This is a genomic window from Arthrobacter cheniae, from assembly GCF_003602275.1.
GTDB classification, from domain to species: Bacteria; Actinomycetota; Actinomycetes; order Actinomycetales; family Micrococcaceae; genus Arthrobacter_D; species Arthrobacter_D cheniae.
Genome location: NZ_QZVT01000010.1, coordinates 1 through 56913, shown reverse-complemented (window position 1 = coordinate 56913; position 56913 = coordinate 1). Strand labels below are relative to the sequence as shown.

Sequence of the window (56913 nt, the reverse complement as noted above, 5' to 3'; positions counted from 1 at the left end):
TAAGAGCTGCGTCCGTTACACCTGCACGGTCAATTTTGAGACTTGAGGACAGTGCTGCAGCGACATCACGGAGTCGTTCGGGCAGACCAGTATCGATAACCTCGATCTTCGCGAACGACGCCGCAAGGTACAGGTATCCGGATATAGCTGTTGCATCCAGAACTGGGGGGAGTTTCGCCCAGCGTCGTAGTGTGTCCGTGAAAGTATCATCTTGCGATGCCGCTGAAGTCTTCTCTTCTAACTTCCTTACTGAAGGGCGCTTTTCTTTGGCGGGTGGTTCCTTGACAGTATCTGCAGTATCTGCAGTATCTGCAGTATCTGCAGTATCTGCAGTATCTGCAGTATCTGCAGTATCTGCATTCGATTGTCCTCCACCATTGGCGGCAAGTTCAAGGGCTTCAAGCTTGTCTCGTAATTGATTAGAGGCCAACCAATTCAGGACAGTACTGAAGTCATCGGTAAGGATACGCTCCAGCACCATCAGCTTGGCCACCTCGTCCGCTTTCAGCATGAACCCGCGGCGGCTTGAAATAGCTCGTCGAACATTCAGGTCGTTTAGAAATCGCTTGATGCGACGTGGGTTCCCATGGAACTTCTCGTAAAGAATCGGCGTCAGACGAGCAGATGTTATCAGGTGTGCACCAAGTACACCGCCTTCCTGCACTTCAATGTCATCAAGACTTCCGCCGCCAATTCGAAGATCGTTGCATTGGCTAACGAGTTCCTCGTAGGTGGCATTACCAATTCCGTTGTCGCTCTTCGCCAGTAGGAGAAAGAGGTAGGCTTCAGTGTCGAAACGACTTAGGGCTGGCAGGGGAATTGTGGTCTGGACGATTTTGTGCAGATAAAGCTTTGCTGGATCTTCCTCATCTGAGTTCCCAGGGCTGGCGCCGAACTTCTGCTGGATAGCTTCGGCAACACGGTCCTCGTCTGCCGCAATGACGAATGACATTCCTTTGGCGGATAGGAATAGTCGGATGGCTTCAAGTGTATCGACGACAGTGTCCGGTAGGCACCGATCAAGGTCGTCAACGAGCACGACCACTCGAGACAAATGTTCAAGGGCCGGGTCGGCGAGAAGGTCCTCAAAATCTTCTCGGAACGCTGCCATCCCCTTTTCGGTTCCGAGGACCTCCGGGTCATCGCTGACGAGATCGAACACATCATCGACCTTAGGAAGCTGCATCGTTATGGCAGTACGGGTGGCCATCTTCACAGCCTTTGACCAATTGACCTTTTTGACGAGTTTTCTGAAAGCTTCGAGGCCGGCCTTACCGATTGGGTCCTCAGTGTTAAACTCTTCATTTAGTCCTGCAAGTACCTCGGCTATGAGACTCTCTTTGGGGCCAACTGCAGGGTCATAAGCCCACGGCTGGGTTGAGATCACCAACACCTTGCCGTCCGAGGTCGCGGATCGTTCTTCAATTTCGGACTTGACTAGTTCCAGCACGCTGGTTTTGCCACTGCCCCAGGCGCCCGAGAGGCCTACGGCGACAGGATCGAGTGCGTCATCGAATAGGGCATCGGCGATAGTCTCGGCGACAGCGCGGAAGGCCAGTAGATCCTGAATAGCTGGTTCATCTGACAAGAGAGGAAATAAATTGGCCATCAGTTGAAACCTTCGAAACTTAGTCTGAGAGGACGCTTAGAGGAGGCGGCAAGCTTCTCGAGCATGCGCTGCTTCTGACCATTCCCGCCCATTGCTGAAAATCCAGAAGCTAGCGACGGTGCCTTTATGGTCGTTATTGCCGTCGCGTGGGCGCTGCTGTAGTGGTATTCCGTCTTAGCAAGTAGCGAGTCTCTTCCGTCCGCAGGCTCTCGGACTCCCCGAATGGCTTTGATACTCATGATTGAATGTTAACAGGGCTCTCAGAGTTTCCAGTGATGTGTAGTCTTTCGCGCGGGCCTTCCTTCGCCTGGCCTACCACACAGTCCGACTGACGGTGCTGTTGATGTGACGGTGCAAAAACCAGCAGGGTTGCCGTCTCAGCAAAGGATCCTTTGACCGGACGGATTGGAGAGGTCCCGACTGGTCCGGTCGTGCTCAGTATCGGCGCGGACTTATGGGCCGCCGTTTTGTCTCAGCAATGTGTCTTACGTTGCGTATTCTCATCAAAGCGGATATACGCCTTTGATGAGCGCAAGGAGTGCGGGGATGGGAAGTATCGGGTATGCCAGGGTCAGCACTTTGGAGCAGAACGCAGATCTGCAGCATGTGGCGCTTGCTGCAGCGGGATGCAATCGTATTTTCACTGACCACGGGGTGAGCGGAACGACGGCCAGTCGGCCGGAGCTCGACAAGCTTCTCGATCACCTGCGGAAGGGGGACGAGGTTGTTGTGTGGAAGCTGGACCGGCTGGGGCGCAATACCCGCAATCTGCTGGCCCTCATCGATGATCTGGAGCGTAGGGGAGTGCACTTCCGCAGCGTCACGGAAGGCATCAGCACTACTGGACCGATGGGCAGGGCCATGCTTACCGTCATGTCTGCTTTCGCCCAGCTTGAGCGTGACCAGCTTGCGGAGAGGACCAGGGCTGGTATGGCCGCGGCAGCGGAGCATGGGCGGAAAGCCGGCCGGCGGGAAGTGACTACCGACCATGTGAAGGTCAGGCGAGCTAGGGACCTCAAAGCTCAAGGTCTTGCCCCAGCTGACATCGGAAAGATCATCGGCGCCAGCCGGGCAACGGTGTACCGCTACCTCAATCTTGCAAACAGTGAGGTGATCTAACGTGCTCATTGGTCGACACCGAGGCCGATCAAAGTGCGGCGAGCTTCACCACCTGGCGGCGTGGCCCACCATCGTGGTTGGTACGTCCTCATAGGCTTACAAAGTGGAAAAACTTCATAATGCCCTACGGTGGCTGGATCGCTGGGGGAAGAGCGTCATTACGGTGGTCGCAGCGGCACTGGCGTTCGGAGGGGCTTTTTGGGGTTCTCTGGTTGACGACAACGATTCTGTATTGCGCTGGGTACTGTTCGGCGTCGGATTAGTCGGGGCGATTACGGCGGCGCTCGTGCCTATCGTGGAGTCGAGGCAGCTACGGAGCAGAATCAAGGGTCTGGAAACTGATGTGGCGCGGGTGAGGCGTCAAGGTCAACAGGCGGAAGCAGATGCCAAGTTGGAGGGGCGTAGCGAGTTTCTCGTTGCACTGGAAGCGGGCATCCTGCCTCTTTTGGAGAAGCTCGGAACCCTCGTTAGAGCAAGGCGGGCCCCTACGAAGGCTGTTTTAGCTTCCGATTTGAAAGGGTTGGCCTTCTCTGCGTTGAAGGAGGTCATCGATCCCTCGATCCCGCGGCTCCGCGCGAACTACTTCAAGCTGAGGTTTGCTGACCCTGGGGATGAGATGTATCTACAAGAGGCCGGGAGTACGGCCACAGCGCCAAGGCAGCGTTTCGATCTGACGTCAGGCACAGCCGAGTCTGACGCCATCCTTGAGATGCTTGCTCAGAACAAGTTTGTCTTCACTGACGACTGTGTAGAGAACCCACCGGTGGGGTTCGACGGAACACGAGAACGCAGCTACCGGACCTTCATCTCCGCAACAGCAAGCGATGGCGTTGAAGTGGATGGAATGCTCACTGTCGACTCACCCGTGGCAGGAAGCCTTACTGGTGCTGATGCAACACTCGTCCAGCTCGTAGCTACCATCATCGCGATCTCGGAAGCCATCAAGGATGGCAAGAAGGATGACGCAGAAGATTAACCAGTAGCAGTGCGACGTTTTGCCAGTGCGCTGTAGCAGTATGATCTATAGACGACGTGAGGGAGCGTGAGTGATGGAGAAGGTACTAAAAGCATCTTCAGGCCGCGTTGGAGCTATGCAACGGAACCCCCAAGAGTACTTCCGCAAGGCCCGTGAAGAGGCCAGCCAACGGGCAGCAGCCCAGTTGAAAGCAGAGCAGCAGCGAGCAGATCGTAACCGCGGGCAGGGCAGCCGAAGACTAGCAGCCGGCTAAGCGAGAGCTACGACAACCAAAAGCCTCCGCCGTATGGTGGGGGCTTTTGTGTCTCGTAGGGTCGATGAAGTACGCGGTTCAGACTCTCCGGAGGACCAGCCGTCAACGACGTCGAGCTGATCCATCAGATGAAGGATTTACCAAGTCCTCCCGACTCATAAAGCCTCAGCACCAGCTTCACCGTGTCGGTAACGTCGGTGGGGTGTGCAGCCGGGACCTTGGTTCCTGCTGTCTAGCTAGCTGTGTGCGGGACAAGCAGCGAAGCGTGGGGGAGCTTGTGCCGTGCACAGGTGGTCAGGAGGCGTGTTCGCTATGCCGCGCTCAAAGACACAGATGAGACGAGTTTGCGAAACATGGTCCGCCCTATGATTCCGGGGGTACTGATACTCGACCTCGGGACGTCCTAGGAAGCTTCAAATTTCGGAAACACCGGGCACCAGTGGTGATCGAAGTTGACACGACATCGTGCCGTGAACAGAGGTTGCAGTACATAGCTTTTGGACACGAGCGATGAGACACGATGTGCCGTTTCGTGCGCCGCCGCCAAGGATGTCCCGTAGGCGGTCGTTAGCAGGACAACGAGATCGCAGCAGCAAGTCTCTTGCGCTCACTCACAGGCTGGGGCTTCCCGGGGGTTTTATGAAACGGTGGTCCGTAACGGAATGTGCCAGCGGAAGGCTACCCGCAGCCCACAGCCTGGGTAAGGTGCGTATGTTCCCGTTTCACTGCACGACTCCGGGGCTGGTAGACGACTGCACGGGATTGTTTACTCTTACATCAGTCGAAATTCGAGGAGGCCGCATGGCTACTACACCCACCCTGACCGAGCGTTTGGCAGCAGGTCCTGTCATCTGCGCAGAGGGCTTCCTGTTCGAACTGGAGCGCAGGGGATACCTCAGCGCGGGCGAGTTCGTTCCCGAGGTCGCGCTGGAGTACCCGGAAGCTCTGCGCGCACTGCATGTCGACTTCCAACGCGCTGGATCGGACATCGTCGAGGCATTCACCTACAACGGACACCGCGAGAAGATGCGAGTCATCGGCAAAGAGGACCTGCTCGAACCGCTAAATCGATCCGCTCTGCGGATCGCCCGAGAGGTTGCCGATGCCCGTCCCGGGGACCTAATGGCGGGAAACATCTCGAACACCAACATCTGGGATCCGTCCGACACTGGCAGCCAGTCGAAGGTGCGGGCGATGTTCGAGGAGATGGTGGGGTGGGCGGTCGACGAAGGAGCCGACCTCATCGTCGGGGAGACCTTCTATTACGCCGGCGAAGCACTCGCCGCCCTCGAAGAGGCACAGAAGTCCGGGCTCCCGGTCGTCATCACTCTGGCTCCGATGGCCTTCGAGGAGATGGCGGACGGAATCGGCGTGGTGGAGACCGCACAGCGCCTCGAGCAGGCCGGAGCCGATGTGGTGGGCATGAACTGCTTCCGGGGTCCAGAGACGATGATGCCGTGGGTGAGGCAGATCCGTGAGGCGGTCTCGTGCTACGTAGCTGCGCTCCCGGTACCGTATCGGACGACGAACGCCGAGCCGACCTTTTTCAACCTCAGCGATCCGCGCTCACGTGTGGCCTCTCCGCATCAGCGGACGTTCCCGACTGCGCTGGACCCGCTCGCCACCAACCGGTACGAAATCAGGCGTTTCGCCGAAGAGGCTCTCGAACTCGGTGTCCGCTACCTCGGCGTATGCTGCGGGGCCTCTCCGATGCTCGTTCGTGAGGTCGCCGAAGCTGCGGGGCGGGTGACCAAAGCAAGCCGATTCTCCGAGCGAATGGAGAACCACTTTATGTATGGCAGCAACGAGCGTCTCCCCGCGCACATAGTGGAGCTGGGCGACCGCGCCTGAAAAGGGGTGGGCCGCAGGCCGGCACCGAGGTGCAGTTCCCGATCAGCGGCACCCGTACCTCGGCGCCTCCGCCTGCACCAGCGGGGTCGGGTAGCAGATACCAATACGACACCCGGAGTCCGACCCGCATTTCCCCATCAGAGTACGGGGTGGCTGATCACGAGATCGAGATGAGGTTCCACCGCGCGGCCTTCGATACCCGCCCTGAGCCAGAATCGGCCACACCAGCTACCCAGGAAATGCCCGGCCACCGCGGCAGTGATGGCTGCGGGGCCAATGCTGCCGGTTTCTGACATTTGTGGAGTCGACTTCGGAAACTGACACTGGTGTTATTTTCAGTACATATCTGCACAATGAGCCGCGGGTTCTCGGCGTGCAGCCGAGTGTTGAGCACTAATCTTTCCGTACTCCTCTGCACAAATGTCGTTTTCGCTTATTACTCCTCTGCACAATAAGGAGTAGCGGGGTGAACGCGGAAATCTGTACGCCTTGGGAGGTCCGGCATATTGACCATGTCGGAGGGCGCCTGGGATAGCGCGGAGGCAACTTCTGTGATGATCCCGCCCTCGGCAGCGCAGCCGATCGTCGGCGAGGCCGAGGTTAAAGCGGCTGCACCGTCCCACAGATCGCTTCCATTCCTGCGACACGAAAGGGCTTTGCAGGCGAGTACTGAAATTTGTGCAGACGAACTCTGAAAATGACACCCGGGTAGCGATCAGCCGATAGAGGAAGGGGTAAGGGTAGATCGGCGTCAGTGTGCTGGATTACAGAACCTCGACCCGATGCGTGTGTAGGGTGGGCGGCTCATGCGTCATCCACTTCATTCAGGAGACTATCGTGCGGCTACGAACCTTACTCGCCCCAATGAGCATCGCCGTCTTGGCGTTGCTCGCTCCGAGTCCGGCTTTTGCAGACGCGGAAGGCGCCCCCCGCACCAGTTCCAGCGCCAGTGCCCATGAGGTCCATCGCATTAATGGGGCAGCCGTGAGTTCTCTGCCGGATGACCAGCGTAGGCTGTCGGTTGAAGGCAAACTCGGCAGCGACGGTGTGGCCGCCGGACGCCTGTCCTTCACACATCACAGCCCGTCGGGGCTATCCCAATTCACAGCCCGGGTCACATGCCTGGAGTTCAATGACGGCCAGACAGAAGTCAGTGCAACCATCACCAAGGGTGAGACAGCCGCCGGCGTTGTCCTCGACGGCAAGATGGTAGCTTTCACCCTCGACACAGAAGGTGTGCAGAATTTCTCGCTCCCCCAGATCGGTCCCGGAGCAGCTAGCTGTGGGGGTGGCAGGGTCGAAATGGTCCCCGTGACCCAGGCGGGCTTCCACGTCCGCTGATTCGTTCGCGGTGACCTGCGTCGAGTAATGCTTGGGGCTACTGTGGCAGTCGCCGATGAACAGGTTGCCGGGCTCTCGATATCCCCCAATCCAGAGGGACTTCAAGAAAAACAGCTAAACGGTCTGACAAACCCGATAGGAGCACCTGTGGCCTACATTCTTAGCGGCTAGCCCGGAGATGACGTGAATTAGGCGATCCGATGGGCATGGTCGCGGTACCCGCGCGTGGCCTTGGCCCGGGCGCTGGCCTAACGGTATCCACCGCTCCGTGCTCGGTCGCGTACCTGTGCAACCCGGCTGGTGGATGGGGCCCGGCTTTCTGGCGGTGCGACAGGAAGCCGGTGGCGGGGACGGCCGTCGGAGTTCATAGGACACCGGAGACATTGACCGTCGACATAGTCGGAGACCTCGGTGCAATTTGGGGCAAGTGATAGGTTTCCACCGGCCAGCGGCAGTGTGGATGGGCGGTTGTCCATTAGACGAGCCCAATAGAGGAACTGTGCAGCTAGCTACCGGGCAACGGCGGTGGCTGGGGTCGGTTCGCGTTGCCAGGGCGGTGCGCTGAGGAGGAAGACCGTGGCGGCGATCATCACGCCGGCGGCGAAAATGGTGTCCAGATGAGTAGACAGTACAGTGCCGTTGTACATGGTGACGCCGACCGCCAGCAGTGATCCTGCCAAAAGGATAAGCGCGATCCATTGCTGGCGGCGCAATCCCACCAAAACCAGCAGGGCGGGGACTGTGTACCAGATCATGCTCGCCGTTCCCATCGAATTGATCTGACTGATCACACTGCCACTGCCGGGTATCGCGGCGACCACTGGGCGGAAGAACATCGAAGCGCAGTGCAGGATCAGCCCCAGCACACCCACGACCGTCAAGCCAAGATCCAGGGGGGACAACCGTCGTACGACCCGTGCGGCGGGCAAGCCGGGCACCACCAGTCGAAGGACTAGCAAGGCAGCGGCGACTCCAAGGAGGGTCAGGACAAATGATGTGGACATGAACCCACTTTAAAGGGGCACAGCCAGCCGAAGTGTGTCCTAGATTGCAGAACTATCCCCCAGTCAGACCTACCGTCATCGATATCAGCGGTGGAGTACAGCGACGAGGAAGGCAATCCCATGACTGCACAACACAAGCCAGCATCGGCGACGACCGTTTCCCGGGATAGTAGAGCTCCATCGATGTCCGTGCGGGCGATGGCCGGACTTGTCGGGGGACTGGCCGGTGGGGCCGTCTTCGGGATCCTGATGGCGATGATGGGCATGCTGCCCATGATCGCTTCCTTGGTCGGTTTCACATCAGCCGGCGTCGGATTCGCCGTCCACCTGGTCATCTCGATCCTGATTGGACTCGCCCTAACGATCCCCGGGGCTGCCCTGCTGCAGGGAAGCCTGATGAAAAGTGCTTTTGTGGGCGCCCTTTATGGCGCGTTGTGGTGGGTGTTGGGGCCGCTGCTGATTATGCCAGCGATGATGGGGATGCCGCTGTTCACCCTTGACGGGGCCTCCGTCACCTCGTTGATGGGTCATGTGATCTATGGGCTTATTCTGGGACTGGTCGCAGCGATGATCATCCGTCGCCGTCGATGACAGCTGCCGGGTTGAACGCCGCATGCTCTACCACGATCCTGTCCGCGGCAACGAGGCCTTCAAGAGTGTGGGCACCGCACGAACAAGAGGTCGAAATATTGGCTGAAACAGGGGAGCCCTTCAGTTGCCTGAACGCTGTGGAGCTTTTCGCTGACCTGACCACCGAAGATATAGCCGCGCTTGACCGGACGTCGCCGCCGCGGCTGTTCCATAGCGGGGCACTTGTCTTCAGCCAGGCCCAACCCGTCAGCGCACTGTTTATCCTCAAAGCGGGCAGGATCCGCATTTTCCGGGTAGCCGAAGACGGCAAGGCCCTTACCATCGCGATCCTGGAACCGGGAGCCGTGTTCGGCGAGATGCTCCTGGTGGGGCAGCAGATGTATGACAATTATGCCGAAGCCATCGAAGACTCGACCGTGTGCCAGCTCAGCGCCGCAGACGTCGAGGAACACTTCCTTTCCAACCCCAGGATGGCGGTCAAAATCTCGCGTCTTCTGGGCGAGCAGGTCGCCAGGCTCGAGGAACGCCTGGCGGACATGGCCTTGCGTCCCCTCTCCGCACGCACGGCCGCGACATTGCTTAAACTCACCGAGGCAGCCCCGCGCAGCAGGTTTACACAATCCCAGTCAGTGAAACTGACCCACGAGCAACTCGCGGGACTACTGGGGGCAACACGCGAAGCAACCAGTAAGACCATGTCCGATTTCGCAACCCGCAATCTGATCCGGCAGGGCAGGGGACGCATCATCATCGAAGACCCTGCGGGGCTTCGAAGGACCTCCCGCACTACCTTCTAATCAACCCTGTTACGACTGACCAGCCCTGTTCCGGCAAGACGGGAAACGATCACATTCCGCAGCGATACTCGCTGCCATCTGCCGTTTTTCCGTTAGATCCAACATCAAAAGGGATTCCTATAACCCGCGTTATCATCCATTCGGCCGAAACACCCCACCGCAAGCCGCAATGAACTCAGCAGTCTCGGCCAGAAGCGCGGGAAAGTCCTCACCATTGACGGTTCGATGGCCTACTCACCCAAAGTTCTCCAGCCATAGGTGGCCCTTCAGCCAGGTCATCGGCGACTATGGGACCTTCAATATCCGGACCAGGGAAACCATGGCACTGGTAGTGGACAACGTGGATGATAACCACGCGGCACACCGGCGGACCAATCATGAAGGTGTAACTGAACTGACGATTCGCCGCTGGTAAGGCCACCATCAGCCCTGTCAGCTGGGTGTGTCAGCTGCGTGTGTCTGCTGGACAGCCGCGCGTGGGTCCGCTTTGGTCGCCACCGCCTTCCAGTGCCTTACCGGGAGGGGCTGTGTGTGAGTGGTTTTGGTCGCCGGAACCGCTGTCGGGACGAAGGTTCAACGGATCGCGGCCCGGAGCAGCTTAATGTGCGTGGTTCGTATCGCCGTAACCGCAGCCTGGTCTTGGCCTCGGCCAAGGCGGCGGTCACACTAAATAGAGTCATGATCAAAGTGAGCAGTACGAGTAGCGAAGTCCGTGACGGTGATCATCGCCTCCTCCGCCGTTGCTGCTTCCGTTATAGCCGACCCCGGAGCGGGGGCAGCGGTGGGGCTTCCGCTGATTCCGATGCCGCGGCTTAGCTTGCCGCGCTGGTCGCCTTTGACGTGCTGAGTTCAGCAGCAGACTCGTACGCAGTGGTGCTGGTAAGGACCGCGGCGAGCATCAGAGCAGATACTCCGTAACGTACCTTCATGGTGAGTCTTCCCAGGATGATCAGTTTGCGAACAGTGGCTGGGCTGTCGGGCATGTTGGCTGGTGTAGTTCTGGCGGCGCACGGTGTAGGTTCCATCCGCTGCGGCCAGCAAGACGAATTTTCCACCCAGAGCAAGGAGAGTCAATTCGTTAATTCCCCTGTTCATGGCTCCCGTGTCAGCCAGATTAGCTGTGGGCGTCGGGGCGGACGCTGGCGTCGGGGCCGACCAAGATCATCGCAGGGTACATGGGGTCGATGGTTCCTGCGATGGCTAGTGCTAGTCCGAGGAAGAAGCTTGGTGCCACTGCCAGGATCGTAAGCGAGATGGACCATGCTGTGTAAAGGCGCATGGCCCGGATCCTGTTGGACGAGCAGGTTGGCCACTGCCAGGTGGCTAGTCTGGTTGGGTGATGAGTGTGGCGTAGATGACGTAGTTGTCGTCGAATTCGCCGGTGTCGGGGTCGTATCCGTCGCAGGTGATGAGGCGTAGTTCGGATCCTGTGGTGTTGCCGTACACGGTTTGGGTGGGGAACTCGTTTTTGGGGTATTGCTCGCCGCGGTCAAAGGTGAACGTTGCGGTACTGCCGTCGTCGCGCAGCACTTCGATGGTGTCGCCGGTGGTGAGGTCACGGAGGTCGGCGAAGATGCCGGGTCCGCCGTCGGTGGCGTTGACGTGTCCGAGGAGGACAGCGGGTCCGCGTTCTCCGGGGGTGGGTGACTGGTCGTACCAGCTCGCGGGTGCGCCTGGCCCGTCCGGGGGAACTTCCAGGGATCGGTTGTCCCGCAACCCCGTACTCAGAAGCTCCGATTGGGCGCCAATCGAGGGAATGGAGAAGGACACAGGCGCTGACGCTGGCAGGACTGCCGGCTGTTCCGGTGCGGAAGCTGTTCCCTGCACCGGCACCGGGGCTGGTGTTGGGGCGGTGTTCGCTGCTGGCGGTGTTGCCGCGGTTGAGGGGTCGGCTGCTGATGACTGTGTTGCCGAGGGTGCAGCCGAAGTACCAGTACCAGTGTCATTGCCGGTGTTCGTGTCGGCCGACGTTGAGCAGCCGGTGAGGAGTAACAGAGCGACCGCCGCAGACACCAGGTGGTGTTTGCGGCGGTCGCTGGGTGAGCTGATCATCAAATTTCTTTCCGTGGTCCGATCAGTTCATGCTGCTGATTCCGCCAGGACTGCTGTTTCGTGCTGTTATCCGTTACGGTGCGGATGGGTTGGTGCTGGTTGGTTATGCGTTGTCTGCTACGCGGCGGCGGACCATGTAGGTTCCGCCGGCTGCTGCTGCCAGGACCAGGCCGCCACCGAGGGCGATCATGCCGGTGTTGGATCCGGTTTCCTGGGCGACACCGGTGTCGGCGCCACCGTTAGGCATGGCACCCATCTGGGATGCCACGAGGGGTCCGCACAGTGCGGGCGAGGTGGCGCCGAGAGGGAGCTTGGGATCTAGGTCGCTGGGGGAGTTGAAGGCTTCTTCGGTGCCGGTGGCGGTGGCGGGGTCCAGGCCGTGGACGACGACGACGGCGGTGCCGTCTTCGAGGGCGGCCTTGGTTGCGGCGTCGAGGGTGATTTCACGGTCGATGGTGTAATTTCCGCCCTGGCCGCCGAGCGCGAGGTTCAGGCCCTCAGCGGGGGTGGTTGCACCGGAGGTACTCAGCGTGGTCTGGATTGCACCGTAGGAACCAGAGCCTTCGGTGGTACTGACGATGCCGTCGCCGTTGGCGTCATTAGCGGGGGTCGGGCATTCGCCCTTCGCGCCGCCGTGGATGTGCTGGACGTGGGGGTACGGCGCATCCATGAACGTCTCAGCGAGGCCGGAGACCTGCAGGTTGACCTTTGCCTTGTCGCCGGTGACATCAACGGTGATGCTGCCGGAACCAGTGGTGCCATTGAACTGGCCCAAGGTTGAGGAGTAGGACTCATCTGCTGCTAGGGCCGGCGACGATGCCATGGCCAGGGCGCCAAGGGCGAGGGTCGGTACTGCCAGGAAACGCATTGCCTTGTTCATGAAATTTATATCCTTCACTGTGCGGCGAGAACGAGTCCGGGTCCGGACGCGCACTGACTGTGATTCGGAGCACTACGTTGCGCGGATGGCTCCCCCAGAAAACCAATACCTACCAGAATGTTCCGGTGCGTCGTTGTGCCTTCCTCCTACCGGCTCACCATAAGCACCCCCGGCGCACAATAGAAAGCCTAGTTAGGAGAATGATCAGGGGTAGACGGTGAAAAAGGTTGATTCAGCGCCGCGCGTACGCTTTCCGCGCGCCTGCATGGGGTGTCGACCATGGCTAATCATGAAGCCACAACCGTGATAGGCGCACCGTGACAGGAACACCGGAACCGAGGCCGGGACTTTCAGAACGCTCCAGTGGCGTACTTGACCGAGATGCCGCTGGAGTAATGATGCGGGCGCCGACCGCGTGTCGACAGAGGATCCCGGATTTTTTGTCAGGGTGCTTGTCCAGGAATTTCACAGGTCTAGCCTGTAGGGTCGTGTTATCTTCATGTGCGATGAGGATTGACCCGGTCCGCCGGGTCCGAGCGTCGGCGAACATCCAAGGGCCTCCCTTCCGATGTTCGCCGACGTTTCTTCATTTCCCTTACGGCCGCAGGTGAGGGATTCCTTTCCTACCTCACTAGATACCGCCCTCCTGTCGATCTTTTCCATGGGGGCGGAACAGGTTGTCCTTCTTGCGGGCTCAGCACGGAATGACCAGAACAAGGGCTTTCAGGCTCACCCTTGGTTGTCCGAGTGGCGACCCTTTTGGCGGGTTTCTCCATTGGGGACTTATGTCGGTCAGCCACCAGTCTCTCGCCACAGACGATCAGGTCCAGTTGTGAAGGCCGCCCTCACTGATGCCTAGCTCAGCGGCTACGCGGCGGCCGGGTTTTTCGACCGGACCAGCGACTGCCCGTGCGCGGAATGCCGGTGGGTAAAGTCGTGGCATATCGATCAGCCTCCAGCAGAGGCCCGAAACTCGCACCATTGCGGGATTCAATCCCTGAGGCACGTCAAGGAGTCAGCTAATCCGCGGGCAATCCCTGATCCTTGACTAGATGTCTTCGCCTACGTAGAGGCAAGGTTGATGGCGAGAGCGAGAGCGCCGAGGCCAAGCAGCGCGACGCAAGCGGCAAGAATAAATAACGGCCAAGCACCGAACGGCGTATGCGGCATCGGAACCTCACCACGGTGAAAGGCACGATAGCGCCGTTCGGACGTAACCCACATCAGTGTCGCCCCGATAACCCCCATCAAGCCTGCGCCGGCCCATAGCGGATTGCCGAGGAGCTCTGGGAGCAACCGGAAGGCCACCAGCGAACCCAGTGCCACCGACAGTGCGGTGCGCCTCCAAGCCAGTGCTGTTCGCTCCGATGGCAAACCAACATCGATGAGCTCCGAACCTGCGTTCAAGTTAGGGCTCACGCCAGCACGGTCCCGATGATGACGCACACCCCGGCAGCGCAGATCAGGCCGGTGATGATGAGCCCCGTGATGGAGCTGGGTAGAGAGTGTTCATGGCGCAGCGCCCGCTCGGTACCCCGCCAGCCGAACCATGCCTGAAGTGGGGCTGCAACCCCGGCTGTGAGCAGCAGGAAAGACGCCGCTAACCGGAATCCTGGGTGGAGACCGAGTCCAAAGACTTCAAGGGCCACGCCTCCGGCAATCAGGGCCAGCGCTGTACGAATCCAGGCGAGGAACGTTCGCTCGTTGGCCAGCGTGAATCGGGGGTCGGGGTCTTCGCCAACACTGAAGAGCTTTCGTGGGAATCGCTTATCAGTCATGCAGATGTTTCCCAACAGTTCGGCTCACACTCCAATCCTATGAGCGAGCCACAGGGGTGAGTGACACCACCCAATCTATTGAAGCTGTCCGATGACCAGTTGATCAGGGGAGGCCCAGGACGGTGAGCTGATAGCGGAGCTCACCCTGGCCGAGGTGATTTGCAGCCTGGCGCCGCACTTCGTAACGGAGGTAGGTGGTGGTGAACTGGCGCGGAAGGAGCCTTGTCAGCGCACAGCGGAGAGCCAATTGTTGGCGGTGATACCCCGGAAAGTCTCCTCCCTGGTCGCGGTGGATAGGTGCCGGTGGCTGTGCTTCAACGCCGGCAGACGAATTCCGGGCATGTTATAAGCAGGATTTCTGAGCTGAAGGGTTGAGTCGTCCATGATGGTGGGCAGCCCCTCCGATTGGTGCTCGGCCTCTGGCCGTGGAGGGGGCGTGCCTTACGTCACCGGTGGATTTAGAGCCCGAAGCCACACCATCCAGAGCAGCTGAGAGACCTGCCTTCATGACGCTGCAGCTTCCCCCGGACCCCCTGTCCGAAAGGGTGCTAATGGCAGGACCGATGGAAGGGAACAGCATCATGACACTCGATCGCATCCACACCAGCCACGCGGGTTCCTTGCCCCGCACACCGGAACTCATTGCAGCGAACGCGGCCAGGACATTCTCCAAGGACGGCTTCACCCTGGAACGCGGGCCCGAATTTGACGGGCTTCTCGGGAACCAGTACCTTCCCGGCGGGAAGGCTGATGTCCTGGAACCTGATTTGGTCCTCGGGCAGCCCTTCGAGGGCGTAGTTCAGGGCGTCGACCCGGATCTGCGTGAATCGCTGGTAGTCCTCGATGCTGGGTTCCGGATTGATCTGGTCCCAGTTCTCGGCGATGGACGGGTCGTCGATCTGGACGATCAGCCCTGCGTCGACGATGGCACGGTATTCCTCGCGCAACACATCGGCCCACGCATAGATGAATTCCTCCTCGCTGGCGTAGTAATCGTTGCCGATCCTGCTTGCGGACCCGGGCGAGAGGGCCGTGATGAACCCGGTCGGAATGTTCGCAGTCTCCAGGCCCGCTTTGAGGTTCGCGATGTCGCTGTCCAGCGCGGCCTGCCCGGTATAGGAGATCGGACCCGTCGCAGAGGGGAAGGCCGTAGCGTTCCTGCCGATCTGGATTCCGCTCTCGGGATCCTGGTAGGCGGAGGCGAAGCGGGTCCAGTCACGCCGGTCGGCGAACGAGGTCAATCTGATAGCGCCGGGTTCGCTGCGGACGGGTTCGGCGAGGATCGGGTCGAAATCCGTCAGTTCCAGACCCGCCGTGCGCTGGAAGCTGTAGGTCCACCACGCCCCGTAATCCTCGGCGTTCGACATCGCCTTGCCGTACTCACCGTCACCCGGGATGGTGATTCCCAGGTCCTTCTGACGCTGAACGAGGTCCACCACCGCTGCGGTGTCGTCTAACACGCGACCAACGTCGTCGAGCATCCGGAACTGGTGTCCCAGCGCATCGAGCGCTTCGCACGCCTGGTGGGCCGTGAGAACGTCGTCGCGGGCACGGACTGCGGGTTGGGCGGAAGAATCCACCCGCAGATCGCTGCCGCGAAGCTCGAGACCTTGGGCCGCGGCGCGAGGATCGCGTCGAACAGGCTTTTCGCCCGCTCCGCCACGGTGGTCTGGCCGCCCGTACAGAGCAAGACGGAGGGCAAGGCGAAGGACAAGACAAAGGACAAGTAGGGGAAACACCAACGGGACGACACATCGATGATGTCTCGTCCCGTTGGTTATAAGGAGTGCCGGCTTCAGGTGGCTGCGTCAACCGTAAGTGGCCCCGGCTGTCAGTGGCAGGGGCCGCCGGTCAGCTGGTGAGCACGTTCTCCTGTGCCTGTGCCTGTGTTTGCTGGTAGGCGCTCCAGGCGGTGTAGCTGCCGTCGAGTTCAACGACGTCGTAGCCTGCCCGGCGGAGGGCACTGGCAGCGACGGAATTGCGGAGCCCGCTCTGGCAGTAGCTAACAATGGTTCCGTCGGTGGGGAGTTCGTCGAGGTGCCACATGACCCGGCCGCCGTTGAGCTGGTGCGCTCTAGGAACATGCCCGCTGGTGTGCTCGGTACGGTTCCGGACGTCGAGGATCATCGCCGCGTCGACGTTTACGAGGTCGGCGGGTTGGATGAGGGCGGGCGTGGTGGTGGGGAGCCCGTCGATGCTGGTGACGTACCCGGCGACCCGATCGATGCCGACCCTGACGAGGTGGTCCCAGATCTCCTGTGCCTGGTCTTGTCCGGTGGCGAGCAGGACCAGCGGGTTCTTGTCCGTCTCCGGGTTCACAACCCACGCCCCATAGGTCGCGATCGCGGCGCCTGCGGGGATGTTCAAGGACTTCTCCACGGTCCCGGCGTGGACCTCGTTCGCTGTGCGGGTGTCGATGAACGTCAGCGTGTCTGCGGCGAGACCCCTGACCACCTCGTCCTGCCCGAGTTCGGTCAGGGGCGCACGCTCTCCCATGATGGCGGGGCCGTCGCGGTTCTCGCGCTTCATCCGGCCGAAGTAGGCGTGCGCGTCGGGCTGTCCGTCGAGGAGCTCGTCGATGAAGCCCTGCTCGTCGTTCGCCGCCAGATACGGGCCCCACCAGGAGTAAAGCCGTTCGTAACCCACGGTCGAGGACGGGATCGCACCGAGGGCTTTGCCGCAGGCGCTGCCGGCACCGTGGGCGGGGTGGACCTGAACGTGATCGGGCAGGGTCAGGAACTTCTCCTGCAGGCTCTTGAACAGCTGCTTCGCACCCTCGAAGCGGGTATCAACGCCGCCTGCGGCTTCATCGAGGAGATCCGGGCGGCCGAGGTCACCGGAGAACACGAAGTCACCCGAGAGCAGGTAGCCGGGCTTATCGCTGAACGCGCCGTCGGTAACGAGGAAGGACAGGTGTTCGGGTGTGTGTCCCGGGGTGTGGGCAGCCTGGATGCTGATATTGCCGACGGTGATCGCGTCCCCGTCGAAAAGGCGCGTGGCGTCGAAGGCGTACTGCCAGTCCGGTCCGCCTTCGCCGGAGACGTACATCTCAGCCCCGGTCGCCGCAGCCAGTTCCCGGGTGCCGGAGAGGTAGTCGGCGTGGATGTGGGTTTCGGTGACGGCCACGATTCTCATGTTGTTCTTCGCGGCGAGGTCCTGGTAAACAGCGATGTCACGTCGGCTATCGACTACGACCGCCGTCCCGTTGGCCTGGCAGCCGATCAGGTAACTGGCCTGGGCGAGGTCCTCGTCGTAAATACGCTCAATCAGCATCTGGTGTTCTCCTTCATCGATTCGGGGATCTGACACCCCACAGGAAACTACTTCTAATACCCTAGGGGGTATCTTTTGGTCTCCATCGTAATACCCCATGGGGTATGCATGCAAGGCAGGTGGTGCGACCGCCGACCCGTGCGTGATCCTACAAAAAGAGGGGGTGCGTGCCCGGACCCGGAGCAGGACAAATCCGGGTACGCACCTGGTCGGAAGGAGGCCGGCCTGTGCGGTGGCAGCGCTGGGGAAAGCACTAAGTAGGAACGGACCGGGCACGGGTTTGCGGGCAGTGGGTGGCTCCGTGCTGAGCTAGCGCCGCTTGAAGAGCCGCTGCAGGAAGCTTAGTGACGCTGGTGGTGCTTCATGTCCGGCGCATCGTTGTGCTCGGGGCACCCCGCGGAGCACCTGGTCGACATGCTGTCCACAGCCCGCCCATGTCGTCTTCCCGCACGTCTTACAGATCACAGCACGACACATGATGACTCCTTTGATGGCAACTCGTACACGCGCCTAACCTTATACCCCCGGGGGTATGTTTGTCGACAGGTGCCCCAATGTTCAGTAGGACAGGACAGCCCTTCGGATCATCCCTGACACTGGAGTATGCGAATAGAGATTCTGGCGATCGAGGGTTGTCCGAACACTGCCGACGCGGCGGCTGCCGTCGAGGATGCCCTTCGGGTGGTGGGATGCCCCACCCTCGAGGTAGGTGTGCGGACGCTTTGCGATCCGGCTGACGTTCACGGGACAGGATTCGCCGGATCCCCGACGATGCTCGAGGACGGACGTGATCTCTTTCCTGATGGTGCTCCAGCACAGGCACTTGCCTGCAGGATCTACCAGACTCCCACCGGAGGTAGAGGGGCACCGTCGGCTGAGCAGGTCGCTTCCGCCCTGGAACTGCGGTTGATGGCCACCACGGACGCTGATAGATATCAAGGACACGCACCGGGCCCACAGGCACTGAGCTCACAGGCATTGAGCCCTTTCTTCAAAGGGGTGATTGCGGGGCCATCTTTGAGCATGTCTGAGAATGTCACCGAATCGGCGGGACGATCACGCCGGTGAGTCGGAGGGATTCTGCAATGTCCACTGCTGAAAATGTCGGCTGCTGAAATGGGCGCAGGTCAGGGAGCAGGAGTCAATCGTCGGAGGAACCCGGAGATCAATGTGGCGCGGCGCACGGTGTTGTCCGGGTTCCTCTTCGGCTGCGGAATCGCGGCGTCGATCATTGACCTGTTTGTTTTTCATCTGGGTTTGCAGTGGCACCACTTCTATGACCTGTCTACCACCGAGGTGGCGCTGACTGCTGACGGGTTCTTCCATGCATTCGGGTGGTTCATCACCATCTGGGGTTTGTTCCTGCTGGCTGATGTCCGGCGCTGGAGCGAGGTGGTATGGAAGCGGTGGAGCGGGGCGGTGATCACCGGGATCGGATTCTTCCAGCTCTTCGACGGCGTCATCAATCACAAGGTGCTGCGCATCCACCAGATCCGTTATGGCGTGGAGTTATTGCCCTATGACATCGCCTGGCTGGGCTCGGCGGTCATGCTCCTGCTGATCGGCCTGTTCGTTGTGTGGCGCACTCATGTTCCTCATCAGCGCGCGGGCCAGGAGGGCCCGTAAAGCATCACGACACTGCCGTGTCCGGGTGGGTGTTGTTCGAGGTAGTGGCTGCCCTCACCCTGGTGCACACCCATATTTTCGTGGCCGGCTATTTCTTAACCGCCTCCCTGATTGGGGCCGACCCGAACCGGCACCGCGCCTCGATCGTGGTGCGGTCGGCGGGGCTGGTCGTGTTCATGACCGCTCACTCCGTCCTGATCAGATGGCTCTACGCCCACCCGCCAACCGGGGTCGAGGCCGCCGACGCTGAGACCGGCGCGCAGCTGATGTACTTCGGCGGTAACGTCGTGGACATCACCCTGATCATCCTGCTGCTCGCCGGCTGGCACCGCAGCACCCGCCCGCGCGAGAGCCCGTAGCAGGTGCCCGGACCATCGCCTGAGCACCATCGGAGAACCGGCAAACCGCAAACCGGCTCACCACCCGACTGCTAACCCGACATGTAAACCGATCAACAAACACACAATGAAGAAGAAATTATGACGACCTCACGCTTCCACGGACTTGCTGGAGCGGCCGCTACCGGAGCAGTTGCAGGACTCGCCGGAGCGGCGGTAATGGTGGTGGGCGAGAAGATCGAACAAGCCATAACCCGCCGCCCGAACTCCTACGTGCCCGCCCGTGCCCTGTTGACCTTGCTTGGCCAGCATCCGGGTGAGGACGCGAAACCTCTCGTGTGGAACCACCTGATGCATTACGGCACCGGCGCGGCTCTTGGAGCGCTGCGGGGTGTGTGGGCGGTCACCGGTCTCCGCGGCACCCACGCCAATGCCTGGCACACCGTGATACGCCTCGGATTCGACCAGACCATCGAAAATGCCACTGGCGCCAGCGCCCCGTCAGCCACCTGGCCCACGAGCGAACGAACCGTCGACGTCCTGCACAAAGCGGTGTTCTCGGTAGTGACCGGCATGATCGCGGATCGAGTACTACCCCCGGTACTCGCCTCCACTTCAGGCCGCACCAGCCACTGACCCGTCCCTGCCTGTACCGCAAGTATTACCCGTCCGCCGCGGCACTTCGGCGCTGGACCGCTGATCGGGGTTGAACCTCATCACGGCCACAACGCCGCCGGATCCCTCACTGTTTCCGCGATGAGAGACCCGGCGCACGTTGCCAGCGGTCAGAGGCAACCCACCATAATGACTCGCCCTGCATTCCTTGAGAGATGGAGCATGCGGGAGGGGGGGGGTAGGGAGAATCTAGGGCCGAGGTAGAACCGTCCCTGGGCTTGCCGGGTGACCGAGTGAGCTACCCCGGAGTCGACGATCGTGACGCCTTGCCAGAAACCCCGGGGCAATTTCCGGGCCCGTCGGCTGAGCGCCTGTCAGTCCATGACCAGAACCGCGGGCCGGGTCATGACTAAACCTGAATGATCAAACCGCCCTCCGTCATCGCACCCCGGTGTTCCGGCGCCCGGCGGGTGCGAACTCCCACGTCCGACCGTACGGCGGGATCGCTGTTCTGAGGTCCTCAACACCCGGCCTGGCGCCCCGCTCGGTTCTATCCCTCTGGTGTGGGCTGACGACCGAGCGACCTTCACCACAAATCATGGAATGTTCTGGGTTGAATCCGGCAGGGTTCACACAACTACACGGTGCTGCGGGTAGAACCGGTGAGCTCACAGGCGTCCTGCCGCAGCACCGCTTCATGACGTTGCGAACATCCGGAGCAGACCTTACCGAGTGGTCGAAAGGTGGTGTCATTGTCGCAGCGGACGCCAGCCGATCCGCAGCGAGAAGCGGAGCAAAAGCAACCCCCTGTTAGGTGCACCCGAGGGTGCTGCCATGCCGGTGTCCATCGTGGTGCTCTCGATGAGGAGAAGGTTCAACGAGGTGTCAGTCTCACCCGGCGCGGGTTGAGGGAGCCATCCCTTACCATGGTCGTTTTTCCTCTGGACCTTCGGCGGCCCGTACGCCAGCGCCTCCGATAGACTGCTGGCCATTGCCGGGACCGGTAGGAGCTGTCAACATCACCACTGTCAGCGCTGCGTCGGCGCAGAGCAGTGGAGATAAAGAGAATCTGTATCAATGAAGGCCGGGCCTCGGCCACCGCGTCGTCATCTTCTCGAGATGGGCGTATCGCACATTTGGTAAGCATCGTCGCAGGGGTGATGGGGTGAAGTAGCGTCGGGGCTGAGTACGAAGGGCGTGGTTCTAGTATGTAGGAGCCTTTTTAGAGCATTGGTTGTCGGTGAAAGGTTAGATGAGCGTTCAGGAGCACGTGCCGGTAATTCCCAGTGGTGCCTTTGAGGTCAAGAGGTCCCCGGGCAGCCCGTTGTGGAAAAACGTCAGCGCCGAGTTGTTGCGCGAAATACGCATCGGCACCTTCGATGCACGGTTCCCGGGTGAGCTGGAACTAGCACAGCGTTACGGGGTGAGTAGGGGGACGATTCGGGCGGCATTGAGGCCGTTGCGTGAAGCCGGCCATGTTAGTGCGCACCCGGGAAGAATGCCGAAGGTGGTCGCAGGCAAGAGCACCGCGTACGGCCCGCTCTACAGTCTGTTGGCCTCCATCCGGGAATCAGGAATGACGCACAGCAGTATTGTGCTGGAGCAGAATATTGTTCAGAATTCGACGGTTGCGGCAGCGCTGTCCATGGATGCGACCGCTGAACTTTTCCATCTCGCGCGCATTCGTTTGGCGGACGGAGAACCCATCGGGCTTGATGAGGTGTGGCTCCCTGCAGACACCACCTCCGCGCTGCAAGACTCAGACTTTAGCCAAAACTCGCTGTATGGCGAGCTGGACCGACGCTGCGGCATGGTGCTGGACGGGGGGACGGAGAGCCTCTCGGCCGTAGTGGCAGATAAGGGACAGGCTGGTCTTCTGGCGTGTAGCGCCGGGGCTCCGTTGTTGCTGATAGAGAGGGTTGGCTGCTACCGGGCGCAGTCCTTGGAGTTCAGACGCAGCTACGTGGTGGGTGAACGCGTTGAAATTTCGACCTCCTTTGGATGCAAGGCGTAGCCCGATACGAGCTGAAACCCGAAGCTTCTTGCCACGAGACTAGTATCACGATCCGTCGAAAGGGCTGCGTGGGGTGAAGGTGGAAAGCGCACCTGATTCCGAAGTGGCTATCGGGCTCTGTGGCGGACGCGTGGGACAGCGGTCTTCGGAGGTCGCTCGTTGATGGAATGCCCATCCCAGAAGCCCGACGGATACGACGGCAAGTAAGGGTTGGATCGGCTCAAAATACTGCATCGCACCGGAAGTGCCGAGGGCCAGGAGGACCAGTTTGTTGCACACAGGGCAGCCCACGGCGAAGAAAGTGACGACAGCACCCGCCACCCCGAACCGGCCGTGCGTCCTAGCGGAAGCTGCCCGCATTGGGGCAACATAGGTGGCCAGCACCAGGCCGGTGAGAACGGCGGATACAAGCAGTACCGGAAATGACCACCACGTGGGGGGCACTTCCCGGGAGAAGAACGGGGTGTCAATCAGATCCGTGGGTACCGCCACCAGCAGGTAGGCGCCAACCGTCCCTGTCGCTACGGCCAACCAACGCCGCCCCGGCCACTGCCTCAACGCTGCCGCTAAGGAAATTCTGGGTGTGCTCGTCATCGTCATCGGTTCCCGTCTTTCTCCTGCTGAGGTGTGTGGGTTCCTGGGTCATGGGTAATCGTGGGATCGTCGGCACGGGTACGTTTCTGAGTCTTCAAAAGATAAACGGTGGCGGCAACGATAAGGACGGCCGTCGTCACCAAGGCCACTACGGTGTTCGGAATCTGTGATGTCAGGGAACGAACGGTGGCTTCCAGTTGGAACTGATCGGTGACGGTGAGGATACCGCCAAGGCCTGCCGTGCCGTCGGTGACAAGGAGCATGATCCCGATTCCTATGGAGAGGAGCCCGGAAACCACCATGACCCCGGAATTGCTCCACGAGCCGATGGTTAGGGGTCGGGGCCGAAGCCAGCGACGGCCCGAAATGCCGAGGCGATCCCAGATCAAGGCGAGCAGGAACAACGGCACGGCCATGCCCAGCGCGTAGACGGCTAGCAAAATACCGCCGTACATTGCGTTGCTTCCTGCTGCTGCGATCGTCAGAATTGAGCCCAGGATGGGCCCGGTGCACGCTCCTGCCACGCCGTAGGCCATGCCAAGGATGAAGACCGACATGCCGGTCGAACCACTTCGGGCCTTCGGGCGGATAAACGCCGGCACCCGCAAACCAAGGATCTGCACCACACCGAGCACGATGACCACCGAGGCGGATACTGCAATAAGGACGGGACGGTCGGCGGTGACCAGCGATCCTAGCGTTCCGGCAAAAACGCCCAGTGGGACAAGGGTGCAGAGCAACCCCGCATAAAACAGCACCGTTCGTCCAATCAGGCGGGTTTTCGTCGTGAATGCATAGGCGAAAAAGGCTGGAAGGAGGAGGGCCGAGCAGGGGCTAAGTAACGTCAGGATCCCGCCGATGAAGGCACCGGCGTAACCGATCATCATTACTGGGCTTCGGCTTCGGCTTCGGCTAGCGCCGCATCGATGATTTCCTCGAAGACTTCCAGTGGTTGCGCACCGGTGAGCGGCACATCATTGATGAGGAAGGCTGGGGTTCCTGTCGCCCCCAGGGCAGCGGCTTCCTCTGCGTCGGCTGTCACTGCCTGCTGCAGTTCCTCCGAATTCAGATCAGCCGTAAACCGTTTGATGTCAGGCACACCGACGTTCTCTGCGATCCGAACCAGTTCCTCTGGTGGAAGCGCGATATGACCCCTTTCCGGGGCGTCGGCGAACACTGCTTTATTGAATTCCCAGAACTTGCCTTGTTCCCCGGCTGCTCGTCCTGCGACCGCGGCCTGGAATGATTCCTCCCCAAAGACCGGCAGATCCCGCCACTCAATCCTTACCTGGCCCTCGTCGACGTACTTGTCGACCAAGGGTGGCAGCGTGTCCCGGGAGAAGAGCCCGCAGAACGGGCAACGGTAATCGGCGTACTCAACCAACACCACCGGGGCATCAACGGCCCCCAGTGCTGTCGCGTCACCGTCTATTCGGCGGGATGTATCAAGGTCCACCTTGCTGGGGCCAACGGATTCCCGAACACCGCTCACGGCCGACCCTTCCTGCCCCTGTGGCGCTTGGTCCTCAGTGATGAAGAAACCAATGAACAACACCAATGTTGCTACCGCGAGTGTGGCAAGCACGGTAAGCAGGGTACGGCGACTCGGGCGAGAACCCGTACGTGGCGCTGATGACATGAAAAGCTCCTGAGGTAGCTACCGGTCCACCTTTTCCCCGATGGTGGCGGAGGGCGGTGTGTGTGGAAGGAATACTCCTCGTCGGCCGGCGGGGAGTNGGGGGGGGGGGGGGGGGGGGGGGGGGGGGGGGGGGGGGGGGGGGGGGGGGGGGGGGGGGGGGGGGGGGGGGGGGGCAGGCGCCACCTCGTGATCGACTTCCTACTCATTCACCTCGTCGAGAAGCCCGGGCGCGTCCAGCACCATCTCGGGCTGGTTCCGCCGGCGAGGGGGACTAATTATTAGCCGTTGACCCGGTAGTAGATGGGACCGGAACCGACGTTCACGCTTTCCTCGATCGTTTGGTTCCCGTTCCAGCCGCTGTGGATCGCGCGGCCTCCGCCGAGGTAGACCGCATTATGCGAATACCCCATGCCGCCGTCGGCGTAGTACACGAAATCTCCAGGCTGCGGGTCCGATACCTGCGTGGCGTAGGACATCAACGACTCGGGCGATTCATCACCGACCCCTTGAATCCCTGCCGCCCGCAGGGCGACCTCACCCAGGACGGTGCAGTCCTGGATCGCACCGAGTTGTGCCTTTGCTGATCCCAGGATGGCCTGGTTGATTGAGGTCGAAGCAGTCTCGCTGCCCTGCCCGATAGGGGCGATGGTTGCCGACTGTACGCTTATCCCGCTCTGAACCTGAGCCTGGATTCTGGCTGAGCTGTACTGCTGGGGTTGCTCGGCAGGTGCACCAGCCGAGGAAGCAGTGAGCTTGATGCTGTCACCCGGGTAGATGATGGAGCTGATGGTGAGGTTGTTGGCGGCCAGGAGCGTTTCCAGGTTCACCTGGTTTTGTGCGCTGATCAGCCCCAGGGTGTCCCCGGGCTGCACCGTGTAGACGCTTCCAGCCGCCGACGTGCTGACAGCACCGGAGGGCAGACTGAACGGTGACTCCAGTGCCGCGGTTTCGCTATACGTACCGGATGATGTTGCGCTGGCCTGCGCCGGGGCGGCCATGGACAGCAACAACCCTGAGCCGGCGATAATGACAGTGGCCTGGCGTCCCATCCGAGCTCCCTGGCTCATGGTTTTGCTGGACACCAGTGTGCGGTCGCTTGTATCGGCGCGATGCCGTCCGCGGGTCTTCGACTGTGACATATGTAACCTCTCCCTATACCTGCGAGGTGAGCTGTCGGATTCGGGCAGGAGTCACCCGGCCGGCGGATATAGTGTCCGCGCGGCTTCACCCCAAGGATTCGCATGGAATCCGCAAATTGGGTTCCCCGCCTCTGCCTCGATGATCTGTGGACCCGGTCTCCGGCAGAGTTCGGTAAGAGACCAGGACGCCGCAACCAGATGAGCGGCACGGGGACCAATGTACCCGAAGATCACAGATGTATAAACATTTGCGGAAGGGGAGGCTGTGGGCCGCATGTCCAGAGGCACGTGGATTAGGTGTCTTAGGTATGGATCCCGAGCGCCCTGGGTGCACCCAGCGAAGCCCCACCAGTGGCACCGAGCCTCCTGCGGCGGTTCCTCCAATGGCGCTAGCTCACCACAGCAGCACTCACTAGAGAAAGTTCCAGCCCTGCCACAAGTGGCCGCTACCGCGGCCCTTGCGGTGTTCACCGCAACCGCATCGGCCGCCTTCCGCATCAGCGTACCGAGCTGGGTCCTGTTTGTCGGGCAGCAGGCATTTTGCGGGGGGTTGCAACTGTGTACGTTCCGGCTTGATCCGTGGGGAACAACGCGGTTCCATTGGGAAGCATGGCCATGGGAAGGGTGTACTGGCCCGAGGTCAGGATCGTACCGGAATCAAGATCAATTCTGGCTGCTTGGCCGTCGACCTGGGCGTAGACCATCCCGGCACCGATGGTTGATACCTGGGCCTGGCTGGCAAATTCCTTAGCCCATAAAAGGCCCTTTCCCGGCCGCGCGGCCGTCACTACGTATCCACCCTCTGCGTATTGTGAAGTGAAAAGCACGGTTTGTGAGGCGTCATCTACTGCGGCTATGCCCGATGGAGTTCCATCCACCCTGCCAAGTGGCGCGCCGGTCCTGAGATCGTGGATGACGGACACAGGCGCAACCGCCCCCGCAGGGTCAGCCCATTCCACAATTACGAGACCTCCAGTTGATGGCCCGTAACTGCCTTCATACCGGGCGCTGGCCGCCGGGCTAACGCCAAAGGGGTCGGGGCTTAGTTCCGCGGACGCCCATAGTGTTTCGCCGGAGCGGCTGTCGATAGCGGAGAAGTTGTCCGCGGTGCCCTCCAACGCGGTCCCATGGTGCTCGTAGAGAGCGGGGCCGGCGGATTCGTCAACGACTGCGCCGGATGCGGCATCGAGCAACGTCGCTGGGGTTCGCTCGCTAGTGAGTGCCTTGGGCGTGTTAGCAAAGAGTAATCCGGTACCGGAGGAGGGGCCGGGCACCTCTGTCGGCCCCCAGAGCACGTCTCCGTCTGCCGCGGAGAACGCCGTGGCTACGGTGATGCTCACGCCCTGCCCGTCATTGCGGGTACTGGAGTCCAGGATGACAATCGCGGCTTCGCCTCGAACCTGCGTTGGGGCTGTTCCCACGCAGGTTGGGTTGGTGTCGACTCGCCAGGTAGTGCCGGTGGCGTCGAAGCCATAAAAGCTCAACATTGAGCGGCCGTCCCGGGGAAAGGCAGAACCAATAAACGATCCGCCGACGGCGAAGGGAGTACTGTCGATCCTCACTTCAGAGTTCACGTCGAAGCCTGGAAACAATCCCTCACCGGCAGTCGAGTCAGATGCAGTCATTAGCGGTTCGCCAACATCGACACGCTGGGCACCACTTTGCTCGCCGGCTGGGAGGCATCCTGTTGCGCCAAGCAGGACGGCCAACGAAACGCCGACCACGACGCTTCCTCGGAGTTTATGTTTATACATTTGCAAGGTGACGCTACCACGCATAGTTAAGCTGTCATCAGGCAATAGGTCGGGTTCTCGATCACCAGTGCCCCGTAAAGTCCACGGTCCAATTGCGTCCCTACATGCGAGTCGTACCAGTAGGTTCCCGGATGAGGCAGAAGGAAGGGCAGAATCTCACAGTCGTTGCAACACCGTGGTGTGGTGGGCGGTGTTCAAAAGCGTAGCGAGTTGGTTCGCAGGGGTATCCCGGTCAAGCACGGCTCGGGGTGGGTTGTTGACTTCGGCGGCGACGTGGGTGAGATGTTCTGGGCTGTGCACGTTGAGATTGATCCCTTTCGGGAAGTAATCCCTCAGCAGGTCATTCGTGTTCTCGTTGGATCCTCGTTGCCAGGGCGAGTGCGGGTCGCAGAAGTAGACTGCCATCTCCGTTTTCGCGGTGATATCGGCATGTTAGGTCATCTTTCAACCCTGATCCCAGGTCAGTGACCGCCGTAGTCTCGGGGGCAGGGCGAGCATCGCCGTGGTCATGGTGTCGCGGAGGGACGCGGATCGGTCGCTGGCATTCACGGGCAGGCAAATGAGGAACCGGATCTAACGTTCCACGAGTGTCGCGATCGAAGACCGGTTGTGGCGACCCATGATTAGGTCTCCCTCCCACGCACCCAGTGTGCTGCGATCCTCCGGCGGGAGCGGTCGGTCATCGATCATTAGAACATCGCCAGCGAACCTGGCCCGGCGTCTTGGGACCATCCGCGACGGCTTCCTCGTGATGTGCCGGCGGCGAAGGAACCGGCAGTAGGCCCGCGTCAGAGAGCTGGACTGCCAGTTATAGAGGTCCCAATATATCGTCTCCGGTGCTACCCGTATCCGTTCATCGGTGGGGAACGTCGTTCTTAGGTGCCACGCGATCTGCGCCGGGCTCCACCGTTTCTCGAGGAGCTGCTGGATCTGCTCCCGCAGCTCCGGAGTCAACGCGATCTTCCCTCTCCTCGGTCGGAGGCGACGCTGCCGGGCGAGTTGCTGCGCATGGTACGGCGTATACGCCCCGGAGGGTCGCGCGTTCCGCCGCAGCTCCCTGCTAATCATCGATGGTGAGCGACCCAACAGGGCCGCGATCCGACGAACACCTTCGCCTAACCGACGTAGCTCCGCGATCCGAATCCGGTCATTACCGGACAGATATTTGATTGGCTCGGCTGGCAAGCGGCGACTAATTTCAGCGATCGGTGGGTACTGGCGCACTTGGCCAGTGTGCGAGTTCCGAAGCGTGTACCCGTAACGCCACTTCGTGCCCGTGCGGCGGAAAATCCCCAGAATCTGGCAGATCTCACCATTCCCCAACCCCTGTCGAGCGAGCTCGACGTACCGAGCCCGCTTGGACGTGTTTCCCTGCAAACTAGTTTTCTTCCGAACAAGCTTCCTCGTCGACATAGCAACTCCTGAAAACACTGGTGTTGCAACGACCGTGAGATTCTGCCCCGCCCCGATGGGTCCCGCTTAGGTTGACATAGCCAGACGACGGTGATTTTCCGCGGTCCGTCAGTACCCGGTGGAGGAGAAGGGACTGCAGCGTTGAGAAGTATGGACTAAGCAAGATTCAGGGCCGGGTAAGCCGCGGCAGCAGAGCTGGGTCTTGATGTGGAGCTAATGGCGGACTGGCGCCGGGGTCATTCTGGCTTAGTGAGATCGGTGGATGACGGGTGTCACGCGATGCCCGTCGTGCCGAGGAGCACGCCGACGAGGTAGGTGAACGCCATTGCCAACGCACCTCCCATGACAAGACGCAGCATGGCACGCCGCCGGGAACTTCCGCCGACCTGAGCGCTGATAGCTCCCGTAATCGTCAACGCCACCAGGACCGCGACGAACGTCAGCGGTATGCGTACCTCAGCGGGCAGCAGCAGGATCGCGAGCAAAGGCAGAACCGCGCCGGCGGCGAATGCACCAGCGGAAGCAAAAGCGGCATGCCACGGATTCGCGACTTCGAGTTCGTCGATGTTCAGCTCCGCTGACAGGTGCGCGGCCAAAACATCATGATTGGTCAACTCGACAGCGACCCGCCGGGCCGTCGCGGGGGTCAGCCCTCTCGCCTCGTACAACCCAACAAGCTCCTCGAGCTCTCCGTTAGGGTCATCGCGTAACTCCTGCCGTTCCTTTTCGATCAGTGCTTCCTGGCTGTCCTTTTGGCTGCTGACCGACACGTACTCGCCCAAGGCCATCGACACGGAACCGCCCACGACAGCGGCTGTACCAGCGACCAGGATCGGCGCAAGGGTGTTCGTCACCCCGGCAACCCCAATTACTGTTGCCGCCGTGGACACAATTCCATCGTTCGCACCCAGCACTGCAGCGCGCAACCAATTCAAACGTGCGGCCACACCACTGTCATGAGGCTCAACCGGGTCCAGATCATCAGTCATGGAAGCAGTGAAGCACTTCCTGTCCGGTGCTTTCCATGCAGGATCGGCTCACCTAAACCACCACTACCGCGACACGCGGTTGCTGACCGTGACAAGTTGCAGCTGACCTACACACAATCCGACATTCAAATGCCACAGGCACTCATTCGTTGCCACAGCGCACCCCAGTCGGCGAAGGACATGATCGCTCTTCGGGGTTCGTGGTCATGACCATTTACTCCTTACCGTCAGCATCATCGGAGGCACTTCCCGCCTCACCGACCAGCCCATCACCCACAAAAACACCTCCACACCGCTAATAGGATCGACACGCCCACGCCGACATCAAGAACGCCACCCCGCGAAACCATCTCCTCGGCCACAAAACACTGCGAAAACCAAGCCTTCATTACCCGCTACGCAAGCGCTTTCGACTTCAAACGTCCAAGGGACAAGGAGTTTGCACGGTCTAGGGAATCCTCCTCAAGGGAGGGGTATGCGTGACGGTGCAGAAAACGTTCGCCAGAGGGTCNGGGGGGGGGGGGGGGGGGGGGGGGGGGGGGGGGGGGGGGGGGGGGGGGGGGGGGGGGGGGGGGGGGGGGGGGGGGGGCCGCTCGGCGTGCTGATTCTCCAGGCGCTGGCGTATGACCGCGGGGACGCCAGGGTGTCAGCGGGCGTTGACGGTGCCCATCATGCCCTGGTCCTCGTGATCCAGGATGTGGCAGTGGTAAACGGTTTTCCCCGGGAAGTCATCGAAGGCTATGAGCACTTTCACCCGGCTGCGAGCCGGCACGTTCACGACGTCCTGCCACCTCGGTTCGGTGAGGTCGCGGTCACCGTCCTGAACGATTTGCATGGGCCACACGTGGAGGTGCACGGGGTGGTCCATGGGACTGGAATTAACCAGCGTCCATTCCTCCACTTTCCCAGCTCTCACCGACGTGTCCACCCGCTCAGCGTCAAACTTCCGGTCGTTAATGGTGAAGGCCATCGAGTCGTTTTGTGCGGAGCCTCCACCACCCATCGTTGTTCCGCCCCCACCCATGGCCCCACCCATCCCCATAGCGAAGTCCAGGGTGTGGCGGCCGGCGACGGGTTCGCCGCGCAGGTCGCGCAACGCGGGACCACCCGGCACGGCCTCCTGTGTCGGTGCAGGGTCGCCAGACACCTCAAGTGTCAGCAGCTCAATCGCTCCGTCATTGCCCGAACCGTTGTCTGAACGATTGCCGCTCATGCCGCCCATCATGCCGCCGCGGTTCACGGGTGTCGTGATCAGCGCTGAGGAACCCTCAGTGGTTTCTATGAGGAGTTCAACCCGGTTCCCCGGGGCGATGACCACTTCGGTGGTCTCCTCAGGAACTGGTAGGCGCCCGAGGTCGCGGCTGAACACCCGGAACTGCTGGCCTTCCATCTGCAGACGGAGGTACCGGGAAGGGCAGGCATTGACGATTCGCCACCGTTCGCGTTCACCTGGGGAGGCGGTGATCTGCGGGCGGAGCTGGCCGTTGACCAGCACCATGTCGCCTTCCCTGCCCATCATCTGCTGCATCGAGGTGGCACCGGGGAGATTACCGGAAGTATCGAGGGTCAGATCCGAGACCACCATGACCCGCTCTCTGGCCACCGGGATCGGCTCGGGGTCTTCTACAATAATTGCCCCGTAGAGTCCGGCGGCGACCTGGTCAGCGGCATTGCCGTGGTGGTGGGGGTGGTACCAGTAGGTGCCTGCCGGGTGGTCGGCGGGAAGATCAAAGGCGTAGTCAAAGGACTCTCCGGGTGCGATGCTGACAAACGGGTTGTCGCTATTGCCTTCCGGGGATACGTGCAGCCCGTGCACGTGCAGGTTCGTCGGGTCCTGCAGCTGGTTGCGCATCCGGACCCGGATCGTGTCTCCCGGTGCCACCCGCAGAGTCGGCCCGGGCAGGGACCCATTGAAGGCGTACAGGGACGCGTCCCGTCCGCCGACCCGGATCTGCGTGGGAGCGGCGGTGAGATCCAGTTCGAGTAGGCGGTCGCGGCTGGCCAACACCTGCGGCTGGATCAGGTCACCACCACCACCGCCGGTGTAGCCGGAGTCGCCAGTGGTGGTCCACCACAAGCCGGTCCCACCAAGGGCGGTGGCGCCGGCTCCGGCAGCGCCCAGAGTCAACAGTTGGCGGCGGGTCAGCGGGCTCACAGGCCATCCTCCTCAAGGGTGCGCAATCGTTCGCGGTACTCCTCGGCGCTGAGTTCTCCGCGGGCGTAACGCTCCGCGAGGATTTCCCGCCCCCGGCCAGAACGTGCACGCGTCCCATCACTGTCGTCGGGCCTCTCTGTAGTGGAAGCCCCGCCAGTCGACGACCCTCCGGTGAAGGTCTTCACCAGTACAACCACCAGCACGATCAAGCCCACGATCATCAGCAGCCCGAAGATCCACGTAAAGCCCATGCCGCCTATACCACCCATACCCGCGCCGCCATTCATCATCGGTGTACTCCTCATCTTTTATCATTCGTCGTTCGAGTCAGTGCCTGCATTAGTGCCTGCATTACTGGGATTTCAGGGTGTTATCTAGGTGTCAGCAGTGTTCGTTGTGCTGATTCTTCGGGTTGAAACCCTGGAGGTACACAGCGTTGCCTGTTTTCCTGAAGGGCAGCGCAGAGGGGAGTCAAGGCCGGAGGTAGGACCATCCTTGGCCTTGCCGGGTCACCAGATGGGCTACCCCGGAGTCCACGATCGTGACGCCTTCGAGGAGGTCTGTTGAGCTTAGGCCCTTCGCTGTCATGGTGTTGCGGCACGCACACACCACCAGTCCCCGCGACATCAGATCATCCAATGGACCGGTGAACGCACCGGCGAGGGTGGCCGTGGTCACGGTGATTCCGGGACCGTGGGCGACTAGTTCTGCCTGAAGTCCCTCCTCACCGAGGGCGGTGAAGAGATTGCTGGTGTTTTGAAGCACGGCCTGGATCTTGGCGGGGTCCGCCTCATTGAGATGGATGACAGTGCGGTGCATGCTGGGTCCTTTCCGGAAAGGGTTGCAGGAGGGTTACAAGCGGGCCAAGAGGGGAGAAACCGTTGGACGCTGCAGGACCGGGGTGTGTGCCGGCGTCATGGGTTGATTGGCATGGGCCGGTGTCAGGAGCTGCTGTTAGGAGTTGATGTGATCATTGGCGCGCATCCGGAGGGCGACGACGCCCCCGGACGCGGCGGTCAGGGCGGCGACGACAGCGACGGCGGCCGGGACGCCGAAAGCGTCGGCGACCAGGCCGGAGACGACGGCTCCGACGGCGAACCCGCCGTCGCGCCACAAACGGTAGATTCCTACCGACCGGGCGCGCCAAGCGGGGTGGGCGACGTCACCGATGGCGGCCAGCAGGGTCGGGTACACCATTGCGGTCCCTGCCCCCAGCAGGATCATGGCCAGCAACCAGAGGTTGAAGGTGGAACCGGTCGCAACGATGCCCAAGGCTACCGCCTGGGTGAGCATCCCGGACACGATGAGACCCTTGCGCCCCCATCGATCCGACAGGGCGCCGGTGGCCAGCTGCCCGGCACCCCACACGGCTGGGTACACGGCTGCGAGGATCCCGATCTGGCCCAGGGACAGTCCCGCGGCGGAGAACAGGACGGGGAACAGGCCCCACGCCAGCCCGTCGTTGAGGTTGTTGACCAGTCCGGCCTGGCTTACAGCGGACAAGGACTTGTCCCGGAAACTCGTGAGAGTAAAAACCTCCCGTGTGGACAGATTCCCGAGACCGTGGCGTGTCTGACTTTTGGCTTCCAGGTGCGCGTGGGAGCGGGTTTCGCGCACGAACAGTGCCGATAGTCCCAGGCCGAGGGCGATGTAGGCAGCCCCGAGCAGGAACGGTCCGGGCCGCAGCCCATAGGTGGCCGCGATGTATCCGGTTGCCAAAGCTGTGCCGGCAAGCCCGAGATAACCTGCAGCCTCGTTCAGTCCCATTGCCGCTCCGCGCCGGTCCGGGCCGACCAGGTCCATCTTCATCACCACGGTCGTGGACCAGGTCAGGCCCTGACTAATGCCCAGCACAAGGTTGGCAGCCACAATCCACCCCCAGGAGGGCCCGTAGATCAGCAACACCGGGACCGGCAGGGCAATCAGCCACCCGGCTACCAGCACGGGTTTGCGGCCATAACGATCCGACAGGGTGCCGGCGGCGTAATTAGCGGCGGCTTTGGCGAGCCCGAAGGCCAGGATGTAGGTCAACGAACTGGTGTAAAGGTTCAGATGGAACACATCGGTGGCCAGCAGCGGCAGGACAGTGCGTTCCTGTCCCAGCGTGCCGCCCACCAGGGCATTGACGGCTACGAGGAGGGTGAACTGGGCCAGGTTCTCCCGCAACCCCAGCGCAAGGGTGTGGCCCTGGCGCTTCATATCTGGGGCCGTTCAGGCGTGATGGCGACGGTGATGGAGGGGGAGCGGGGTTCCCTCTGCGGGGATTTGGGCTGGAAGCAGTCACGCGAACACGACTCCCACCCGGCCAAAAGAGATCTGAGAACCGTGGTCGCCATGCCCGTCAGGCTGCGCAATTGCTTCCGGGCGCGGGATTGAGCGGCGTGGGTTTCCATAAGAGGCCTCTTTTGACCGGCAGAATTTGGGATGGGTGGTGCTGCGGCTGGGGGTGGGCAGGAGGATTCCTGTCCACCCCCCGGGCCGAGGGACCGGCCGCGGTGCAGCGACCAGGCGCTCGTGTCAGCTGGCCATGGGCAGGCCGGCGTCTGCGGCCTTGTCGAACATCGCGTCGATGTGCACGGGGTCCTTGCCGGCGCGCTCGAGCAGGCTGGCGGCCACACCGGAGCGGTAGCCGGATCCACAGTGCACCCACAGCCGGCCCTCGGGCACTTCATCCATGCGCGTGATCAGCTCGTGCAGCGGGATGTGGATGGCGCCGTCGATGTGGGAGGCCTCGTACTCCTCGGCCCGGCGCACATCCAGGATCGGCTCCTGGTCCGGGCGGTCGGAGAGCACCCCGGCCCAGCCCACCCGCGGGTAGGACGACACGGGGACCTCAGGGGCGAGTTCGGCAGGGTTTTCTCCCACGGCGGCGTCCGGGGAGTCGATGCCGATCCGGGAGAGGTCCCGGATCGCGTTCTCCACGTCCTCCCGGTCACCGACCAGGGTCAACTGCTTTTCGTAGGGGAAGATCCAGCCCAGGAAAGTGGTGAAGCTTCCCCCGTTGCCGTACTCGAAGCTGATCGTGCCCTTCAGGTGCTCGGAGGAATACGCAACCCGGTTGCGCAGGTCCACCACCCACTCGCCGGCGTCCAGGCGTGCCTTGAGCTCCGCAGGATCCAAAGAGTCGGGGACCGCCAGGTTCGGTTCGGTGGGGCCGGCGGCGTTGGCCGGTCCCATGTGTACGTAGTAGTTCGGGTACGCGGTGAGGTTCGCGATCAGCTCCGAGACGAAGTGCTCCTCGTCGGCGTCGGTAAAGACGTGGTTGGTGGAGAACTGCTCACCCAGGGTCGACTCGCCTGCCCCGGTGGCGGGCCCGGAGGAGCAGAAGGAACCGAAGCCGTGGGTCGGGTACAGGGCCGCCTGCTCCTTGGCTTCCTTGGCCAGGCGCCGGGCCGAGGCCCACTGGTCGTGGGTCAGGCCGACCGTGTGTTCGGACCCGAGCAGGTCGGTACGGCCGACGGAGCCGTAGAGGACACTGCCTCCGGAGAACACGGCCTGCTCTCCGTCGTGCTCGACGACGAAGGAAAGGTGGTGATGGGTGTGCCCCGGGGTGGCTACCGCCTTAACGCTGAGCTCACCGACCTGAACGCTCTGGCCATCGGCAATCGGAGTCCGCTCGAAGGACACGGTATCGGCGGCGTTGACCAGGTAATCGGCCTGGTACTTCTGCGCCAGGACGAGCCCGCCGGTGACGTAGTCGTTGTGGATGTGGGTTTCGGCCACATGGGTGAGCTTCACCCCAGCCTCCTCAAGGAGGGCCTCCACACGATCGATGTCGCGCTGGGCATCGATGACCAGTGCCACCTTTCCGTCGTGGACAAGGTAGCTGCGGTCGCCCAGTTGCGGGGTTTCAATGACGGTAACGTCCATGGTGTTCCTCCTGTGATGGGTGGCGCGTTCAAGACCACCTGGTATGGGATCGGGGGGTGATGAAGCGTGCTGGAAGGGAAGGGAAGGGAAGGGAAGGGAAGGGAAGGCCTGCTGGTGTCCGGGTCAGACTTCGGTGGTGCTGCGCTGTTGTGCTGCCTTAGCGTGCACCGCTGTCATGTCCAGGTCCTTCACTGCCGTAATGAGCTGCTCCAAACCCGCTGCTGGTAGGGCTCCTGGCTGGGAGAAGACCAGCACTCCTTCACGGAAGGCCATCAGGGTGGGGATGGAGCTGATGTTCGCTGCAGCCGAGAGGCGTTGCTCAGCCTCCGTGTCGACCTTGGCGAAGACCACATCCCCGTGTTTTTCGGAGGAGGCCTGGTAGGTAGGAGCGAACATGCGGCAGGGGCCGCACCAGGCCGCCCAGAAGTCCACGAGCACAATGCCGTTTTCTTTGATCGTGGTGTCGAAGTCTGCTTCGGTGATGTCGATGGTGGCCATGGGAGGTCCTTTCTTAGGCTAACCCTTTGTGGGAAACGCTGGCGGGGAACACCGGTAGGGAACGTTGGTGAGTGAACGGGGTCTCGGTAGTGCCGGAGGTGGTATGAAGTGCGGTCAGGCGGTGGAGGCGACCCGCAGAGGGCATCGGGGGACGGTGAACCAGCAGACGGCGGCGGCGGCGGCCAGGGCGACGGCGCCGATGCCGACAGCGATCCCGGCGGTGCCGGGCAGTTCCTGGACGAGGACGAACACGCCCATGACCAGCACGAAGATCCCGAATCCCTTCCGCAGGGCCGCTTCTGGGATGCGCCCGGCCAGCCGGGCGCCGATGACCGAGCCCAGGATCGCGGCAACGGTAACTGCTCCCACTACACCCCAGTTCAGGGACACGGTGGTGAGATAGCCGGCGAGGCCGGCGAACGATTTCATGGCGATGACCACCAGTGATGTGCCCACCGCTACGGGCATAGGCAGTCCGCCCAGCAGGGCCAGAGCCGGGACGACAAGGAAACCGCCTCCAGCACCCACCAGCCCGGTGACCAGACCCACCACGAGGCCCTCGATGATCACCTTGCCGGTCGGCAGCTCACCGTGCTCGACGGCGACCACGTTCTTGCGGCCCCGGATCATGGCAAGAGAAGTGGCCACCATCATCAGGGCGAAGCCGATCATCAACAGGGTTCCAGGTGCGTGGCCGCCGATGAGTCCGCCACCGAAAGCCCCCGCCATACCGGCCGCCCCGAAGATCAGGCCCGTACGCCACCGCACACGCCCATTACGGGCGTGGCTGATTGCGCTGAACGCCGAGGTCACCCCCACCACGAACAAGGACGCGGCGATGGCTTCCTTTGGCTCGAACCCCGCGATGTAGGTGAGGATCGGAACGGTCAGGATCGACCCTCCGCCGCCGAGCAACCCAAGCGAGAGCCCGATTAACACCGAAAACAAAAGAGTCAGTACGAGGGTGAAGGTCATAGTTCGTGTCCTTGTCTTCCCCTCCCACACGGGCGGAGATGGCGGTCCAGGTGCAAAGCGCTGGTCCAGCACGGGACGGGAGGACCTCGCACTACCAGGGTGAGGTGCTACGTGCCGGACCAGCCCCTCGAGTATTGCAGATACCCCACCGGGTATCCAAATACCCGGTGGGGTATCCGTAGGTGTCATGTCGTGCCTGAGGGTGCCGCCCTGTGCTCAAAGCTCAGCGTGGACCACAAACCCCGAGCCAGGAGGGGTGTCGCATACCGGTCCGGACCGGCGTTGTACGCGGCTCCACAATTGGCATCGGTACTTGCCAGGTGGTGAATCGCTTACTAGGTGGCGAGTCGGCCCGGCCGCATTCGAACACAGAAATACGTCAGACTGCGTAGAAAAAACGTGGCGCCATACCCTGGGGGGTATATAATAGTGAAATCTGGTTTCGCTTAGGCTGCGACCCAGGGTCGTCCGGGTCGAGGACGATCCACTACCCAACCAGCTACTTTCACAGCTTGCCTGGTATCCGAAACCTTTCAAGAAGGGAAAATGACATGGTCACACCGGATAAAATCAGCTCAGAAAGCCTTCCGGACACGCCCCTCATGGCGGAGGCGGAGGTATTCTCCGCCGAGTCAGAAGCGCGGATCTGCCGGATGGTCATGGGCCTGAAGGCTCACGGAATCGACCAGCTGATACGGCCGCTCTAAAATCCTCCGCGGGCAACCTGGCGCATCCCGCCACCACAACTCCTGAACGGTGACGGGATGCGCACGTACGGGACGTCCTCCCTGGAGCTTTCACGCGAAGGCTTCGACGGCGGACGTTGGTCCGTAGACGGAGAAAGGCTGGGGCCTTGGAATGAGGCCCCAGCCTTTCTCAACACAGTTCGGCACTATCTCAACACTGTCTCGGCGCTGGTGCGGCACTTGGTCGGTGTCAAGTAGCTGAGCCGGGGTCAGGTGGTGGGCAGGCCAGCTCGCTGCCAGGCCGTCATTCCGCCGCCCATGGTGTCGGCTGCGTAACCTGCGTCAGTGAGGGCATCGGCCACGCGGGCGCTGCGGTTGCCGCTACGGCATACGACGATGACTGGGCGGTCGTGGTCAATCTCGGCCATGCGGGCGTTCAACTCACCCATGGGAATGTGCAGGGCGCCCGGAATCATGCCTTCAGCTACTTCGAAATCTTCACGCACATCCAGGATCTGGTCCTGCGTGCGGCGCTCGTCGGCATCGGTAATGGTGATTTCGGACATCGAGGTTCTCCTTTAGACGGTTAGCGGTTTAGGGGTTAGTTCTCCGGAGCGGCGCAAGCCATTCATTCCTCCCGTAAGGGAGTAGACGTCATAGCCACGGTCAGCCAGCTGCCGCACAGCGACGGCCGATCGCGCTCCAGACTGGCAGACCGCGGCTATGACCGGGCGATCCTTGCGGATTCCGGCACTGCTGGCCTGCAGACGGTTCAGAGGGATGTGCTTCGCAGCTGGAATACGGCCTGTGCGCCATTCCGCAGTACTGCGCACATCGACCACGGTCGCCCCGGAAGCGACCAAAGCCTTGGCCCCAGTTACCCGACACGTGTGTAGGGCTTACTGAGAACGGATCTAAGCCGGCTGGAAGTTCCCACGGGCATGCCTTTCGTTCATGTTGTTGCCCCCGTTACCACCCTCTACGCCCCTTTCATCGGAGAGCAGAGGGTGGTCGCAGGGTCCTGGCAGGCACCGGCTGAACCACATCCAACATTGCCCTGCAATGTTGGAGGATCAGGCTGCTGTGGCCTGCTCGGAGTCTGCGGTGGCGGCAGGAATCTGAAGGATCGCGCTCTCACGGGTAGGTTCAGTGGCGGTTTTGTTCCACGGCATCGCAGACAAGGCCTTACCCATCGCGCAACTGTTGGACACAGCCGAGAACGTAAGCCCTGTCCCGATTATCCCGGCCAGGGCCCGCAGCTTCGGGGAGACGAACCGTCCGCCGGCAAGACCGAGTACCACTGCGGAACCGGCCACCATCCGTACCTGGCGCTCCATGTCCCAGCGGGTGCTACCGCGGACGACGTCTCCGCCGGCATCGGCGAACCCGGGCGCCCCACCGGTCAGTACATGGGCGGTGTCCAGGCCGGCCCCTGCTAGTCGCTGTCGGGCCTGTTCCGCGCGGGCCCCGGACTGGCAGACCAGTACCACGCGCTGTCCCAGCCGTTCTGCGAGTTCAGCGGCGTGCTCGGAGAGCAGAGGCAGCGGAACATTGTAGGAACCCCGCACATGCAGGGACTCGAACTCTGCAGCAGAGCGCACGTCGAGAACCACCAGGTCCTCGTGCTCGGTGATCCACTCGCGCAGGGTCTGCGGTGAAACGGTCGTGATGGTGGGGGAAGCGGAAGTCATAGGGATCCTTTCGAGGAAGCGCCTCAGATGAAGACACATCCAGTATGCCCTATACCCCCGGGGGTAATCAACAAACCCCTAGGGGTATATGATGACTGTAGCGATCGCAACTCATGAGGAGACCCCAGTGCAACTCGAAACCACCGAACTAACCCCCGTACTCAACCGGCTCAAGCGTGCCCAAGGCCAACTAGGCGCAGTGGTGCGCATGCTGGAAGAGGGCCAGGACTGCAAGGACGTCGTCACCCAGCTCTCAGCAGTATCCAAAGCCCTTGACCGGGCAGGATTCGCCATCATCGCCAGCGGCCTGCAGCAGTGCCTGACGAACCCCGACGAAACCCTGAACAAAAAGGACCTCGAAAAGCTGTTCCTCTCCCTGGCCTAAGCAGGACCCGGACCTGACAGGCTGGAATCTCCACGCCGTCGAACACCTATCGAAGGAGCCGAGCATGACCTATACGAACGCCATTACCGTCTCGCTGCCCTACGCGGAGGCCGTAGCACGTACCCGCCAGGCCCTAGCTGATCAGGGATTCGGCATCCTGACCGAGATCGACGTCAAGGCAACCTTCACCACCAAGCTTGGCCCAGAAGCCGGCGAGGCAATCGGTGACTACGTGATTCTCGGGGCCTGCAACCCCAACCTGGCCAGCAAAGCCCTGGCAGCTGAACCCGAACTCGGTGCCCTGCTACCATGCAACGTCGTGGTCCGCAGCACCGACAAGGGAAACACAACCGTTGAGACCATCGACCCGCAAACCATGGTCCAACTCAGTGACAGCCCCCAAGTACGCGAAGTCGCCAACGACGCCGACGAGCGACTACGCGCAGCACTGTCATCCATCAGCGAGGAGAACCCCTCTAAATAAATACTGCGCTCACCCGCGCCAAACACAGCACCCTCCCGTATGGACGCTCCGCCAACTGTGGGGCGTTCATACTGCTAACACGCAGCATTAACCACCAGCACGGAACCCCACGCCCGACATTCTCACCCCGCCATGCACCTCCAAAAACCTGCCATTTACTCGAAATACACAGGGTGCAGGGCGGTTAGCTCAGCAAGGTGTCTCGAAAAGCTTCAGGCTTGTGGGCCAGTGCAGGAGCGGCGGCTGTCCTTCAGTTTTTGAATCAACCGTCAGGCTCTACCTCGAAGAACTCGTGGGTGAGGTCCAGGACCCGGCCAGCAGTTAAGCAGGACAACGCAGCGCCCACTATCAATTAACGGGTAGAACTCAGGGGTTCTGTCGGGGCCCGGGCCGAGCGTGACGGCTCGGTTCGGGCCGTCCTGTTTTATTCGTGGGTGGGTTCGCCGGTGATGCGGTGGTCGGCGTGGTTTATGCCTTCGAGGATGAGGCGGGTGAGGTGTCCGTCGATGATGTTGTAGATGACGTTGCGTGCGTTTTTGCGGGTTGAGACGAGGCCGGAGAGGCGGAGCTTGGCCAGGTGCTGGCTGACCGCGGTGCGATTAGCTCCGGTCGCAGTCACCATGGTGCCGACATCCGCGGGGCCTTGGGTGAGGAGCCACAGGATATGCAGGCGGGTCGGATCGGAGAGCATCCGGAACGTCGCCGCTCCCGCTTCGAGGCGCTTAGCGTCCGGTTCGACCGGGTGCACGAGACTCGGCCCCGTCGTCCCTGACTGATCAGTCTTGTCCTCGATCACGGCATGGGAGACGGTGGTACGACCGGTCCGCGGATCAGCTGGTGGTTCGCCCATGATGCCCGTCGCCCCCTCGTCGCTCGCTCCATACCGGTACCTCAGGCCGAAGACCGGTGCTCGGACGGTGTGTGCCTTGTCCACGTTACTGCCCGCGTTCAGCGCTGCGCGCTATCTCCGGTGCAGATACAGGTGCTGGTGACAGTGCTGATGACGGTGCAGGGGAGGGTGTGGTTGTCGAGTCGCCGTGCGCATCAGTGTCGGTTGTGGCGGTGTCGGTTGTGGTTTTGGGGCAGCGGGCCAAAGCACCAGGGCTGTGATCGTGCCGATGAGGGCGAGGGCTCCGAGGACGAGAGCTGCGACGCTTTGGCCGGCGGCCGCGCCGACCCACCCGGCGAGGGGGTAGGCGAGGAGGAAGCATGCGTGAGAGAGGGAGAACTGGGCAGTGAACAGGTAGCTGCGGGTGTCATCGGTCGCGACCCGGCGCAGCAGGCGAGAGGACGGGGTGCTGATCATCGAGGTTCCAATACCCAGAACAACCCACAGCCCGAGGAACATCACCCACGAGCTGTCGGTCAGACTCGCCCGGCTTTGCTCGGTGGCGGCGAGGAACGCCGCGGCGAGCAGGCCCACGGTCAGGACCGCGCCACCCGAGAGCATGAACGTGCGATCCGGTGTGCGCTCCAGAGCTCTCGGTGCGATAAACGCAACCAGCATGGACCCTGCCCCGTAGAACGCCAGCGCAATCGCGACGTCGGTATTGGACCCGCCGAACAGGTCCCGGGCGTAGACAACGGTATTCACCAACACCAGGGCCGTGGCGGTCGCGACAACGAGGTTCAACGCCATCAGGCCCCGCAGGGACGGCTCCCGCAGGAAGATCCGACTGCCCAAGGTTGTGCGGTGCAGCAGAGAGCCCTGCTGCTGAACGGCAGGAATCACCGGCAGCCGGGTGGCGAGGACCATCGCCGCGGACACCAGGAACCCGACCATCGTGCCCACGAAGAGGTTGTGGAAACTCATCACCGTCAGCAAGGCCGCGGCGAGCAGCGGGCTGACCAGGGACTCCAGGTCGTAGGCGAGCCGGGACAGGGACAGGGCTTTGGTGTAGTCCTTCTCCTCGGGCAGAACGACAGGGATCAGGGCCTGGAACGCCGGGGTGAACGTCGCGGACGCGGACTGCAGGATGAACACCAGCACGTAGATCTGCCACACCTGATCGATGAACGGCAGGCTCAACGCGATTGCCGCGCGCACCAGGTCCGCGCCGACCAGGACACCTTTTCGGGGCAGGCGCTCGACCAGGGCCGCCATCACGGGGGCCACGAACACGTAGGCGATCATCTTGATCGTCAAAGCCGTGCCAAGAACCGCGCCGGCCTGCCCGCCGGCGAGGTCGAAGGCCAGCAGACCCAGCGCGACCGTGAGCAGGCCAGTCCCCAGCAGGGCAACGACCTGGGCGGTGAAGAGATTGCGGTACGCCGAGCGGCGCAGAACAGAAAGCATGACAAGGGGCCCGTCTCGTGCAGGAACAAGTCCCACCACTATACGTGCACCAATACGCACATACGAACTTAAAGAGTTCGATGGCGTACATCCTCAGACTCTGGAGCGGTTGAAACACCAAAAGGGCCCCGCCGGCGTGACGGCAGGGCCCCTTCGACATGCTGGTAAGTAGCTAGCTTTGAGATCCGCCCCGGGCGCGGCGCCCGAGGAAGAAAGCAATTGCCGCGGCCGCGATGACGGCGGCAACGGCGATACCGATGATGGTGCCTGTGCTGTTGTCGGTGTTCTGGCTCGCGGGAGCTGCGTCGACTTGCCCTGCGTCATCGGCGGCTGCGGAGGATTCCGTGCCCGTCGGGGCAGTCACCTCGTTATTCGTCCCTGTGCTGCTGGCCTCGCCCGTGGAGGAGGCGGAGGGATCAGTTGCTGTGGTGGGACCGGTGGTTGCCGGGGTCACGGCTTCACCGTCGGGAGCGTAGGTGAAGACATAGGAGCCTTCGATGGGATGTCCGTCCGCAGACACGGTCCGCCAGTCCACGGTGTAGGAATCGGCATGTTCGAGCTCGACCCCGGTCGAGATGACCGGGCCGTTGACGGTGACCTCACCCGAGCTCGCCGGGTGCCCGTCTTCGGCGGTGACCTCAATGATCGTTGTCTGCAGGGCGTCACTGCTCTGCGGGACTCCGGTGAGTGTCAGGGATACCTCGCCCGGGTCGGTGGTGATCGTCTCTCCCTCCGCCGGTGACGTCGACACGAGGGAGTCATGGGCCTGCGCGGGAATAGCGGTGATCAGGCCGAAGAGGGACAGGGCCAAGCCGGCGGTCGCTGCGCGGACAGTGAAGGACCGCCCGGTAGTGGTGGTGTTCATAGGATGAAAGCCTTTCATGCGGTGTTAGACGTAGTCGGACCCAGTCCGGTGCCAACACACGGAAGTAAAAAGGGGATGTCGTGAGGCGGGCGCATTCTCCGCTGCACCCTGAACGGCGCTGGAGGTGTTCGTCTCGGGGGCGTGGACGCTGCAACGCGTCGCACGGGCGCGGCATGGGTGGTCCGCGGACACCACCGGCCTGGAAGTACGGTGCAGGATGCGGGCGGGTCAGATCCGACCACAACGGCAGATCAACGGACTGCACCGCCGACGATGCGCGCGAGAACACCGGCAGCAGAGAAGTGATCCAGGCCCGGAGGCGGGACAACGCCGCATCACCCCTGGCCAGCACGATCGATAGCAGGACCACGCCGACAATGTGAGCCAGGACCATGAGAGTCGCCGACGGGTGTTCCAGAACATGCGCGTGATCCTGCGGAAGCTCGCCAACCAGCCCCACACCCACCCCCGCATCAATGCCCACATCAGTGCTCGCATCAGTGCCGGGAAGGGAGGGGGAGCAGGTCACCGCCTCCTGATGTGGCCGGTGGCCGGACGGGTAATCTACCGGGAAGTTCGACGGGTAGCCCGAGGTGGTGGGGGTACATCCACTGAGCGGTGTGAGGGACGTGAAAGCACCATGCAGGCTGATCTGACTCACTGTGGCCAAGGCCAGCAGCTTCGGGAGCGTCAACTGACGATCCGACAGGGCTGTGACGGGAAGAAGCAGGAGCGCGCCGAGAGCGACCACAAGCCACAAGGAGGGCAGCAAGCCGCCGCCCAAAACGTGGGCGCCGGCGGCGAGGGCGAGCATGACCGCAGTAACACCTGCGGCCCGAAGGTAACGCAACGGCGAAGAACCGCTAACGCTCACCCTCCTCACCTTCTGTCGTGAATCTCAAGCCAGCCAGCCCACCAGCTCATCCAACCACCGCCACTGACGGGGGCCAATAGCGGGCAGGCTTCCGTCGGGTCATCTCCGGTCACTGTCTGGCGGTAAGCATCTCTTCCATGGCTTCGATGTCAGCCTGCTGCGCGATGACCTGTTTTTGTGCAAAATCTTTGACCGTGTCATTGGATGCCTCACCAAGGGCGGCTTGGGCCATCATGACCCCGCCGCGATGGTGAGCGATCATCAGGGTAAGAAACAACCTGTCGCCCTCAACACCAGTCAGTGTCCGTAGCCTCGCCAGATCCTCCTCGGATGCCAGTCCCGGCATGCCCGCACCTGCAGCAGCACCTGTAGCAGCACCTGTTGCACTGTCGGTGGTGTCGCTCATCCCCTCATGACCGTCGACCCCATCTCCGTGCCCGGAGTCCGGAGTCATGCTCGGATCCTCATCCGTCTCCATATCCCCGTTCATCCAGGCCATGGGTTCCAGACTGGAGGATTGACCCAGGTCCCAGTTCTCCAGCCACGTGGACATGTGACCTATCTGGGCTTGCTGCGCGGTGGCCATGTCATAAGCGATGGTTTTCACGTCCAGGTCATCCGAGCGATCCCAGGCGATCATCGACATCTCGACGGCCTGCGTGTGATGGACCTGCATGTCCCGCGAGAAGCCTGCATCAGCGCTGGCCTCATCCGGGACCGCGGCCGACACCGTTCTTTGCGCGCCGAACAAGGCAACGCCACCAAGGACGAGGGCCACGACGAGGCCCGCAAGAAGCACCTTGAACCGAGCAGGAGATAGAACCGAGAACATGACACAGCCTAGGAAGAAGACGCGGGGCAACAGGACGGAGTTCAGCGCACACCATCGTATCGGCCGGCGACTCCGACCCCTTTCAACACGACCCCTCCAAACAGAACAACTCCATCCGCCCTTGGCCCGGCGTCCCGTTCCCGCCCGGTCCCTGTCAGCGGATCACTTACAAATGGACGACTCTGGTCTCATCCCACTCACTCCTGGGAATCCATCGCCAGGTGGCACGAGCAGGTGCATCTTCATCCCATGGGCCGGAACCAGAGCAGTACGAAGAGAACGGCGACGACGCACGGCAGGACACACGGTGCTGGCAAAACCACGCCCTGTACCGCTGCGCCTGGCAGGATCGATGGCGAAGATGCGCAACCGGAAGTCGGGACTTGCTCAACCACAGGTGGACGGCTTTGAGCTCCACCCTTCGGGCTCCACCCGCCCCCAGGTGGATGACCCGCGCTATTACTTTTGTGGGTGCACATTGGTTTGCAAGGGGTACTTGTTCCCGTTGCGGAGTTCCCGGTACGGTGGAAAGTGCAACGGGCAGTAGCCCCGCGAAGTTAGCCTGGCAGTCTTCCGGATGGTATGACGAGCCAGGCTCGCGCATTTAAAGCCTGCGCACCTCGCCGATGAGCGGTTCCACTTCAGCCCGCCAGGATCCCCCTTTTTGAAAGCACCACGCAACGGCGTCTCCGACCCACAGCAGCGGCTCCTCTGTGCGGCGCATGTGCCTGTATTCAAGCTCGGTGTTTCCGTGGGCCTTCAATTCCGCGTGGATGATTCTGCGATCGGTTGCTGCAAGGGAATCGTCCTGCTCGAGCACGAAGCGTTCTGCCTCGGCTTCGCAGAGGTCTTGTATGAGGGCTTCCAAACACGCAGGTCGAGCAACCTTGTCGGGCTTCCCATCGACGATGTAGACCACCGTTTTCACGCCGGTCAGGGCAGCGCCCCTGAGGAACGCTTTGCGCACCGCGTCCCTCTCGCTCTTGAAGTGCACGGCGGAACTGCCCTTGTGACGCAGACTCTTGATGGCTGAACGGGTCGCTACGACGTCAGCCGGTGAGATGACGGCCGCGGCGATGTAGTACCGGCCTGCCTTGGACTCATCCACGAACACGTGGGAGCGACGGGGCAGGTAACGCGACACTGCTTCGAGGTGCAGTACGCGAGGGACCTCATGTTGTATTGGCCGAAAATCACCGTATACGGCCACCACGCCGACCTGCTCGGAAGTAGTCGCTTTAAGTGGCCGAAACACTTGGCCGTAACTGTTTTGACCGAAACCTTTTGTAGAACGTTTTCGGCCACTCGCGTACGATCGGGGTATAGCCGGCGACGAACCGGGGGAGGGGTAGGCCATGCCGAACATCATCGGGTACGCCCGGGTTAGCACCCGGGACCAGAATCCGCAGCTGCAACTGGATGCCCTCACTCATGCCGGCGCCGCCCGAATCTTCACCGACACGGCTACGGGGACGAACATCAACCGCCCGCAGCTGAAAGCGGCACTGGAGTACCTGAACCCCGGGGACGTCCTCGTGGTGTGGAAACTCGACCGGTTGGGCCGGTCCGTGCGGGACTGTATCGGGCTTCTCGAGGACTTGCACGAGCGCGGTATCGAGTTCCGGTCCCTGACTCAGGGCTTTGACACCACTACGGCGCAGGGGAAGTTCTTCTACACGGTGATGTCCGCTTTCGCGGAACTCGACGTGGAGTTGCTGCGCGAACGCACCTATGAAGGGCTCGCCGCGGCCCGACGCCAGGGCAGGGTCGGCGGCCGGCCTACCGTCATGACGCCGGAGCGGACAGCTGACGCGGTCCGTAAGTACGACGAAGGTGTGCGTATCTCTCAGATCGCCACGGTGCTCGGTGTCGGCCGCGCCAGTGTCCGCCGTGCCCTCGAGCGTGCACGCGCCGCCGACCCCGATTTCAATGCCGATGCCGACTCCCAGGAGGCCCGGAAAGAGCCCGGCACCAGGACTGGTGCTCAAGCCGACAGGACCAAGGCCAGGGCGGCATCGGCTAGAACGCGGACCCCGACTCGAAAGCAGGCACCACGATGATGCTTATCGCGCTACCCCTCATGTTCCTGTTTGGTGTGCTCCTGCGCAGCGCGTTCACGCACCCGTGGCGGACCCTCGCAACGATCATCAGGTGGTCGTGCTGGTACACGGGTTTCTTCGCCGTCCTGTTCACCGGCTGCGCGGTGTACTTCCAGTATTGGACGATCGCTGCCGGTTCCCTCGTGGTCACCGTTCTGCTGTTCTGGATCGCCCGACGCCTCGGTGTCCTCCACAACCGCGTGCCACGGCCGCGCATGGCCCGATAATAGACAAGGGACCCCTCGAGGCGGACGACGCGCGAGCAGAGGACATCGTCCGCACTCACCTGAGGACGATCTGCGCCGCGACAGGATTGCAGGAGCCGGAGGTCAGGATCATCACCCGCACAGGATCGAAGAAGCAGGAGATAAACGCGCGGTTCAAGGTTCGCCGCGGAACGCCGACCGTCGAGGTTACTCGCCGGGCCGCCCTGGAGCTGCTGATAGACGGGCTGACCTTTCTGATCGGTCACGAGCTGGGCCACTTCCACGGGTATCACGCTTGGAGAGTCATCCACCGATGGACGAGCGCAGGCATCGCACTGGGGCTGCTGATCTTTCTCATCGGGGTGGCGGGCCTGATAGTCGCCAGCTACTTCGGAGAGTCAACCATCGTCCCAAGCGCCTGGACTGGGGCAGGCATGGTGCTGACACTTGCCGCGATCGCGCTTTACTGTGCTTTCAGCCGCCGCGAGGAAACCAGAGCCGACCTCTTCGCCGTGACCTATCAGCAGACCCTCATCGGAGCCGAACAGTTCTTCACAGCCAGAGCAGCTGATCGCGTGGAGAAAAAGCCCTCCACGCGATTCTGGCGAAGAATGAACCTCCTACTCCTCGACCACCCCTACCGCTCTATGAGGCTCGCTTCCATGCGAACCCAGCTCGAGCGCGGACGTACTCCATAGCCACGGCCGCGGTAGGAAAATAAGAGATGACACGGCGACGCCGGGCGGAGGCTGACCGGTTCTGGGAGAAAGTCATCAAGGGTCCGCGCCCGACTGACTGCTGGATCTGGACCGGCGCCGTCGCTGATGACGGCTATGGGCGGTTCTGGGTCAGTCGTGACGGCAGGCAACGCGCGCTGCGACCGCAACGGTTCGCCTACGAAAACCTCACCGGAGAAGCCCTGCACCCAGGCATCGCTCTCATGCACGTCTGCGATGTCCCGCTGTGCGTCCATGCCAGCACCGGGGGAGCATCCCACCTGCTGCCCGGTACCCAGGAGCTGAACATGCTCGACCGGTCCCAAAAGGGCCGGCACGCCAACGCCTCATCCTTCCGGTGGCGCGGCATAGGCCGCTCCCGGTTCCACGCCCAGTCCGTCGCGCTGCGCACAGCCCTCCTCGAGCACGGATGGAACGAAACGATCATCCGGCCACTACTCACCGGCACCGACCCGGAAGCACCCACCCTCTTCTGAGTGTGGTGGCCGGCGGTCGTGGGTAGCCGGCGGTTTTAGTGCTTCCCTGCTCTCCGCCAGGGCTCCGAGCAGGGCAATGGTCCTTCGCTTCGCGCCGGCCTGTCACGGCCCGGCTGCTCCTTCGTCGCATCCGGGCCGGGGTCTTTTTTGCTGCTGTCCTACGGATTATGCGCCCCCGCTCCACAGCGTCAACCGGCTCCGCCGGCATCGGGCACACCGATCCTGTCCGGCGCTCCTTCGTCGCTTATTTCCTCCCAGGATCGGCGCACCCTCGCACCTACGGCGTTGAGCACTGCTCCGTCGGGGACGAGCGAGCGAGCTCGCCAGCAGGCAAAAAACGCCGGGGAAAGGGTCCGCTGCTGGTCACTACAGGGCCTCGACTCCACCACCGCAACGAAGGAGCACCAACCATGAACGAGAACACCACTACCAAGGACACCGCCGAAGCGGTATCCGTACCCGCCCTGCCGGTCGATGACCGGAGCGGGGACGGGTACGACTGGATGGAAATCCTCACCGGTACGGCGTGGGTTGTGCTGCCGAACTGGGGTTCCGAAGGATGGGATGCCGGATCGTGGCCCTACATCATCCTCGCGGTCGCCAAGAGCAAGGACGACGCGGGGGAGCTGTTCGGGTACGGACAGTACGTCGAGGGCGACACTGAAACGCACTGGTTCCGCTCCCAGACCGCTTGCCATGAAGCGATCATCGAATCGGTGTTCTGGTTCTGGAAGTCCGGCCAGTCAGACGGCCCGGAGGACCTGCCCGTGGTGGCGGCCGAGCTTCCCAGCCGCTACCGCAAGCCCTTCTTCGGATGTACAGACGGACGCGACACCGTCGAGTAAGCGACCCGCAACCGCACCCCGCTCCAGCGGGCGGGGTGCGGCCCGACCCGTCACCTCATCCCATTACCTCGAAAGCAGGCAAGCGCTGATGCCCAAAATGCTGCTCTCCATGAACCATGTCAGCACCCAGGCCGACTACGTCCGGGTAGCCGTCGACGAAGACGCAATGCTCGCCTGGCTGCAAGAGAACCCCAAAGAGAACGACTGGATTCAGCCCGTCAGTGACAAGGACGACATATGCGCCGAAGACGTCCGACGCTACTTCGAAGCCCACCCCGAGCTGCGCGATCACCGGCACTTCCACGAGGCCGCCGGGGAAGTGCGCGAGAGCTGGTCCCAACTGGAAATCATCGACCCAACCGACGAAAACCAGACGATGAACTAGTCGATTTGATGCCATAGAAGGGCTGTTTATTCAGATGAATAAACGGTAGAATTAGTACCAGCAGCACAGCAGTCGACTCTCACTAAAACCAATACGTAACCAAGGACTGAGCGCCATGACCATCACCATCTTCGAGAAGCCCAGCGGGTGCTTCGGATGCAAGAAGACCAAGGAACTGTTCGACGCCGCAGGCGTCCAGTTCGTCACCGTGGACATCACCACCAACGACCAGGCGCTGGCCTACGTCACCGACGAGCTCGGCTACAGCCAAGCACCCGTCGTGGTCTACGCGAAGGACGGCAGCGAAGACCACTGGTCCGGCCTGAATCCAACCAAGATCAGCCAGGTTATCGCCCTCGACGGCGCCAAGTAGGCAGCCACCGACAAGGCTTGTAAAACAAGCCTTGCATTACAAGCCTTGTCCGCCAGTCCTAGCACCCACTAGCTACCAGCAGCACCGACATTCAATGACAACACCAGCACCCCATACGAAAGGCAGTTGAGCATCATGGCCGGAGAAACCATCATCACCGTCATCGGGAACCTCACCGCGGATCCCGAACTCCGATTCACCCCCAGCGGGTCAGCGGTCGCGAACTTCACCATCGCGTCCACCCCGCGCACGTTCGACCGGCAGTCCAATGACTGGAAGGACGGCGAAACCCTGTTCCTGCGCTGCAATGTCTGGCGCGAGTCGGCCGAGAACGTCGCCGAGACCCTAACCAAGGGAACCCGCGTCATCGCCCAGGGCCGTTTGAAGTCCCGCAGCTACGACACCAAGGAAGGCGAGAAGCGCACCGTCATGGAACTCGAGGTCGACGAGGTCGGACCGAGCCTGCGCTACGCCTCCGCGAAAGTCACCCGCACCCAGCGCAGCAACAACGGCGCCAGCGGAGGCAACGGGGGAGCTAACGGCGGGGGAGGAGTCCAGGGCGGAGCACAGCCGGGTAACACATGGCAGCAGCAGCCCGCAGAGGATCCGTGGGGAGCCCCCGCAGCAGCTGGAGCTGGTTCTAGTAGTGCCGGTGGATGGGGCAACGGGCCGGAGAGCGAACCGCCGTTCTAGCCCGCAGCTTTGCACAGCATCGCGGGACAATCGTCGGTGGCCGGCCCTACGCTGGCCACCAACGCACCACGCTAATCACAGCGACTGCCCTGTAGGCCGTCTAGTAGGAGAGAGATAGCCCATGACCAACAGTCCCGAGGTGCAAGCGCTCACGAACGAGCATCACTGCGGGCTGAGGTCCTGGGCGAAAGGCACCTACACGACCGAGGCGGCAACCGAGTTGCTGATCCGGGCTCATGAGGGCCGATTCGCCAGGCCGGGGCAGCCCTGGATCGGGATGGGCAGCCGCTGGCCCTATGTCGACTTCGAGGCGATTGAGGAGAACCTTGGAGGGCTTTCCGGTGGCGAACGCCGGTTCCTGCTGCTGGTCGCGTCCCTTGGGGACGGGGGAGCGCTGGTTGACCTCGGAGACGTTATCCCGGGCCTGGACCGTGACGTGTTGGCCCTCGTCCTGGCAGCGATCGCCCATGCTGGCGGAAGCCATGAGCACTCAGGGTTCGAGTTCACCGAAGACGGCACGCCGACGTCCATCGTCCGCCTCGCCCGACTCTACGACTGGCCTAACGGCAACATCATCTAAAGCCGCTGCGCGGCACTCCAGCACGCCGGCGGACAGCACGAAACCTAGGCGGTGCGCTGACACACTGGAAGGATGCCCATGAACTTGCCAACGAGCGAACGCGTCGCGGAATGCGCCGAGTGCGGTCGGACATCCCCACTGACCACTACCGGGAACGGAACACCCAAGCTCTGGGCCTATGTCGCGGATGAGCAGATCACCCTTTGCCCGCTGCACAAGTTCCAGCCGCCGGCAGAGTGGAAAGACCTCATTCAGACTTACAGCAGGGCTGACCTCGAACAGCTGCGCGGTGACACCAAGCCACCGCCGCCGCCAGGAGCCTTCGACGATGAGGAGTAGTAGGTGAGTAAGCGCAAGCCGGCGTCTTTCACGCCGTACTTCACCCAAGATGACGCCGATCAGGTGCGCGCTGCGTTCCTCGCGGCAGGAGCCGCGGAGGGGTACCGGTCTGTGACAGACTTGATTGAGGCAGGTGTGATGCGTGAAGTGAAGCGCCTGCAGCGCAAGCACAACCAGGGCAGGAAGTGGGAACCGGTAGCACCGGGGGCCCTCCGGCCAGGCCGACGGACTCTCGCCGAGGAGAAGAACCGGGCCCAATAGATTTCCTCGTTGCGGGGAAACGCAAGAAGAGCAGTACGGAAGCGGGAGCTGGTAGTTCAGCTCCCGCTTCCACCTTTCAAGGCGTGTTCGTCTTCTCAGCTCGCACGGGTAATTCCGAAGCAATGGCACTCGGCCATGGGTTGCGCGTATTACGCGATGCACCCAGCGATTCTGTTCCACACCCCGGACGGTACAAGGCAGCACCGATAACGAGACCCAGCGGCGTGGGCGGGGGAGTGTGGTGGCCGGCGGTCGTGGGTAGCCGGCGGTTGTAGTGCTTCCCTGCTCTCTGCCAGGGCTCCGAGCAGGGCAATGGTCCTTCGCTTCGCTCCGGCCTGTCACCGGTCAGGCTGCTCCTTCGTCGCATCCGGGCCGGGTCTTTTTTTGCTGCTGTCCTACGGATTGTGCGTCCCCGCTCCACACCGTCAATCGCTGCGCGACGGGGCCGGCCACAAACCTCTACGGCGCTCCTGCGTCGCTTATTTCCTTCGAGGTTTTTGGCAGGCCCTGCCCTTCGGGTTGACAGTGCTCCGTCGGGGACGAGCGAGCGAGTTCGCCAGCAGGCAAAAAACGCCGGGGAAAGGGTCCGCTGCTGGTCACTACAGGGCCTCGACTCCACCACCGCAACGAAGGAGCACCAACCATGAACGAGAACACCCAGCACAACAACAAGCTCACCGTTTCGACGGCGGCTGACCTGCTCGCCTACGTCCCGACCACGCTCGGCTTCCAGCCCCGCGAATCCTTCGTGGTCATGACCATGCGCGGCCAGCAGAACGGCCTGACCCTGCGAAGCAACACCCCGGCCGAAGCGGTCCGCCCAGTCGACTACGCGCAGGCCATGATGCGGCATCTGCTTGCCGACACTGCCGCCGACGGAGCCCTGCTGTTCGTCTACACGAATGATGTGGCCGACGCCGCCCTGTTGGGCGAGAACGAGCACGCCAAGCCCTACATGGAGTACGCGAAAGCCCTTGAGACCGAGATGGAGCGGGCGGGGTGGTCCCTGCGGAACGGGTGGCTGGTCACCGACAAGGGATACACGACGTACTTCTGCGAGGACGGCGGGTGCTGCACACTGAACCCGCTGGACGAGGTCCATGACAGCACGGTGAACGCGGAGATGATCTATCGCGGGTACAGCACGCGATCGAGCGCGGAAGCCACGGCCGTAGATCCGGCGTTCATCGGCTCCGACGACGCGCACGCGACGATCACCGAAGCGACGTATTGGATCAACCGGCTGGGTGCCCCGGATGATCTGGAGTTCGACCACCAGAAGATGCGCGATGCCCGCGCCGAGTGGAACGAAGCGCTGGGGGAGGACATCGACGAGAGGGCCGCGTGCGAACTGGTCTGCTACCTGAACATCAAGTCCATCCGTGAACGGTTGATGGCCGACGCGATCAGCGCGGCCGACGACGAGCCGACTTTTCAGAAGGTGCTGATCGGACAGTACGAGGGACGGCCGGACTGGTCCCGCGTGGAGGCGACGGAGGACCTGCTGGTCAAGATCCTCGCGTACACGCCGATCGAGGACCGGGCCGCGCTGTTCTGCTTCCTTGGGTGGTTGTGCTGGTACCGGGGATCGTCCTCCGTGGCCATCGCCTACTTCACGAAGGCCCTGAACATCGACGGGCAGCACCGGCTGTCCCGCCTGCTCCGCGAGCTGGTCAGCCGCAGCTACGTCCCATTGGCCGCGCAGAACGAGGCCACCGCGTACCCGCAGGGCAACCGTCACTAGCCAGGCACCCGGTCACGGGGCCAGCTAGACCATAGGCCGAGGGCCGGACACCCCCACGGGAGTCCGGCCCTCTTCCCGTTCACCGGAGCGCAGGAGCACCACGGGGAGTGCCGCCAGTTTCGTTGGGTGCGCGGGCGGCGGCCTCCGCCGCCAACTCCCCCGGCCGCCGCCAGACACGCTGACGCGACCACACCCACCAGCCACGAGCTCCACCTACAGGGTTAGTCCGCCAGGCGACCTCCGGGTGCCGGCCGCGCCAGCACGTACAGTGAAATCACTTCACCGAGTAAGGAAGACACACGCATGGGAACCACGGACCACATCGCGCGAACCACCCCGAGCATCACCATGACAACCCCGTTCAGCGAAAGCCTGGCCGTGCACTTCCCGCAGCTGACAGCGCCGACAGTGGAAGAACTGCTCGAGGACCAGGTAACAGCCGGGCCCGTTCACTTCTCGCACGTTGACATCGTGTGGACACCCGAGGCCGACAAGGATCTCCTCGCCTAGACACACCATCGGCTGAGAGCACTTAGCCGGGCACGGAGGGCGGCACGGGCACACCAGCCCTGCCGCCCTTTCTCATACCCCACCAACGCGCCCAGGCCTCCGTGGGCGGCCGGCGGTCGTGGGTAGCCGGCGGTTCTAGTGCTTCCCTGCTCTCCGCCAGGGCTCCGAGCAGGGCAATGGTCCTTCGCTTCGCTGCGGCCTGTCACCGGTCAGGCTGCTCCTTCGTCGCATCCGGGCCGGGGTCTTTTTTGCTGCTGTCCTACGGATTATGCGCCCCCGCTCCACACCGTCAATCGCTGCGCGACGGGGCCGGCCACAAACCTCTACGGCGCTCCTGCGTCGCTTATTTCCTTCGAGGTTTTTGGCAGGCCCTGCCCTTCGGGTTGACAGTGCTCCGTCGGGAACGAGCGAACGAGTTCGCCAGCAGGTAAAAAACGCCGGAGAAAGGGTCCGCTGCTGGTCACTACAGGGCCTCGACTCCACCACCGCAACGAAGGAGCAAAACCGATATGTCCGTTCTGGAACAGATCAATCCCGCCACCCTGACCATCGACGCGAACGTGCGCGCCGAAGCGAACCTCGACAAGGCTTTCCTGTCCTCCATTAAGGAGCACGGAGTCATTCAGCCCGTCGTCGCTCACCGCATCGAGGACGGCACCGTACACGTCCTCTACGGGCAGCGGCGCACCCTCGCCGCCGTGGAGAACAACCTCGACACCATCCCGGTGTACGTGGTCGATTCCCTCAGCGAAGCCGACCGGCTCGCCAAGCAGATTGTGGAGAACGATCAGCGCCGCGAGTTGACGGACAACGACCGGGCCGAAGCCTTCCACCAGCTGTCCCTGCTAGGTGTGTCGGCAACGCAGATTGCCCGGAAGACCGGGGCGAAGAAGGCCACCGTGGACGCGGCCCTGAAAGTCCGCTCCGACGACACCGCGACCGCGTTCCTCGCCGCAGGGATGACGCTGGACATGGCCGCAGTGATCGAGGAATTCGCCGGAGACACCGAAGCAATCGAGAAGCTGGAAACCGCTGCGAAGCAGGCCCCGCAGAGCTTCGACCACACCGCGCAGCGCATCCGGGACGACCGGAAGCGGGAGGCAGCGGTCGCGGCAGGTAAGGCCGAAGCCGAAGCCGCAGGTCTGGCGATCATCGAGAATTCAGCATTCACGCACTACGACTACAAGGGTCCGATTGCTGACATCACCGACCTGCGCACCAAGACCGGGGAGCGGCTGACGGTGGAGGACGCGAACGCCGCCTACGTCCGGTGGACCTACTCAGGACTCGCGACGGCCTACGTCAACACCGATTGGAAGGCAGCAGGGTTCGTGAAGCCGGGCGCACCGCGCGCCGGGAAGATGAACGAGGAGGAGAAAGCCGAACGCCGGACCGTGATCGAGAACAACAAGGCATGGGACGCCGCTGAGGTGGTCCGCATCGAGTTCGTGAAGGGACTGCTCAAAGGCAAGACAACCCCGAAGAACGCGCTGCGGTTCATTGCGCAGGCCATGGCCTCCCACTCCTACACAGTGGCGAAGGGACTGAACGACGAGAGCGACTTCGCCGCCGAACTGCTGACCGGCAAGACGACGGAGACTCGTTTCGGTGGTAGCCGGGAACTGGTGAAGATCGCCAGCCGCCCGACCGCCCGGCATGAAACGAATATCCTCGCCATGGTCCTTGCAGGTTTCGAGAAAGGCACCTACCGCCAGTCATGGCGCGACGGTGGGGCCACCACGAAGTTCTACCTGACCCAGCTCGCTATGTGGGGATACAACCTCAGTGACGTGGAACGCCTGATCACTCACCCCGCCCCCAAGGTCGTACCCGAAGCCGCACCCGAAGAGGCTCCTGCCCCCGAGGTCGCGCCCGAGGACGGAGCGAGTGAAGCAGACACCGAGCAGGCCGACCCCGAGGATGCCGACACCGCCGACGAAGCGGAGGAAGCCGAAGCTTTCGAGGACATCCGCACCATGGAAGAGGAAATGATCGCGGAAGAGTTCGCCGCCGCCGAGTAGCACCGGACATCGGTGGTGCAGGGAGATAGACGGCCCTGCACCACCGGCCCGGGCCACGGGGAAGGATCGGGCGGTCAGCTCACCACAAGTGGGCGGGGCGGTTCGCCGCCGCTGTGGGAACCTCGAGCTGTGGTCGCCGGCGACGAACCGCCGTCCTCGCACTCAAGCTCACAGAGGCTCAGGTGCAGCGCACCAGGTACGCGCGCACCGGCCGCGCTGCACACCGACACGACCAGAGGAAAGGACTACGCAGATGCGTTGCCCACAGAAGAGGGGACCGACACAGTGAACTGCACCCCAAAAGTTGGACTGGCTTAGCAAAGGTTAGGCCGCGAGGGCTTGGGTTCGGTATTGCACCGGGCTCAGGCCCTCGAGCTTTGTTGAGATC

57 protein-coding genes, 3 pseudogenes and 1 riboswitch (1 of these 61 only partly in view) are annotated in these 56913 nt (G+C 62.2%); of the genes and pseudogenes, 28 read left to right on the top strand and 32 right to left on the bottom strand.

Annotation, left to right across the window (positions count from 1 at the left end; genetic code table 11):
* Window positions 1-1609 carry the 5' portion of a KAP family P-loop NTPase fold protein gene (locus tag D6T63_RS15830; RefSeq protein WP_120150021.1) on the bottom strand. The gene continues 326 nt to the left of window position 1, outside the view, so only the first 1609 of its 1935 coding nucleotides appear in the window; the start codon lies at window positions 1607-1609; its stop codon lies beyond the left edge, outside the window.
* 546 nt (window positions 1610-2155) lie between these two features.
* On the opposite strand from D6T63_RS15830, the gene D6T63_RS15825 reads away from it, so the two are divergent.
* The 3 genes from D6T63_RS15825 (at window position 2156) to D6T63_RS15815 (ending at window position 5808) form a co-directional block, all read left to right on the top strand.
* Window positions 2156-2728: a recombinase family protein gene (locus tag D6T63_RS15825; RefSeq protein WP_120150020.1), complete on the top strand. Its 573-nt coding sequence runs from the start codon at window positions 2156-2158 to the stop codon at window positions 2726-2728.
* 103 nt (window positions 2729-2831) lie between these two features.
* Complete coding sequence (locus tag D6T63_RS15820; protein ID WP_147394402.1) at window positions 2832-3704, top strand: hypothetical protein; 873 nt, start codon at window positions 2832-2834, stop codon at window positions 3702-3704.
* Window positions 3705-4758: 1054 nt separating this feature from the next.
* Complete coding sequence (locus D6T63_RS15815) at window positions 4759-5808, top strand: homocysteine S-methyltransferase family protein (RefSeq protein WP_120150018.1); 1050 nt, start codon at window positions 4759-4761, stop codon at window positions 5806-5808.
* Window positions 5809-5945: 137 nt separating this feature from the next.
* Here D6T63_RS15815 and D6T63_RS19335 read toward each other — a convergent pair whose 3' ends face one another.
* Entirely contained in the window at window positions 5946-6104 is a 159-nt protein-coding gene (locus D6T63_RS19335) for a hypothetical protein (RefSeq protein ID WP_182977051.1), read from the bottom strand.
* A gap of 688 nt (window positions 6105-6792) precedes the next feature.
* On the opposite strand from D6T63_RS19335, the gene D6T63_RS15810 reads away from it, so the two are divergent.
* Complete coding sequence (locus tag D6T63_RS15810) at window positions 6793-7149, top strand: hypothetical protein (protein ID WP_147394401.1); 357 nt, start codon at window positions 6793-6795, stop codon at window positions 7147-7149.
* A gap of 509 nt (window positions 7150-7658) precedes the next feature.
* On the opposite strand, the gene D6T63_RS15805 is transcribed toward D6T63_RS15810, so the two are convergent.
* Window positions 7659-8030 (bottom strand): hypothetical protein, encoded by a 372-nt coding sequence (locus D6T63_RS15805; RefSeq protein ID WP_120150016.1) that lies wholly within the window; start codon window positions 8028-8030, stop codon window positions 7659-7661.
* A 243-nt stretch (window positions 8031-8273) separates the two neighbouring features.
* Here D6T63_RS15805 and D6T63_RS15800 point away from each other — a divergent pair, with 243 nt between their 5' ends.
* Window positions 8274-8744, top strand: coding sequence for a hypothetical protein (locus tag D6T63_RS15800; protein ID WP_235830795.1), 471 nt, complete (start codon window positions 8274-8276; stop codon window positions 8742-8744).
* 137 nt (window positions 8745-8881) lie between these two features.
* Window positions 8882-9541, top strand: coding sequence for a Crp/Fnr family transcriptional regulator (locus tag D6T63_RS15795; RefSeq protein ID WP_235830794.1), 660 nt, complete (start codon window positions 8882-8884; stop codon window positions 9539-9541).
* A 1114-nt stretch (window positions 9542-10655) separates the two neighbouring features.
* On the opposite strand, the gene D6T63_RS19330 is transcribed toward D6T63_RS15795, so the two are convergent.
* The 6 genes and pseudogenes from D6T63_RS19330 to D6T63_RS15770 all read right to left on the bottom strand — a co-directional run.
* Window positions 10656-10820, bottom strand: coding sequence for a hypothetical protein (locus tag D6T63_RS19330; protein WP_182977050.1), 165 nt, complete (start codon window positions 10818-10820; stop codon window positions 10656-10658).
* A 44-nt stretch (window positions 10821-10864) separates the two neighbouring features.
* The gene (locus tag D6T63_RS19840) at window positions 10865-11311 is read right to left on the bottom strand and encodes a class F sortase (protein WP_235830793.1); all 447 of its coding nucleotides are present in this window, start codon (window positions 11309-11311) and stop codon (window positions 10865-10867) included.
* A gap of 385 nt (window positions 11312-11696) precedes the next feature.
* Complete coding sequence (locus D6T63_RS15785) at window positions 11697-12473, bottom strand: CHRD domain-containing protein (protein WP_120150013.1); 777 nt, start codon at window positions 12471-12473, stop codon at window positions 11697-11699.
* A 1062-nt stretch (window positions 12474-13535) separates the two neighbouring features.
* The gene (locus D6T63_RS15780) at window positions 13536-13892 is read right to left on the bottom strand and encodes a DUF202 domain-containing protein (RefSeq protein WP_235830792.1); all 357 of its coding nucleotides are present in this window, start codon (window positions 13890-13892) and stop codon (window positions 13536-13538) included.
* A complete protein-coding gene (locus D6T63_RS15775; RefSeq protein ID WP_120150012.1) occupies window positions 13889-14251 on the bottom strand; it encodes a YidH family protein in 363 nt (120 codons plus the stop codon). Before D6T63_RS15775 ends, D6T63_RS15780 begins: the two co-directional genes overlap by 4 nt.
* A 758-nt stretch (window positions 14252-15009) precedes the next feature.
* Window positions 15010-15699 (bottom strand): annotated as a pseudogene (locus tag D6T63_RS15770) (epoxyalkane--coenzyme M transferase); the annotation flags it as partial.
* A gap of 9 nt (window positions 15700-15708) precedes the next feature.
* On the opposite strand from D6T63_RS15770, the pseudogene D6T63_RS15765 reads away from it, so the two are divergent.
* A pseudogene (locus D6T63_RS15765) lies at window positions 15709-15897 on the top strand (epoxyalkane--coenzyme M transferase); the annotation flags it as partial.
* A 205-nt stretch (window positions 15898-16102) separates the two neighbouring features.
* On the opposite strand, the gene D6T63_RS15760 reads toward D6T63_RS15765, so the two are convergent.
* Window positions 16103-17524, bottom strand: a complete 1422-nt coding sequence (locus D6T63_RS15760) for an MBL fold metallo-hydrolase (RefSeq protein ID WP_120150011.1) — start codon at window positions 17522-17524, stop codon at window positions 16103-16105.
* A 1116-nt stretch (window positions 17525-18640) separates the two neighbouring features.
* Between D6T63_RS15760 and D6T63_RS15750 the strand changes: the two genes are divergently transcribed.
* The 4 genes from D6T63_RS15750 (at window position 18641) to D6T63_RS15735 (ending at window position 22117) form a co-directional block, all read left to right on the top strand.
* On the top strand, window positions 18641-19150 hold the full coding sequence (locus tag D6T63_RS15750) for a DUF2243 domain-containing protein (protein WP_235830801.1): 510 nt from the start codon (window positions 18641-18643) through the stop codon (window positions 19148-19150).
* Complete coding sequence (locus tag D6T63_RS15745) at window positions 19102-19509, top strand: cytochrome c oxidase assembly protein (protein ID WP_235830791.1); 408 nt, start codon at window positions 19102-19104, stop codon at window positions 19507-19509. Before D6T63_RS15750 ends, D6T63_RS15745 begins: the two co-directional genes overlap by 49 nt.
* Window positions 19510-19629: 120 nt before the next feature.
* The gene (locus D6T63_RS15740) at window positions 19630-20124 is read left to right on the top strand and encodes a hypothetical protein (protein ID WP_120150008.1); all 495 of its coding nucleotides are present in this window, start codon (window positions 19630-19632) and stop codon (window positions 20122-20124) included.
* 1231 nt (window positions 20125-21355) lie between these two features.
* The gene (locus tag D6T63_RS15735; RefSeq protein ID WP_235830790.1) at window positions 21356-22117 is read left to right on the top strand and encodes a GntR family transcriptional regulator; all 762 of its coding nucleotides are present in this window, start codon (window positions 21356-21358) and stop codon (window positions 22115-22117) included.
* A gap of 596 nt (window positions 22118-22713) precedes the next feature.
* Here D6T63_RS15735 and D6T63_RS15725 read toward each other — a convergent pair.
* The 14 genes and pseudogenes from D6T63_RS15725 to D6T63_RS15660 all read right to left on the bottom strand — a co-directional run bounded on the left by D6T63_RS15725 (window position 22714) and on the right by D6T63_RS15660 (window position 37143).
* Window positions 22714-23598, bottom strand: coding sequence for a cytochrome c biogenesis CcdA family protein (locus tag D6T63_RS15725; RefSeq protein WP_120150007.1), 885 nt, complete (start codon window positions 23596-23598; stop codon window positions 22714-22716).
* Window positions 23598-24296 carry a DsbA family protein gene (locus tag D6T63_RS15720; RefSeq protein ID WP_235830789.1) on the bottom strand — a complete coding sequence of 233 codons (699 nt, stop codon included), beginning with the start codon at window positions 24294-24296 and terminating at the stop codon, window positions 23598-23600. Before D6T63_RS15720 ends, D6T63_RS15725 begins: the two co-directional genes overlap by 1 nt.
* A gap of 332 nt (window positions 24297-24628) precedes the next feature.
* Window positions 24629-25417, bottom strand: a complete 789-nt coding sequence (locus D6T63_RS15715; protein ID WP_182977049.1) for a LysM peptidoglycan-binding domain-containing protein — start codon at window positions 25415-25417, stop codon at window positions 24629-24631.
* Window positions 25418-25491: 74 nt separating this feature from the next.
* A riboswitch (cyclic di-AMP (ydaO/yuaA leader) is annotated at window positions 25492-25669 on the bottom strand.
* A 317-nt stretch (window positions 25670-25986) separates the two neighbouring features.
* Window positions 25987-27243, bottom strand: coding sequence for a PQQ-binding-like beta-propeller repeat protein (locus D6T63_RS15710; protein WP_182977048.1), 1257 nt, complete (start codon window positions 27241-27243; stop codon window positions 25987-25989).
* 26 nt (window positions 27244-27269) lie between these two features.
* Window positions 27270-27383: a multicopper oxidase domain-containing protein gene (locus D6T63_RS15705; protein WP_407923756.1), complete on the bottom strand. Its 114-nt coding sequence runs from the start codon at window positions 27381-27383 to the stop codon at window positions 27270-27272.
* A gap of 16 nt (window positions 27384-27399) precedes the next feature.
* Window positions 27400-28656: pseudogene (locus D6T63_RS20035) on the bottom strand (IS30 family transposase).
* A 272-nt stretch (window positions 28657-28928) separates the two neighbouring features.
* Window positions 28929-29645 (bottom strand): VIT1/CCC1 transporter family protein, encoded by a 717-nt coding sequence (locus D6T63_RS15695; RefSeq protein WP_120150003.1) that lies wholly within the window; start codon window positions 29643-29645, stop codon window positions 28929-28931.
* Window positions 29646-30291: 646 nt separating this feature from the next.
* Window positions 30292-31800 (bottom strand): multicopper oxidase family protein, encoded by a 1509-nt coding sequence (locus tag D6T63_RS15690; protein WP_120150002.1) that lies wholly within the window; start codon window positions 31798-31800, stop codon window positions 30292-30294.
* Window positions 31797-32090, bottom strand: coding sequence for an SHOCT domain-containing protein (locus D6T63_RS15685; RefSeq protein WP_328588681.1), 294 nt, complete (start codon window positions 32088-32090; stop codon window positions 31797-31799). The genes D6T63_RS15690 and D6T63_RS15685 overlap by 4 nt, the downstream gene beginning before the upstream one ends.
* 181 nt (window positions 32091-32271) lie before the next feature.
* Entirely contained in the window at window positions 32272-32619 is a 348-nt protein-coding gene (locus D6T63_RS15680) for a DsrE family protein (RefSeq protein WP_120150001.1), read from the bottom strand.
* Window positions 32620-32754: 135 nt separating this feature from the next.
* Window positions 32755-33999 carry an MFS transporter gene (locus D6T63_RS15675; protein ID WP_120150000.1) on the bottom strand — a complete coding sequence of 415 codons (1245 nt, stop codon included), beginning with the start codon at window positions 33997-33999 and terminating at the stop codon, window positions 32755-32757.
* Between the two features lie 318 nt (window positions 34000-34317).
* Window positions 34318-35670, bottom strand: coding sequence for an MBL fold metallo-hydrolase (locus D6T63_RS15670; RefSeq protein ID WP_120149999.1), 1353 nt, complete (start codon window positions 35668-35670; stop codon window positions 34318-34320).
* 123 nt (window positions 35671-35793) lie between these two features.
* Window positions 35794-36168, bottom strand: a complete 375-nt coding sequence (gene trxA, locus D6T63_RS15665; protein ID WP_120149998.1) for a thioredoxin — start codon at window positions 36166-36168, stop codon at window positions 35794-35796.
* A 114-nt stretch (window positions 36169-36282) separates the two neighbouring features.
* On the bottom strand, window positions 36283-37143 hold the full coding sequence (locus tag D6T63_RS15660) for a sulfite exporter TauE/SafE family protein (protein WP_120149997.1): 861 nt from the start codon (window positions 37141-37143) through the stop codon (window positions 36283-36285).
* A gap of 551 nt (window positions 37144-37694) precedes the next feature.
* On the opposite strand from D6T63_RS15660, the gene D6T63_RS19320 reads away from it, so the two are divergent.
* Complete coding sequence (locus tag D6T63_RS19320; RefSeq protein WP_182977046.1) at window positions 37695-37850, top strand: hypothetical protein; 156 nt, start codon at window positions 37695-37697, stop codon at window positions 37848-37850.
* Window positions 37851-38098: 248 nt separating this feature from the next.
* On the opposite strand, the gene D6T63_RS15655 is transcribed toward D6T63_RS19320, so the two are convergent.
* The 3 genes from D6T63_RS15655 to D6T63_RS15645 form a co-directional block, all read right to left on the bottom strand.
* Window positions 38099-38395 (bottom strand): rhodanese-like domain-containing protein, encoded by a 297-nt coding sequence (locus D6T63_RS15655; RefSeq protein ID WP_120149996.1) that lies wholly within the window; start codon window positions 38393-38395, stop codon window positions 38099-38101.
* Between the two features lie 12 nt (window positions 38396-38407).
* On the bottom strand, window positions 38408-38662 hold the full coding sequence (locus tag D6T63_RS15650) for a rhodanese-like domain-containing protein (protein ID WP_328588684.1): 255 nt from the start codon (window positions 38660-38662) through the stop codon (window positions 38408-38410).
* A gap of 240 nt (window positions 38663-38902) precedes the next feature.
* Window positions 38903-39520: a rhodanese-like domain-containing protein gene (locus D6T63_RS15645; protein WP_182977045.1), complete on the bottom strand. Its 618-nt coding sequence runs from the start codon at window positions 39518-39520 to the stop codon at window positions 38903-38905.
* 127 nt (window positions 39521-39647) lie between these two features.
* Between D6T63_RS15645 and D6T63_RS15640 the strand changes: the two genes are divergently transcribed.
* The gene (locus tag D6T63_RS15640; RefSeq protein ID WP_120149995.1) at window positions 39648-39905 is read left to right on the top strand and encodes a metal-sensitive transcriptional regulator; all 258 of its coding nucleotides are present in this window, start codon (window positions 39648-39650) and stop codon (window positions 39903-39905) included.
* A gap of 64 nt (window positions 39906-39969) precedes the next feature.
* Window positions 39970-40389, top strand: a complete 420-nt coding sequence (locus tag D6T63_RS15635) for a DUF302 domain-containing protein (RefSeq protein WP_120149994.1) — start codon at window positions 39970-39972, stop codon at window positions 40387-40389.
* A 424-nt stretch (window positions 40390-40813) separates the two neighbouring features.
* Here D6T63_RS15635 and D6T63_RS15630 read toward each other — a convergent pair whose 3' ends face one another.
* The 5 genes from D6T63_RS15630 to D6T63_RS15610 form a co-directional block, all read right to left on the bottom strand.
* On the bottom strand, window positions 40814-41323 hold the full coding sequence (locus tag D6T63_RS15630; protein ID WP_328588680.1) for an ArsR/SmtB family transcription factor: 510 nt from the start codon (window positions 41321-41323) through the stop codon (window positions 40814-40816).
* A gap of 27 nt (window positions 41324-41350) precedes the next feature.
* On the bottom strand, window positions 41351-42685 hold the full coding sequence (locus D6T63_RS15625; RefSeq protein WP_120149993.1) for an MFS transporter: 1335 nt from the start codon (window positions 42683-42685) through the stop codon (window positions 41351-41353).
* A gap of 172 nt (window positions 42686-42857) precedes the next feature.
* Complete coding sequence (locus D6T63_RS15620) at window positions 42858-43550, bottom strand: copper resistance CopC family protein (RefSeq protein ID WP_182977044.1); 693 nt, start codon at window positions 43548-43550, stop codon at window positions 42858-42860.
* 983 nt (window positions 43551-44533) lie between these two features.
* Window positions 44534-45256: a DUF305 domain-containing protein gene (locus D6T63_RS15615; protein ID WP_120150064.1), complete on the bottom strand. Its 723-nt coding sequence runs from the start codon at window positions 45254-45256 to the stop codon at window positions 44534-44536.
* Window positions 45257-45860: 604 nt separating this feature from the next.
* On the bottom strand, window positions 45861-46613 hold the full coding sequence (locus tag D6T63_RS15610) for a hypothetical protein (protein ID WP_235830788.1): 753 nt from the start codon (window positions 46611-46613) through the stop codon (window positions 45861-45863).
* On the opposite strand from D6T63_RS15610, the gene D6T63_RS15605 reads away from it, so the two are divergent.
* The 14 genes from D6T63_RS15605 (at window position 46612) to D6T63_RS15545 (ending at window position 56525) form a co-directional block, all read left to right on the top strand.
* Entirely contained in the window at window positions 46612-47316 is a 705-nt protein-coding gene (locus D6T63_RS15605; RefSeq protein WP_120149990.1) for a recombinase family protein, read from the top strand. The genes D6T63_RS15610 and D6T63_RS15605 overlap by 2 nt on opposite strands.
* Entirely contained in the window at window positions 47313-47582 is a 270-nt protein-coding gene (locus D6T63_RS19315; RefSeq protein WP_182977043.1) for a hypothetical protein, read from the top strand. Before D6T63_RS15605 ends, D6T63_RS19315 begins: the two co-directional genes overlap by 4 nt.
* 86 nt (window positions 47583-47668) lie before the next feature.
* Window positions 47669-48259, top strand: coding sequence for a M48 family metalloprotease (locus tag D6T63_RS15600; RefSeq protein WP_220725952.1), 591 nt, complete (start codon window positions 47669-47671; stop codon window positions 48257-48259).
* Between the two features lie 26 nt (window positions 48260-48285).
* A complete protein-coding gene (locus tag D6T63_RS15595) occupies window positions 48286-48774 on the top strand; it encodes a hypothetical protein (RefSeq protein ID WP_120149988.1) in 489 nt (162 codons plus the stop codon).
* A gap of 410 nt (window positions 48775-49184) precedes the next feature.
* On the top strand, window positions 49185-49619 hold the full coding sequence (locus D6T63_RS15590; protein WP_120149987.1) for a hypothetical protein: 435 nt from the start codon (window positions 49185-49187) through the stop codon (window positions 49617-49619).
* 88 nt (window positions 49620-49707) lie between these two features.
* Window positions 49708-50004, top strand: coding sequence for a hypothetical protein (locus D6T63_RS15585; protein WP_147394397.1), 297 nt, complete (start codon window positions 49708-49710; stop codon window positions 50002-50004).
* Between the two features lie 115 nt (window positions 50005-50119).
* On the top strand, window positions 50120-50377 hold the full coding sequence (locus D6T63_RS15580) for a glutaredoxin family protein (RefSeq protein WP_120149985.1): 258 nt from the start codon (window positions 50120-50122) through the stop codon (window positions 50375-50377).
* A gap of 135 nt (window positions 50378-50512) precedes the next feature.
* Complete coding sequence (locus tag D6T63_RS15575; protein ID WP_120149984.1) at window positions 50513-51070, top strand: single-stranded DNA-binding protein; 558 nt, start codon at window positions 50513-50515, stop codon at window positions 51068-51070.
* A 121-nt stretch (window positions 51071-51191) separates the two neighbouring features.
* On the top strand, window positions 51192-51650 hold the full coding sequence (locus D6T63_RS15570; protein WP_120149983.1) for a hypothetical protein: 459 nt from the start codon (window positions 51192-51194) through the stop codon (window positions 51648-51650).
* 78 nt (window positions 51651-51728) lie between these two features.
* The gene (locus tag D6T63_RS15565) at window positions 51729-51989 is read left to right on the top strand and encodes a hypothetical protein (RefSeq protein WP_120149982.1); all 261 of its coding nucleotides are present in this window, start codon (window positions 51729-51731) and stop codon (window positions 51987-51989) included.
* 3 nt (window positions 51990-51992) lie between these two features.
* Window positions 51993-52250 carry a ParB family protein gene (locus D6T63_RS15560; RefSeq protein ID WP_120149981.1) on the top strand — a complete coding sequence of 86 codons (258 nt, stop codon included), beginning with the start codon at window positions 51993-51995 and terminating at the stop codon, window positions 52248-52250.
* Between the two features lie 643 nt (window positions 52251-52893).
* Window positions 52894-53994, top strand: coding sequence for a DUF4192 domain-containing protein (locus D6T63_RS15555; RefSeq protein WP_120149980.1), 1101 nt, complete (start codon window positions 52894-52896; stop codon window positions 53992-53994).
* A gap of 303 nt (window positions 53995-54297) precedes the next feature.
* The gene (locus D6T63_RS15550; protein WP_120149979.1) at window positions 54298-54504 is read left to right on the top strand and encodes a hypothetical protein; all 207 of its coding nucleotides are present in this window, start codon (window positions 54298-54300) and stop codon (window positions 54502-54504) included.
* Between the two features lie 509 nt (window positions 54505-55013).
* Window positions 55014-56525: a ParB/RepB/Spo0J family partition protein gene (locus D6T63_RS15545; RefSeq protein WP_120149978.1), complete on the top strand. Its 1512-nt coding sequence runs from the start codon at window positions 55014-55016 to the stop codon at window positions 56523-56525.
* Window positions 56526-56913: the final 388 nt, after the last annotated feature.

Bases quoted from the DNA above. Each gene is read 5' to 3' on its own strand.
- D6T63_RS19320 (WP_182977046.1), top strand. From the start codon at position 37,695: ATGGTCACACCGGATAAAATCAGCTCAGAAAGCCTTCCGGACACGCCC.
- D6T63_RS19330 (WP_182977050.1), bottom strand. From the start codon at position 10,820: ATGCGCCTTTACACAGCATGGTCCATCTCGCTTACGATCCTGGCAGTG.
- D6T63_RS15610 (WP_235830788.1), bottom strand. From the start codon at position 46,613: ATGGCCTACCCCTCCCCCGGTTCGTCGCCGGCTATACCCCGATCGTAC.
- D6T63_RS15800 (WP_235830795.1), top strand. From the start codon at position 8,274: ATGACTGCACAACACAAGCCAGCATCGGCGACGACCGTTTCCCGGGAT.
- trxA (WP_120149998.1), bottom strand. From the start codon at position 36,168: ATGGCCACCATCGACATCACCGAAGCAGACTTCGACACCACGATCAAA.
- D6T63_RS19335 (WP_182977051.1), bottom strand. From the start codon at position 6,104: ATGTCAGAAACCGGCAGCATTGGCCCCGCAGCCATCACTGCCGCGGTG.
- D6T63_RS15775 (WP_120150012.1), bottom strand. From the start codon at position 14,251: ATGACTGATAAGCGATTCCCACGAAAGCTCTTCAGTGTTGGCGAAGAC.
- D6T63_RS15815 (WP_120150018.1), top strand. From the start codon at position 4,759: ATGGCTACTACACCCACCCTGACCGAGCGTTTGGCAGCAGGTCCTGTC.
- D6T63_RS15685 (WP_328588681.1), bottom strand. From the start codon at position 32,090: ATGATGAATGGCGGCGCGGGTATGGGTGGTATAGGCGGCATGGGCTTT.
- D6T63_RS15550 (WP_120149979.1), top strand. From the start codon at position 54,298: ATGGGAACCACGGACCACATCGCGCGAACCACCCCGAGCATCACCATG.
- D6T63_RS19315 (WP_182977043.1), top strand. From the start codon at position 47,313: ATGATGCTTATCGCGCTACCCCTCATGTTCCTGTTTGGTGTGCTCCTG.
- D6T63_RS15735 (WP_235830790.1), top strand. From the start codon at position 21,356: ATGAGCGTTCAGGAGCACGTGCCGGTAATTCCCAGTGGTGCCTTTGAG.
- D6T63_RS15565 (WP_120149982.1), top strand. From the start codon at position 51,729: ATGAACTTGCCAACGAGCGAACGCGTCGCGGAATGCGCCGAGTGCGGT.
- D6T63_RS15555 (WP_120149980.1), top strand. From the start codon at position 52,894: ATGAACGAGAACACCCAGCACAACAACAAGCTCACCGTTTCGACGGCG.
- D6T63_RS15595 (WP_120149988.1), top strand. From the start codon at position 48,286: ATGACACGGCGACGCCGGGCGGAGGCTGACCGGTTCTGGGAGAAAGTC.
- D6T63_RS15545 (WP_120149978.1), top strand. From the start codon at position 55,014: ATGTCCGTTCTGGAACAGATCAATCCCGCCACCCTGACCATCGACGCG.
- D6T63_RS15725 (WP_120150007.1), bottom strand. From the start codon at position 23,598: ATGATGATCGGTTACGCCGGTGCCTTCATCGGCGGGATCCTGACGTTA.
- D6T63_RS15670 (WP_120149999.1), bottom strand. From the start codon at position 35,670: ATGGACGTTACCGTCATTGAAACCCCGCAACTGGGCGACCGCAGCTAC.
- D6T63_RS15570 (WP_120149983.1), top strand. From the start codon at position 51,192: ATGACCAACAGTCCCGAGGTGCAAGCGCTCACGAACGAGCATCACTGC.
- D6T63_RS15605 (WP_120149990.1), top strand. From the start codon at position 46,612: ATGCCGAACATCATCGGGTACGCCCGGGTTAGCACCCGGGACCAGAAT.
- D6T63_RS15760 (WP_120150011.1), bottom strand. From the start codon at position 17,524: ATGCTGATTGAGCGTATTTACGACGAGGACCTCGCCCAGGCCAGTTAC.
- D6T63_RS15635 (WP_120149994.1), top strand. From the start codon at position 39,970: ATGACCTATACGAACGCCATTACCGTCTCGCTGCCCTACGCGGAGGCC.
- D6T63_RS15715 (WP_182977049.1), bottom strand. From the start codon at position 25,417: ATGAGCCAGGGAGCTCGGATGGGACGCCAGGCCACTGTCATTATCGCC.
- D6T63_RS15785 (WP_120150013.1), bottom strand. From the start codon at position 12,473: ATGAACAAGGCAATGCGTTTCCTGGCAGTACCGACCCTCGCCCTTGGC.
- D6T63_RS15585 (WP_147394397.1), top strand. From the start codon at position 49,708: ATGCCCAAAATGCTGCTCTCCATGAACCATGTCAGCACCCAGGCCGAC.
- D6T63_RS15620 (WP_182977044.1), bottom strand. From the start codon at position 43,550: ATGAACACCACCACTACCGGGCGGTCCTTCACTGTCCGCGCAGCGACC.
- D6T63_RS15660 (WP_120149997.1), bottom strand. From the start codon at position 37,143: ATGACCTTCACCCTCGTACTGACTCTTTTGTTTTCGGTGTTAATCGGG.
- D6T63_RS15655 (WP_120149996.1), bottom strand. From the start codon at position 38,395: ATGTCCGAAATCACCATTACCGATGCCGACGAGCGCCGCACGCAGGAC.
- D6T63_RS15615 (WP_120150064.1), bottom strand. From the start codon at position 45,256: ATGTTCTCGGTTCTATCTCCTGCTCGGTTCAAGGTGCTTCTTGCGGGC.
- D6T63_RS15680 (WP_120150001.1), bottom strand. From the start codon at position 32,619: ATGCACCGCACTGTCATCCATCTCAATGAGGCGGACCCCGCCAAGATC.
- D6T63_RS15590 (WP_120149987.1), top strand. From the start codon at position 49,185: ATGAACGAGAACACCACTACCAAGGACACCGCCGAAGCGGTATCCGTA.
- D6T63_RS15575 (WP_120149984.1), top strand. From the start codon at position 50,513: ATGGCCGGAGAAACCATCATCACCGTCATCGGGAACCTCACCGCGGAT.
- D6T63_RS15825 (WP_120150020.1), top strand. From the start codon at position 2,156: ATGGGAAGTATCGGGTATGCCAGGGTCAGCACTTTGGAGCAGAACGCA.
- D6T63_RS15695 (WP_120150003.1), bottom strand. From the start codon at position 29,645: ATGACTGATGATCTGGACCCGGTTGAGCCTCATGACAGTGGTGTGGCC.
- D6T63_RS15740 (WP_120150008.1), top strand. From the start codon at position 19,630: ATGACGACCTCACGCTTCCACGGACTTGCTGGAGCGGCCGCTACCGGA.
- D6T63_RS15710 (WP_182977048.1), bottom strand. From the start codon at position 27,243: ATGTATAAACATAAACTCCGAGGAAGCGTCGTGGTCGGCGTTTCGTTG.
- D6T63_RS15750 (WP_235830801.1), top strand. From the start codon at position 18,641: ATGGGCGCAGGTCAGGGAGCAGGAGTCAATCGTCGGAGGAACCCGGAG.
- D6T63_RS15625 (WP_120149993.1), bottom strand. From the start codon at position 42,685: ATGCTTTCTGTTCTGCGCCGCTCGGCGTACCGCAATCTCTTCACCGCC.
- D6T63_RS15645 (WP_182977045.1), bottom strand. From the start codon at position 39,520: ATGACTTCCGCTTCCCCCACCATCACGACCGTTTCACCGCAGACCCTG.
- D6T63_RS15580 (WP_120149985.1), top strand. From the start codon at position 50,120: ATGACCATCACCATCTTCGAGAAGCCCAGCGGGTGCTTCGGATGCAAG.
- D6T63_RS15675 (WP_120150000.1), bottom strand. From the start codon at position 33,999: ATGAAGCGCCAGGGCCACACCCTTGCGCTGGGGTTGCGGGAGAACCTG.